We start from the raw sequence: 57,671 nt of genomic DNA, 5'->3' as shown, positions 1-57,671 counted from the left end.
ATGGAGACCTTACTTCCAGACAGAACGGTTCTGTCGGCGGTTATATGGTTAAGAAAATGATCGAGGCACAGGAGAAACAGATGTCAGGCAAGTAATCATCTGCCAGCTAAGATTTATCGTCCGCTAAAATCATAATTTTGTCAGGAGCTATATGTCACCAGGAATTATGATTCCAGCTCAAAAAACGGGATGCTTTCCATAACGGAAGCTCCCGTTTTTTATGTTTTTATATTCTGCCTCTAAATAAAATCCATTATAAACAGATCTCTGTCATAAATTTAATCTGCTCTTTTGATCCTCGAAGAAAATCTCCAGATAATGCTGCAGATTGACATTTTCTTCGCCACAAAGTTCCGGGTCTGCGGCAAGCAGATCCTGCACTTCCTCTGATGCCTGTTGTAACACGGCTGCATCCTGATAAATATCTGCCAGCAAAAACTGCATCTCTCCGGACTGGCGGATGCCAAAAAAATCTCCCGGACCACGTAATTTCAGGTCTTCACTTGCAATTTTAAATCCATCATTAGATTTATTTAAAATATCAAGCCGTTTCATCGAATTTTTACTGTCTGAGGCGTTGACCATAATACAGTAAGACTGGGCGTCACCTCTTCCGACACGTCCTCTTAACTGATGGAGCTGTGCAAGTCCAAAACGTTCTGCATTCTCGATCATCATGACCGTAGCATTCGGCACATTGACGCCAACCTCAACAACTGTCGTGGAAACAAGCACCTGAATCTCATTTTTTACAAATTGATCCATAATCTTATTTTTCTGGTCTGCTTTCATCTGTCCGTGTAAAACACCGATCACAATGTCTTCCGGCAGTTCTTCCCGCAGACGTTTTGCATAATCGGTAACGTTCTCCGCTTCCATATTTTCACTTTCTTCCACCAGCGGACAGATCACATATGCCTGATGTCCCGCGCGTATCTCATGCTCGATAAAAGCATATGCTTTCGGGCGGTATCGCCGGTCAACTACACAGTTTTTGATTGGAAGTCTTTTTGCCGGAACTTCATCAATGACAGAAATATCCAGATCCCCATAGATAATGATCGCCAAAGTACGTGGAATCGGGGTTGCACTCATGACAAGTACATGCGGTTCTGTTCCTTTTCCTGCAAATGTTTCACGCTGCCGTACTCCAAAACGATGCTGTTCGTCCGTGATCACAAGTGCCAGATTCTGATAAATTGCTTTCTCCTGTATCAGTGCATGTGTCCCGATGATCATAGCATTCGGATATACCTCTAATGCTTCATAAGCGCGGCGTTTCTGTTTTGCCGTCATGGAACCGGTCAAAAGCACGATAGGAATATGAAGTCCAAACTGTTCACACATATTCTGATAAGACTCATAATGCTGTCTTGCAAGTACTTCCGTCGGCGCCATGATCGCAGACTGGTATCCATTGTGTGCTGTATCAGCCATCGCAAGGAACGCAACGATCGTTTTACCGGAGCCTACGTCTCCCTGGATCAGACGCTGCATGACCGTCTCGGAACGCATATCACGTTTCACATCCGCAAGCGCTTTTTTCTGTGCATTGGTAAGCTCATAAGGAAGTTTTTCTATCAACTCATTTGTAAAATCATCCTCAGCAAAAACAAACTCATTTTTCTCTTTGACATGCTTTTCCTTCTGATACTGCATGCTTAATATAAAAAGGAAAATTTCATCAAACACAAGGCGTCTTCTCGCTGTAATGAGTGTATCCATATCCTCCGGAAAATGAATCTGCCGTATGGCGTAATTATACTCACAAAGCCCATATTTTTCGCGGATCGCGCATGGAAGATAATCCATAAACAACTGTTCGTCTCCAAGTGCCGCCCGCACTGTTTTCGTGACAAGATTATTGGAAAGTCCGTTGGTCAGCGTGTATACAGGCAGAAATACCTGTTCCATGGATGCATACTGTTCTTCTGTAAACAAGGCTGCCTGCTCCATGACAAGTCTTCCGTTCTTTTTATTAACTTTTCCATAAAATATGTAGGTGTTGCCGGCTTTTAAATTATTTTTCATATAAGGCATCCGGTACCATACCAGTTCTAAGGAAACTCCCATCTCACTGATCGTCGTAACCGTGATCTGCATAGTACGCACTTTTCGCACTACCGGTGTTCTTGTGATCCGTCCAAGAACCGCTGCCTGTTCTCCGTCTGACACCTCATCCACATGCTTCGCCTGCGGGTACTGTATATATGTCCGGGGATAATGAAGGAGTATATCACCTACGGTGTATACTCCTATCTTATGAAATAATTCTTCTGTTTTAGCGCCAACACCCTTAATATCTCTTAAAGGGGAATTGCGGTCCATTTTTACTCCATTCTTATTCTACAGAAATGACATAATAGTAGATTGGCTGTCCGCCGTAATGCACTTCGATCTCGACATCCGGGAATGCCTCTCCAATCTTCTCGCCAAGTGCATTTGCATCTTCTTCTTTCGTATCCTCACCATAATAAATGCTGACAATCGCAGAATCTTCATCCACAAGCTGTTTCATCATATCCATGACTGTCGGTTCTAAATTCTGTCCTACGGAAAGAATACCGGAATCGCCGATACCCATAAAATCATCCTGTTTGATCTCTTTATCATCGATCACTGTGTCACGGACTGCATAAGTAACCTGACCTGTCTTGACCGTGGAAATCTCAGCACTCATACGCTGTTCATTGTCTTCCGGTGTACTGTCCGGAATGAAATTGATCAGAGCAGTGATACCCTGTGGAATCGTCTTAGTCGGGATAACAATGATCTTTTTGTCCTCTACTAAAGATGCTGCCTGATTTGCTGCAAGGATAATATTTTTATTGTTCGGCAAAATAAATACCGTCTTTGCATTTACTTTTTCAATGGCATTTAACATATCCTCAGTACTCGGATTCATAGTCTGACCACCCTCGATGATATAATCAACACCGAGTCCCTTAAAGATCTCATTGATTCCCTCTCCGATGCTGACGGATATAAATCCCATCTCTTTTGGAGGCTCTGCCGGTTTTTCCTCTTTTTCTTCCGGAATACCTGCTGACTGCATCTCTTTTTCTTTCAGGGCAGAAATCTTTTCATCACGCTCTAACTTCATATTTTCAATGATGATTGTAGTCAGGGAGCCATAGGTCAGTCCTCTCTGCATCGCAAGTCCCGGATCGTTGGTATGTACATGTACCTTTACGATCTCATCATCTGCGACAACAACAATGGAATCACCGATCGTCTCCAGATAAGACTTAAACTCATTCTCCTGCTGCAGTGTGATCGGCGTATCAAGCATAATAAGGAACTGTGTACAATATGCAAATTTGATCTCCTGATTTGCCTGTGCTTCAATATTGTAGGATGTTCCTGTACTTTCCGGTGCCTTTTTCACCGCCTGAGTTTCCTCGATGGTGTAATCCACTTCTTTGCCGAGCAGTGCATCCATTGCACCTTTCATAACCTGCATCAGACCCTGTCCGCCGGAATCCACAACTCCCGCCTGTTTTAAAACAGGAAGCATCTCCGGTGTGAGATCTAACACGCGGTCACCTTCCTTGATGACTTCTTCACAGAAATATACCAGATCTTCTGTATCATCACAAAGTTCTAACGCACGGTCAGACATGCCTTTTGCCACAGTCAGGATTGTTCCCTCTTTTGGCTTCATAACAGCTTTGTATGCTGTCTCAACGGCCTTCTGGAAAGAATCTGATAAAATCTGTACGTTGATCTCATCATATTCCGCGATCACCTTTGTAAAACCACGGAACAACTGTGAAAGAATAACACCTGAGTTACCTCTCGCTCCTCTTAAAGAACCGGATGAAATAGCTTTTGCCAATGCTTTCATCTCTGGTTTTTCCAAAGCACTTACCTCTCTTGCCGCTGACATGATCGTCATTGACATATTTGTACCGGTATCACCATCCGGAACCGGGAATACGTTCAGCTCGTTGATCCATTCTTTCTTTGCATCTAGATTCTTTGCTCCGGCAAGAAACATCTTCGCCACAAGCTCAGTATTTATCGTAGTGATTTCCACCTTCTATGTCCTCCTTAATCAATTACACGCACGCCTTCAACGTAAATGTTAATTTTTTTGATTTCCAGTCCGGTAAACTCTTCTACTTTATATCTTACCGTCTCTATTAAATTATCGGAAACCGTACTGATGCTGACGCCGTAGGATACGATCACGTGAAAATCGATCGTAATCTTATTATCCTCGTCAATCGCTACATTAATACCATGTGTCAAATAATCTTTTTTCAGTAACTTCACCAGACCATCTTTCATGTTAACTGCAGCCATACCTACGATTCCAAAGCACTCTACAGCTACAGATCCTGCATAGGTTGCAATTACTTCCGGGTCTATTGAAACTCTTCCCAACTGGGTATCCATATGTCCATTCATATACGTTCCTGCTCCTTTCAAAGCCATATTAACGCTAGTTTATTGTCTATTATAACCGCTTTTTACCAAAATTCCTAGTCCTGTTTACTATTTTTAATATTTTTTTTAAAATTTGCTTGCAATATAAAAATGAATCTGTTAGAATAAACATGTTGTGAGTCTGATAGTACAGGCAGACTTAGTGAATTACAAGGAGGTGCAAAACTATGGCAAAATGTGCAGTTTGTGGAAAGGGCGCTCATTTCGGAAATAATGTCAGCCATTCTCATAGAAGATCAAATAGAATGTGGAAATCAAACATCAAGCGTGTGAGCTGTAAAGTAAACGGAACACCTAAGAAATTATATGTATGTGCTTCCTGTTTGAAATCCGGCAAAGTTGAAAGAGCTTAATTGAACAGTAAAAAAGCTGTCATATCAAATTTGATATGGCAGTTTTTTTATGTAATAGGAAATTTCGTTGAAATTCTCTATTACATAAAATAATGTTCTATAAATTAAATACGAAGACTCAAAAAAGGGATGGCATTTCATATCTGTCATCCCTCTTTCCTTTAAAAGATCAAATTCCTGTCTTTATTTTTTCTTTACCTTGATAACACAGGTAACCTTTTTTCCACTGGACGTAGTTGCTGTAATTTTTACCTTTCCAGCTTTCTTTGCTTTTACAGTTCCAAACTGGTCTACCGTTGCAATCTTTTTATTTGAACTCTTCCATTTTACGATATCCGTTGAATTAAACGGTTTTACTTTTGCCTTAAGTTCATATCTGCCGCCAGTCTTCATGGTCAGCTGTTTTTTATTTAATTTGATTGACGTCGATTTTTTGGCTTTCTTTACAACATGTACCTTACATGTTACTTTTTTGCCGCTCGTCGTCTTAGCTGTGATGACTGCAGTGCCGGTCTTTTTAGCTGTTATTTTTCCATTTTTTACGGTTACCACTGATTTTTTGGAACTGCTCCACTTAATTTTATCGGTACTGTCAATTGGATTCATGGTTGCTTTAAGGCTTATTTTTTTCCCTTTTACCACATAAATCTCTTTGACATTCATGGTTACTTTTTTAGACGGAATTTTAACTGTAACGGTACAAACTGCTGTTTTTTTACCGTCTGGCGTTTTTACTGTAATTTTTGTCTTACCTTTTCCGACCGCCTTAATCACGCCTTTGGCATTTACGGTTGCAACCTTTTTGTTGCCTGAACGGAATACCACCTTTTTATTTGCTGCATTTTCCGGTGTTATTTTTGCTGTCAGCGTAAACTTTTTTCCTTTATTTAAAGTAACTTTCGTTTTATTCAAAGATATGGCTGTTACCGCTGCATTTCCTGAATCCTGTGAGTCTGGTGCTTTTTCATCTGGCTTCTTTGTATCTGGTGTCTTTTCATCTGGTATCTTCGTATCTGGTGTTTTTTCATCTGGCTTCTTTATATCCGGCGTATTTTCATCCGGTTTTTTATCTCCTGGTTTCTCCGGATCTACATTTTCTCTATCCTTCCACTTCGCATAAAGAACAACATCACCTGTCATATTAGCTTCGATATTCTCTACCAGAACTGTATATTCAGGATCAAGATACCATCCCAAAAATTCATTTGTATCACAGGAAGGCGCTTTCAACACGACCATTTTACCATAAGTATAAGCATCCGGATTCGGATTTTTTACGTCTGCATCAAGATTCATCACATATTGAATCTGATATTTATTCGGCTTATAGAACAGCTTTATTACCAGTTTATCTGAGGCTTTCCCTGATACAACACTACCATTCACTTCAGGTGCAAACGTATATCCTTCATAATTTCTGCACAGTCCATCTTTTTGTGCATCCACCATGGTATCTGCCTTGGCTGCTCCATGTGCCTTTTCATATAACACATAACTTCCATTTTTCTGAAGATAATGTTCTACCTGATAGCTGCAGACACCATCGAGTGTCTCATCGCCAACCTTTGTAAGAGACACATCCTTAAGCCACATTTTTGTATTTTCCGGTGTATTCTCATCACATGCACCAAAGAAAAATCCAACTGTAGCTTTTTCATCATTTGCCTTAAACTGACATGTAAACTCCTGTTCATCCCCTGTCATATCAAAACTGAATTTCTGTCCACTGATATCAACATCAAGTTTTTTATTTATCTCGGACTTTGCCTTAAATTTTAAAACATATTCTGTATCTTTAGAAACAAGAACATTCTGCGATAACTGGATTCCCCAGGAATCATAAACACCAAACTGGTTTTTCCACGGATAAAGCATATTGATTTCTGCCTGACCGCCCACATAACGGACACTGGCAGATTCCGGTTCACCACCTGCCCAGAATTTCCAATTCTTTTCGCCTTCCGAGAAATCACCATTCGTCATGTATTCCTGAATACCGGCGCTTGTGATCTGCAAAAATGCCAGATTCGTATCTGAAAATCCATCCGCTTTTATTACGACCTCATAGTTTCCGGTCTGACGAAATGTGCTTCCTGTAATTGTAATTTTATCATTATCAAATTTACAGTTTTCGGCTGTTCCATTTACATAAACTGTCTTTTCTGCAGCATTCCATGCATCATTGACACCAACCAGGTTCAATACTGCATCCTGCGTCAGCTTGACACTTCCTGCGGATTCAACTTCAGGAATCCGCGTCAGTGCATCTTCCGCACCCATTTCTTCTATACAAATATTATCAAAATAAACTGTATGTTCATCAGATGGTGTGATCAGACTGCCCATCGCCACATTTCCAAGCATGAATGCTATTTCCGCATTATTTTCCGGTGCAGTAAAATAACGGGTGTATTTATGATATCTGCTTCCCAGTTTATAGGTTGTAAGTCCACCTGCAATCTGAAGGCTGACCGGACGGTCCACTGTTGCACGAGCATCAAAGGTAATCTTATATTCAACGCCTTTTTTTACCGGAATATTTTTTTGTATCAACTGAAGATCCCAGAAATTCTGAGCCCATTTATACTCAATTTTCGCTTCTTTCGATTCTGTTACGCTGAGATTTCCCGCAGGATATCCTTCCCCCTCGTTAAAATAGCTGTCTGCCCATGATGCTGTTCCTTTTGAAAAATTGCCATTCAAAACCAGATTTTTTCCTGCTGGAAATACCTCAAGATTCCACTCACAAAGATCAAATCCGAAAGCTGAAATTTTGATTTTATATTTTCCTTCCTCTGAAATAGTTCCAGCCGGAATTGTCATCGTAGTATCATCAAATACAGCTTCCACCTGTTTTCCATCAACTGTTACTGTTTTTTCTGCTGCTTTCCATGCATCCCCTGTACTACTTGCAGGATGCATCTGAAATACAATATCCTGATCTGCTTTTGTTACACCATTTTTATAGAAGAACGGCATCTGCAAAATCGGCGCATTCGAAACATTAAGTTTCACATTACGAAATGAAATTTTGCACTCACCTGATACCTGCGCAAGCAGATATTTAAACTCCATCACACCGGAACTATTACAGGTAAACGTAATATCCTCGTTTGTCCAGTCAGTTGTCGTCTTACACTGTTTTTCGGTAATAACTGTATAACTTCCATCTGTCGTTTCTATTTTAGCAGTGTATGTTTCTCCCGCACGTTCTGCTTTCTGTTCAAAATGCAGTTCATACGTCATTCCCTCTTCCATCTGCATGGCATCGGCAATCAGCATTTTATCCCATACATTTCCACTTGGAACTGCAGTTACCGTACACACGCCATCTGCCACATCAACAGCCGGATTACCATAAGTACTCCATCCTTTTAAATTATTTCCGCTGCATCCTGCAAAATCACCATTTTCAATCGGATATACTTTTATCTGGCTGTAATCCACGTTATAATTTGTCAAACGTTTCAGGGATATATTATCTATATGTATTTTCTTACCATCATTCCCAACTATAAATGATACACTTCCTGTTTTGTCAGATACATTTTCCGGCACTGTAAAAGATACTTTTTTCTTTTGCATGTCCGAAGTCAGATCCACCGTTTCAGAAATATACTCTGTGCCATTTGCTCCCTTCACCTGCACTCTGATACTATCACCTGAAAATGCAGCAGCATCGAAAGTAAGTTCATAACGATCTTTTCCAAGCAGAGAAATTCCTGTCTGTTCTATGCCAGCATTTTCATCTGTTCCAGATCCAAGTACCAGTTTACGCTGTGTATCAACATTTGCAGCTGCATTACCTTTTACATTCCAAAATTTTAATCTTGTATAGGAACCACCTGCATCTTTATTATTTCCCTGATCAAAGGTTCCGTTATAAATGTGTTCTCCACCCTTTGTCGGTTCCTTATCTCCATCTTCTGTGATTCCCTGATAAAGTCCGGTTGCAACCAATGATGCATTTCTGATATAAACTCCGGCCGTGGACGTCAAACCAAGGTTTAATTCCAGACGTGCATAGTCATCGTTAAATTCTTTCATGTCGAACTTATAGGTATAAGTTTTCCATTCGGTCGTCAGTGGAACGGTAAAAGCATCGCTGTATTTTGTCCAGCTTCCAAGGAAATTATAGGTAAAATCGCCTGCCTGTGCCGTGATACTGCGTGCTTCATCTGCTTTTGCATCAAATTTTAATTCATATTCATATCCATATGTCAATGGAAACTGATGCATCAGCTGCACAGAGTACCCATTTTCTCCGGCAGAACTGATGCTTACCTTAGCACCACCCTCGGCAGCAGTCACATTCGCTGCACCTCCTGTGCCATTCTGCAGATACCAGCCTTCGATTCCCTCTGCATGTTCAGTAATTTTTCTTGCCTTCGTCAGATCACCGCTTAAGAAATTGGTTTTTCCGACAATGCCGCCTTCTAATCCGCCAGCCTGCGCCGCCTCTGATTCAACAGTTTTTTCATCCTCAGAATAATCATGGATTTCTCCATTTGCATCCAGCAGATCATAGACACGCACATAGTCTACTTTCATCTGTCCGCCATCAATGTCATCCAGATTGCCACTGTCGTAATTGCCACCCACTGCCAGGTTTAACATGATATAAAATTCCTGGTCAAACGGAGCCGGATAAGTAAAGTTTTCTTTATTATCTGAACCAATAGAATACCAGTTGGTAATGGTCTTGTAGCACTGATCATCTACGAACCAGCTGATCTTACCCGGTGTCCATTCTAACGCATATTCATGCTCCTGTGTAAAATTAAAGGAAGGATCGATCGTCGTATCATAGTGTCCTCCACGTGATTTATTATTCGGCCATGAATTACCAAAATGTATCGTACCGTCAACACTTCCCGTAACACGTCCTCTTGCCTCCATAATATCGATCTCACCGGACGAAGCCCATCCACCATAAGCGTCATCCAGCGGCATCATCCAGAATGCCGGCCAGTATCCGGTACCTTCCGGAAGAGACATTTTTGCCTCAATACGACCATATTTTTTTGCATATAACGGCTCTTTTGCAGTTCCGTTATAATAATCATTTCCTTTTGTCCATAATTTCGCAGAGGTATAAGTGGAGCTTCCTCTGTTTTCTTTTCTTGCCGTAATCACAAGATGTCCATCTTCAAAAGAGATATTTTCCCCTTTTGTATAATATTCTTTCTCAGCATTTCCCCATCCGGCAACTCCATAATCACTGCCATCACCAGACTGATAATCCCATTTTGTCAGATCTAGCGAATCTTCATTAAATTCATCACTCCAGACCAGCTCCCAGTCTGTACTCTTTGTTTCTTTTGTTTCGCAGTCTACTGTCTTTTTTGTAACTTTAGAACCAATCTGGGGGAAATCTGAACTTTCTAATTTTATCTGTTCTGTCTCAATTTCTGTCTCTATCTCAGCATCGTTTTCTGTCTCCATGCCGATTTCTGTCTCTGTCCCTGTTTCCGTATTAATCTCCGTATTGATTTCTTTTTCGGTGCCAGCTTCGGTTCCTGTCTGACTCTCTGTCTCGTTTTCTGATGTCTCAGCTTCTGATATTTCCGATTCTGATACTTCTGATTCCTGCACACTCTCCGTTGTTTGTGCTGCCTCTTCTGTGACCGGATCATTCTGCGCCCCTAATACCGTCCCGCACGGCATCACAGATGTTGCAGCCACAGTTGCCGTCAACGTAATTGCGATAATTCTGGTTAGTTTCCTGTTTTTCATCATTATACTCCTTCTCTTCTTTTTAGGTGCAAATCCCCCTTGCAACCTTATTTTTATTAAAAAATACAATGATGTCAGAAACAATTCTCCATTTTTCAAAATGGTTTCTTTTTTTTACTTTTTATTTCGAAAAAAACACCCGAAAATTCAGATCTGAATTTTCAGGTGCTTTTCTTTATTCATTCTCTTATTTTACTTTGATACTTTTTCCTTCATAATATAAGGTACTCTTAAAGGTTTTATATTTCTTATTGATTTTCACTTTCTTTTCAGCGACAACTTTTACGTAATATGTTTTACCTGATTTCAAAGCAGCTTTTCCATATTTTTTAATCGTAACACTTGTTTTCTTGCTGTTATAGGTACCGACTTTTTTATATCCGCTCTTTTCCTTATTGGAAACATATACCGTATAACTTGTTGCTCCTGTCACTTTATTCCAGTTTGCAGAAATTTTCTTTCCGGATGATTTTAATTTTAAATTCTTGTATGGTGCCTTTGCAAAATATAATGTGTCAGACCATGCACCATAAGCCTTTTTGTTATTATTTAAATTGACATAACCTCTTACTTTGATACGGTAAAACTGTGTTTTCTTGATCTTATTGGTAGAAATATCAAGGCGTTTAGAAGTCGTTGTATTACTTAATATTTTCTTTCCGGAATTATCATAAAGAATATATTCATATCCACTCGCGGAATTAGAAGGATTCCATTCTATATATGCAGTATTTATATATGAATAAAATACGGTATTTTCTACTCCGGTGATCTTCGTTGGTTTAACTTTTACATCATAATAGTAACTGCCAGAACCTGCATAAGCTGTAAAGCCTGTACTGCTTGTTCTTCCTGCATAAACATGTCCACAATAACGGTTGTTCTTTTTTAATCCGGTAATTTTTACATTGTTATTTTGGGAGATAACTTCTGATGCTGTACGCTGCGATGCATTATTTAAATAATAATCGATCTTATAACAGTTTGCACCGGAAGAAGCCGGCCAGGTCAATGAAATGGATGTCGTACCTGCACCACTCTGTTTTACTGAACTCGATGCAACCTGCGCTGGAGCTGTTACAACTTCAATCGCCTTCGACCACGTCACATCGGCCGGCACAGTCGAACCAGAATGTGTTGCTGATGTTCCAATCTGGACGTAATAACTCTTTCCCGCAGAAAGACCTGAAATATAGCTTTCTGATTCATCATAGTTCCGCTCGCTTTTACTGCTGTTAAAACTTGAATCATTGCTGATACGATAATAATAATAAATATCATTCTGCATAACAGCATCCCACTGTACTGTTACAGAGCTGCTGCCCGCTTTTACCTGTTTCACGCCTGCCGGTGCAGCAGTCTGTGCATTCGCATCAACTCTTCCGGCAAGAACTAATGTCAGCGCAAACAGCATAACAAATAAAATCTTTTTTGTCTGTTTTCTTAACATTTTTATTCTCCTCTTTTTTATATTATTAATCTTATTTTACATCTTATATCACAGGAATGCAATCCTACTTTCTTCCCAGCCTGATTTTTTCTAAAAAACTTCTTTTAAATCCGGCACGAATCATACAATCCCTGAATATATTCTTTAGACTGTACTGCATTCTCCGGCGTTGTATTTTCAAGCGTCACATGTATATACGGCTTTCTCTCCTTAATGAAACGAATAATCTTCTCATAGTTCATCTCACCTGTTCCTGCAGCGACTGACACCAGTTTCCCATCCTGCACCACAAAATCTTTCATATGGACCATTGCAATATCATCTCCAAGCAGCTCTATCGCTTCTTCTATGATTGCATCCCTGTTCTGATAATTACTGATATCCAAAAGATTGACCGGATCAAAAATGATCTGAAGATTTGGAGACGCGATCTCATCAAGCACTTTCCGCGCTCTCTTCGGATTGCATACGATATGTTTCCACACCGGCTCGATTGCAAAAATAACGCCCATTTTTTCTGCATAGGAAATCACCGGTTTCACATTCTGTATAAAAATATCCAGCGCCTCATCCGAGTGATTTTTTTCCTCAAACTTATATGCCTCGTTGACAGCACCTGTCTCTGTTCCGACTACCCCGACGCCAAGCAGTGATGCAAACCGAATATGCGCCAGATAACGGTGTGTGATCTTTGCAAGCTGTCCTTCATCTGGATTTGCAAGGTTTAAATAACATCCCAGTACGGCAATATCAAGATCGTTTTTTGCAAATATTTTTTTCAAGTACATTGCATACCCCGGAGTCAGTGCCCCATCATCCACCGGATATTCCGTGATTACTTTTGAGAGTGCCAGATGTCCGCACAAAAACCCCTGCTCCTTTGCGATTGCAAGGCGCTCCTCAAGTGGTGCTTTTTTGATATCATGTAAACGTATTCCTAACTGCATATGTTTTCCTCTTTCTGTTCTACTGCACGAAATGGTCAATTCCCTCTGTAACAAGAAGTTCTCCATCCTGTCCCTCTATTTCCACGTTTTCTAATACCAGTTCTTTGATGTTGCGCGCAAAGATTCCCTTCTTTGTACACTCTTCCACACCGGAAGACATGGCAGGAACGCCGGATTTCGGATTCTTAGCATATGTCACTGTAATATTTTTCATAATGATCTGCTCAATTTTCTGTTCCGGCAGTCCATCAAAATATGCAGCTGCCACATGACAGTTTTGGGCTTTAATATCCTCAAAATCAAGTCTTAAGATCGCAGGTGTACCATCATCTACCGGCATTTTTTCACGACTCTGGACAAACTCGGTCTTGCCGTCCGGATCACAGAAATAAAAACAGTTTATCACAAACGGCGTCATAACCTGATCCATATCGATTTTCCGGAAAATAATCTGATCTAAAACGGCATCTTTTCCCCGTCCTCTGCGTGTCTTGATACGTAGTCCCCGGTCTGTATCGTAAAACCGGCATTCTTCCACGACCAGATTTTTGACACCGCCAGCCATCTCACTTCCGACTGTTACTGCACCATGACCATTTTCCATCAGGCATTGTCTGATATGGATATTTTCAGAAGGTGTCTTATATTTCTTTCCCATATAGATCTTACCAGACTTAACTGCTATGCAGTCATCTCCAAGTGAGAATTTCACACCGACAATATCTACATTTTTGCATGATTCAGGATCCAGGCCATCCGTATTTGGCGAATCGCTTGGATTGTTGATCGTAAGTCCGTAGAATTTCAGGTTATCTGAAAAATACGGATGCAGTGTCCAGGACGGACTGTTCTTGAAAGTTACACCACAAAGTGTCACATTCTGACAATGGCTTAAGAAAAACAGACGCGGGCGGAATGCTCCTACCATGACTTTCGGATTTTTCCACCAGTTTTCTTTTGAAGCATTGCCATTTATCGTTCCTCTTCCGTAGATCAATACATTTTCTACATCCAGTCCGGTGATGATGCCGGCAAACATCGGTAATGGATTTCCTTCCCATGTTCCTAAATTATATTCCCCCTGTTCATCATAACTTTCAATCATACCAGGAAATTTCGGATAGGCCGCCCTGTCTGTATCTGCGATAAGTTCTGCTCCCTTTGCAAGCTCAAGGCGCAGATTACTTTTTAAAAACAGACTGGTAATGCGATAGCTTCCCTTTGGAATAAGCACACGGCTTTCCTTCGGACAGGCTAGGATCGCTGCCTGTATAAACTTCGTATCATCCTGTTTTCCATCGCCTGTGGCACCAAAATCACGGACATTTAATGTGACAAATTCATATGCTGTAACAAACGATACCGTTCCTAGTTCGGTACCATCTGCTGTTCTTACAGAAACCTCATAGGAAGTCTGCGGTTTTAAATCAAACAATGAATTTATAACCGTATCCGTTGAAAATACCTCTTCACCGTTTAGCAGAACATGATATGTTTCTTTTGTATTGTAAATTCCACCATCTGCAATTTCAATGACCGCATTGCGGGCAGATTTCATAATCAGTTTTACTTCCATGACTCTTTTCCTCCCTATTCCGACTGTTCCATCGCAAGCAGATCATATTGTTCCATTGTTCTTGCTGTAATGTCTGACAGATATTCCGTCTGATCTGCCATGCCCGTATTTTTCAGATGCCCTGCCATTAAAACACCTGTTTCTGCATATTTTTCTTTCAGCAAAATTCCAATATTGCAGCCTTTTAATATGGCATAGGTGAGTTCCGGTGTTTCTTCTCCCTCAGCTAACGCATCCTTTAATACGCATTTATAAACTGCGGTCAAAGTCCGGTATTTTTCATAAATCTCAAAACTGATCCCATCAATCACATCCACCAGGACTGCTAAATATGCATTTCTTGCTTTTGCATCGGCAAATCCGGCTGACGCCTCATCTTCCATCCGGTCAACGATCTTATTGTACCGCTCTTTTTTCCCACATACCGTTTCATATTCCATAAAAAAAGGCATGGCATAGATATCCTCCGGCAATTCGCCCTGCGCTGCACGGATCTGTTCTGCTTTCTCCTTATATACTCCATCTCCTGTTTCTTTATAAAACATGACTGCTAGTCTTCCGAGCCGGTCTGCCTCTGATTCATTCAGAGAAGCAATCGCCTCTTCCGGCATCTGCATAAGTTTTCTGATATCTTCCTGTCTTTTTGTTTCCATTTGTCTCCCTCGTTTTTCTGATACTGACTTTTTTATGCTTCGATATCCTGATAAATAAAATTAAAAAAATCTGCATACAATTTGTGTTCTCCGGCAACCGCATAAATACCTGTCATTGCCCCGGTAAAGCGCTTACCCATATGAATTCCTTCATCGCATAGATAATAAACATTCGCAATCTCTGCTGCTATATGTTTTTCTTCCCCCTGCAGCCGGTAAGTAAAACGCCGCTTTAAATACTCTGTTTCCACTTTCAGGCTGATCTTTTTCCCTGAACAATCACATGGAAGCATCTGTCTCTCATGCAGAACATCTTTATCCCCAATATGTTCTTTTACCTGGATATAATAAGAATTTTCCCTGCAGACTGCAAGACACACCCATGTATTTTCGTCATAATAACAGACTAAACCTGCTTCCTGACCACCTGTAAGTTCCGGTATCACAAGTTCCGTTTCCGCAGTAAAACAAAACGAAGTCTGTCTCTGCAATAAAATATTTTTTGCAGCCACATCTCTGAGTGGAAAACGGCTCCCTTTGATACGGATTCCTGATGAGAGAAAACGGATTCCTTCCGGCTCCGGTGCACGTGGTGTCATCCATTTTGGGTTCCAGCCAATATCCGGCTCTTCTTCCGGCATCCACACCGGAAGATCCGGTCTTTTCTGCAAAACAGAAGGACCTTTTAATCCATTTACGATCGGCCAGCCATCCGCTGTCCAGCTTACCGGATCAAGTGCCGTCTCCCTGCCAAGCATACTGTAACCATCTCCGATCATCCTGCCGCAGAGATATACCATATACCACTCCCCGTTCTGTGTGCAGACCGGCTTTCCATGACCACATCTCTGGATCGCTGCCCCCTCATCCATCTGCCGCATGATCGGGTTGTATGGACACGGTTCATAATTTCCCATAAGTGTCTTACTTCTCGCAACAGAAATCCTGTGTCCCATTCCGGTTCCTCCTTCTGCCAAGAACAGATAATAATAACCGTCTTTTTTCAACAGATGTGGTCCTTCCGGCGCACGTTTCTGATCTCCGTAATATAATAATTTTGCCTCAGAGATCTGCTTTGTGCAGTCATCATTCAGTTCTAAAATCCTCGCCCCACGGTTTAGCAGCATATAGTGTCTGCCATTCTCGTGAAAGATAGACGGATCAATTCCATCCTCATCAATGACCGCCGGTTTACTGTACGGTCCCTCCGGTCTATCTGAGCTTACCACGATCTGTTTACGGTACACAGTGCCTGTGTCATTCAGGCGGTATGTTGCCGTGACATAAAATTTTCCATTATCATAAGAAATATCCGGTGCCCAGTAGCCTCTGCCGCCTTCCAGTTCATCCAGTGCCGCCCACTGTGGATCTGTGATCGCATGACCGATGATCTCCCAGTGTATCAGATCCCTCGAGTGCGAAACCGGGATACAGGGGAAAAATATGAATGATGAATTCACCATATAATAATCTACCCCGACACGCACAATAGACGGGTCCGGGAACATTCCACAGCGTATCGGATTATGATACATCCCCTCATAAGATGCACCTGTTCGTTCTTTATAGTAAGAAAGAAGTTTCTCATCTTTTCTTTCATATGCAATCTGATACGGTGTCACACATTTACCATCTCCTGCCGTAATATCCATTCCAACTTTTTCCACAAGGTAACGGTTCATTTCCAGATTACCGGACGTCGCTGCATAATGCAGAATATTTCTATGATTTTCATCCACCATATTCATACTTGCTCTGGAATATTCGACAATATACTTTACAATAGAAAAATCTCCAAGTTCCGCTGCATACAAAGCAAGCGGTACACCTTTTTCCGTCACATCATCAATGCAGGATGGATTTTCTGTCAGTTCACGGATCACACCATCTAAATTTTTTGCTTCTAATTCTTTTTGAAGTCCCATAATCTAATCTTCCAGTGCCTCTACATGCAGATACTCGAAATCTCCATATCCTCCCAGTTCCTTTTCCCCGATGACATTCGCAAACAGCCCTATCTTCGCACCTACCCAGGTATGATCAGACGGTGTAAACTCTGCTCTCACTTCCGTCCAGGATGCACTATCTGTATCATCAGTCAATGAATAATAACAATGAAATACACTGCCGTTATCTCCCTCGCGCATCGCAAAGATCAGATAAACTTGTTCCTGTCCCTCCGGCAGTACCAAAAGCTGCTCTGCCTTCTCGCGCATTCCATCCTCACTGTCATAGGATTTTCCAAGGATCAGACGTTTCTGACCTCTGATTACGCGGACTGCGAGGTATGCATAGTGACCGCCCATCATGACCATTCCTGCCTGCTCCTGTTCAGACAGGGCAGAAATGTCAACACAGGCAGATGCCTCAAAATATGGGCAGACCAGTTTTTCCGTCAGCACATTCGAACACTCCCAGAGGATCGGCTCCACTTTCCCTGATGGATTTTTACAGTATAATCTCAAAAATCCCTTTCTCTCTTTCAAAGAATAGAAATCATCCTTCGGATTGCCAAGCCACTGCCACTGCAAGCCGATTTTTTCCGATGAAAAATCATCTCCCGCCGCAAGATAACAAGGTTTCTCCGTGATTCCGGTATTTGGTTTTTTATGGATGATACATGGCTCCCCACAGCCATCCACTGCGTTGATCCCCATAACCGGCCAGTCATTTTCCCATGTAACCGGCTGCATATGGACGATTCGTCCGTAAAGTCCTCTGTCCTGAAAATGAATGAACCATTCATCTCCATTCACTGTATCCACCAGAGCCCCCTGATGTGGTCCATTTATGATACTGTTGCCCTGATGAAGCACATTTTTTTCTTCATAAGGCCCGTAAATATTTTTCGAACGCAAAATAACCTGCCAGCCGGTTTTTACACCGCCTGCCGGGGCAAAAATATAATAATATCCATTTTGTTTATATACTTTAGGTCCCTCAATCGTCGGCTGTGTCTTAAGTCCACAGTAGAGAATATGATCCTCCCCTGTTGCCTTTGTTCCATCCCATGACATCGGGAATATGCCAAGATGACTCTTAAATCCAATACGGCTCTTCGCATAACCATGGATGATATATGCATTTCCATCCTCATCCCAGAACGGGCAGGAATCGATCAGACCTTTTCCGGCTAACACAAGTACCGGTTTTTCCCAGATTCCAAGTGCATCTTTTGCGCGCACCATGTAAATGCCCTCATCCGGCATTCCGTAGTAAATGTAAAAATATCCTTCATGGTAACGGATCGCAGGCGCCCAGACGCCTTTTGCATGCTGCGGCAGATCATAGCCCGGCTCATCGATCTTTTCGATCGCATAATTTTTCAGTTCCCAGTTTACCAGATCTTTTGATGTTAAGATCGGCAGTCCCGGCACATAATTAAAGCTGGACGCCGTCATATAATAGGTATTCCCTACGCGTATCACATCCGGATCGGAATAATCTGCAAAAAGTATCGGGTTTTTATAAGTTCCATCTTCCTGATCTGATTTCCATAATAATGACATAACCCTCAAATCCTCCTAAACACTGGTTTTATTTCCTGATACAAAAATGGCAAGGGATCACTCCCAAGCCACTAATAAATCACTATAGATACCGCCAAGTTCTTTTAAACCTCTCGCTATACATCCCGCATAGACAACTGCACCCATATATTTCAGATGCGTATTGTCAGTCAGCCCGTCCATATGGGACGGATAGACACCTGCCGGCAGATGCATGTACCATTCTTTGGTTTTTTCAGCTCCAGCCTTTCGCATTTCTGCGCGGCTCATACTGTAAAGATCGATCAGCGGAACATTTAAATTTTCAGCTGTCTGTTTCATTGCCGCCACATAATCGGTATGTTCCCCGATATCTAAATGTTCCTCATCAATAAAACATCTGCGCTCAAGCGGCGTAATAAAAACCGGCCATGCTCCTTTGTTTCTTGCTGCATTTACAAATTTTTCCAGATTCACCATGTAATCGGAATATGGATCTGTATACCGCTGTGGATCATTCTTTTTCTCATCGTTATGTCCAAACTGGATAAATAGAAAATCTCCTGCGGTTATCCTGTCATAAATCGGTGTCAGTCTCGACTCATCGATAAAGCTTTTTGTGCTTCTGCCGTTTTTGGCATGGTTCTCCACCCGCACCTCCGGCTTTAGGAACAGGTTCATCACCTGTCCTATGCCGGTCTGCGGAAATGTAAGAATGTCATTGTATTGTACGGTTGAATCTCCAGCCCAGAAAATAGTCGCCATACAAACCTTCCTCCTTATTCTTTTACAGCTCCGATATTTACACCTTTTACAAAGTATTTCTGTAAGAACGGATATACGATCATGAATGGAATGATGATAACGATGATCGCTGCATTCTTTACGGTGTTCTCAGTTGCACCACCGTTTGCCTGCGGAAGATCACTACCCATGATGATACTTCTTAACTTCATCTGGAAGTTATAAAGGTTTGAATCTGTAATATAAAGTTTGTAATGTGTATAGTCGTTCCAGTATGTAACGGCAAACATAAGACCGATGGATGCTAATGCTGCTTTTGACATCGGAAGTACGATACGGATAAATGTCTGCATCGGAGTACATCCGTCAAGTGTTGCCGACTCAAACAGGCTGGCAGGAATACCTTCGAAGAAGTTCCTCATCAATACCAGGTTATACACGTTCAGTGCCGGGAATAAGATAACGACCCAGATGGTATTTGTTAAATGTAATGATTTTAATACGAGGTAGGTAGGGATCATACCACCCTGGAAAATCATGGTAAAAAGTAATAAGTTTGCAAATAAGTTACGTCCCGGCATATCCCACTGGATCAGTACATATGCACCAAATGTAGATAAAATCAAGGCGATGATCGTACCTGCAATCGTTGTGATTACAGAAATCATTAACGGATGGGACAGCGTCGGGTTTTTGAATACGGAAATGTATCCTGCAAGGCCAAATTCCTCCGGCCATAATTTCATACCATATGCGGTTTTTAAATCGAATGAGTCAACTAATACTTTCCACATCGGGATGATAATCAGTAAACTTAAGATAATAAATATTAACCCGTTTACGATCGGGAAAACTTCTATTTTTTTCTTGCTTTTCATATCTGCTGCTCCTTCCTAGACGATTCCGCGTCCATCACGTACTTTCTTGCTTAAGTGATTGCAGAACAGTACCAGTACACAACCAACCAGAGATTTGAACAGACCAACGGCTGTCGTATAACCGTAATTTGGAATCGCACCACTGTTGAAAGTCTGATAGTAAATATAAGTTTCAAGTACGTTTGCTGTACCTAAAACAGCATCGTTCTGCATTACAAATGCGGACTCGAACAGGTTCATAACCTTTGCAAGGTTTAAGATTAAAACAGTAAGGATCGTATTCTGTAATGCCGGGAATGTGATATATCTCATCTTGCCCCAGCGTCCTGCACCATCCATTGCTGCAGCTTCATAAAGCTCTGTATTTATTCCGGCAAGCGTAGCCATAAAGATAACGGTCTGCCAACCGGTTTCTTTCCAAATATTAATGATATAGTACGCAAGTCTCCACCATTTTGAATCCCCCAGGAAATAAATTCCGGAGTCAATCACACCAGCATTGATAAGAAATGTATTTACAAGACCTTCTGCTGTCGGTGCTAAGATCAAAGTAAAGACAGATGCGGTAACTACCCATGACATAAAGTGTGGCAGATAAATAATTGTCTGCACGATCTTTTTAAAATGAATATTTGCGATCTCATTCAAAAAGATAGAAACAATAACAGCAGCTGCTGTTGTCAAAAACAATTTGATAATACTAATCTGTAAGGTATTCCAGAATGCCGTCCAGAAATTTGGCATGGAAAACATTTTCTGAAAATTTTTGAGACCAACAAAACTTGCCTCTTTGATTCCGTTATAATCGGTAAATGCAAAACGGATTCCAAGCATTGGCAAATAAAAGAATATTAATGCAAAAATTAATACAGGAAGAAACATCAGATAGAATCCTCTGTATTTATAGATTTTTGCTGCCAGGTGGTTCTTCTTTCCACCAGTTGTAGCCGTTACGGCTGATTTTTCATTGCTTTTTCTCATATCTGTTCTTCCTTTTCAATCAAACATGAATTTGTGATCCATGATCGGTGCCGGCTGCAGATATCCGCAGCCAATACACCAATCATAGTTCTTAGTTCCGTTTACCGGAAAGTTTTATTATTTGTTTAAAGAATCAACGATTGCCTGTGACCACTCTGCACCGTGATTTGACTCAAACTGTGCATATGCATCATCAACAGTAATCTCACCCATAACAACTTTTGCGATCAGCTCGTTCTTTAATGTTGTTAAATCACCGTTGTACTCGCTCATCTCATCTGTTGTAGGAACAAGATCAGCAGCTTTGCAGTTATCATTGAATAACTGTGCAGACTCTTTTGCTTCTGCTGCTACAGATTCTTCCTGAGGATCGTTAGCAAGCTCAACTAAAGCAAGCATTGGATCGATGTGAGCTTTGGTGTACTGTGTACCCTCTTTCTCACGGTTCTCTAACATATGGAATTCACCATCAGCATAAGTTTTCTCGTTCTCTGTTCCAGCAAATAATGTCTCTGCTGCTGTTGACCAGTGAACACCTTCTACACCGTATGTCCATAAGAACTGAACATCTCCGCCATCCTGCATCGGCTCGATGAAATATTTGAATACGCCTTCCGGATTCTCGCATGCAGATGTGATGCACCATACTGGTGGAACACGGTCAAGATACTGACCTACTTCAGCGATCGGAGGTAATGCTACTAACTCACCATCTTTGCCGTTTGCTTCAAGGTTTGTCTTTAAGTTGGTTGCCCAGGTACCTGCCCAGTAAGTAAATACACCAAAGCTGTCATCATAGAATTTGTTACGGCAGTCAGATGTACCATTTGTTAATGTGGTAGGATCAATCACGCCCTCTTTGTAGGCAGCTGACATTCTCTCAAGTGCGCTCTTCATAGAGTCATCTGTGAATCCGTCTTTCCATGTTCCGTCTTCTGCTTTATAGAAGCTTGGGTTTGCATCCTGATAGAACTCCGGTAAGTAGTTTGTATATGGAGCCTCTGTTCCGATGAAACCGGCAGCAGATACACCGTAGGTATCTCCGTTTACACCATTTCCATCCGGGTCACCGGTTGTAAATGCTTCGAGCATTGCAAGATACTCATCATAGTTTGTCGGAACATCAAGTCCGCAGTTGTCTAACCATGCTTTCTTAACATATGTAACACATCCGTTACCACGAGCTGCAGGCATACCGTATAACTTACCATCAAGTCTTACACCATCGATAACTCCTGTGCTGCCGTATGCATCCTGTCTTGTTTTTAAATCAGAAGATGCATAAGCGTCTGTCATATCCCACAGAACTCCCTGCTCTGCATAACCTGCATAATAGGTTGAAGATAAGATCATAACATCTGGCCAGTCACCACTTGCAACTGTCTGTCCTACTACATCGTAGTAAGCATCATGATCCGGCTGGATCACATTGATCTTCATTCCAAGAAGATCCTCTAATTTGGCAATGAACTCTGCCTGTCCGTTTTCCTGTGTGAAAACAGTTCCATCTACCATAATGGTGATTTCTTCTGGTTTCTCAACATCAGAATCGGTTGCTGCTACATCTGCGGAAGCATCACCGCTTTCTGTGGTTGCTTCATTATTAGTAGAAGCATTTGAATTTGTTGTTCCTGCGTTACCAGTATTGCTGGAACCGCATCCTGCCATACCAGCTACCATAGCGGCAGCCATAAGGACTGATACTACCTTCTTTTTCATAAGAACCTCCTTATTAGGAAAAATTTGTTTCGACACTGCTCTGATGTAAGTGCTTTCATGTCTTGCTCATACATTACCATCTTATGGGATTTTCAGCAAGAAACAATATTTGACAGGGGGTACAAAATTTGTTTTTGTGCCTCGCAACCCATTGATTTTACTGGTTTTTTCGGTTTCTGTTGTAATTTTCCCATATTATGATAAAATAAAAAAAGTACGATTAAAATACATCCAAAAAGGACATTTATCACCTATGAGAATAAATTTGAATCACACATCAGATACCGCAGCAAAAAATGAATCCACTACTTTTCTTATGATTCGCTTTGCTGTCACATACAGTGTCTTTTTACTTATCATTTTACTTCTGATGGTATATCTCCACCGCGTTTCAACAACACGTTCCGAACAGGATTTCTGGGATCAGGATCAGTCTACCTTTGAAAGCGCTGTATCTCTTTTAGATAATAATTTTACCACCATGGACTCTATTACCAGACAGCTCAGTATGAATACAAAACTATACCGTCTTGCTACCATGACGTCCACTGACGATAATGATTTCTACTTGTCCGGTCTTGCCATGAAGCAGTCTCTTGCTTCTTATATGTATTCTTACAATGAACTTCCATTTAGTACATATTTTGTTTATCTGAGAAACAGTGGCTATATTATCAGTGTAAACACTTTCAATTCAGAACAGCTCTATTATATAAGAAACTATTTATCTTCCGGGGCTAATTTTAATGAATGGCATGATCTGCTTAACAATAATCTTACAAAAGATGCCGCGATTTATCCTCTTTCTGATTTTATGCTTCCGGAAAGTGATAACGCTTATCTTTATGTTTTGAATATGGATGTTCTGACCTACAAAGATATTCCTGCCACTGTGGCATTTCATATCAGTGAACAGACCTTTCGCAAAATTTTCAATGGTGTCTCATTAGGTGATACCGGTTACATTCTTGCAGTTGATGATCAAAACCAGCCGGTATTTTCCCTTTGTGGAGATGAGTTTCAGTCTTCTGAGGACAATTTATCCACGCTTGCAGAATCTGTATTATCCTTATCTTACGATGGCAATAATACCTGTATTCACGACGACACCCATATCATGCGAATGGCTTCAAAAACAAATGACTGGACTTTTTATCTGGTACAGCCGGAATCTATTTATCCGTCCGACTATCAGATTATTTTCCTGTTCATCCTTTTTGCAGCAGTTGTCGGTGGACTTATCATGATATTTATTTTAGTCCGTAACAATATGCGCCCGATCCTTCACTTAGACGGCCAGCTTAAGGAAACACTGCACGCAAATACGCAGCTGATCGAGGAAGCCGCTGCGATCCGTCCAGTTTTATATGACAATTATTTAAGACAGCTGATGAGTGGTGTTATTACTACCCCTGATGAATTTGCATTTATCCAGAATTATCTGCATTTAGAGGATTCCTCGCTTCACTATTATGTTTTATATGGTGTAACTTATGAAAATGATCCTACCATTGATACTTTTCCGAATGAAAATACAGCTTCCGATAGTTCTGAAAACGCAAAAGATATCATAACAAATCTCTTAGCAAGATATTTTTCCTACGAGAACAATTTATATCTTTGTTCGCCAAAGAAACATATTTACACTTTACTGATTCCTTTTCATGAAAAACCAGACAAAATGCTGATCTCTCTTCAGGAAAAGGTTTTAAAATTTCACAGTGAGCTGTTAGAAGAATATTCAATCTGGTTTTTTGCCGGAATAGGTCTTTCCTGTTCCTTTACCAACATCTGGGAATCCTACCAGCAGGCGAAAGATGCAGCCGGCTATACCAGCAAGAACTATATTTTCCTTCCATATGAAATGTTAAAAAAAGATTCGCATGTTTATTACTATCCGGCAGAATTTTCAACCCGTCTGATCCGCTCCATTACCGGAGGCAATAAGACGCAGGTGATCGAGATTTTTAACCTGATCCATCAGGAAAATATTGAAGAACGTTCCCTTCCGTTCCAGTTATTGCGCTTTTTACTTACCGACATCCGCAATACCTTATTGAAAGCTCGATTTACCTACACCGGAGAAATTACCCCGGAGATCATGGAAATCGACACCCTGCTTTCACAGGATGAGCTTACCTTCCGTCTCTGTGAAGATATCAGCATCAGGCTGTGTGATTTCTTTGCATCAAAGTCCGAGAAAAATAACCTGATCGACAGTATTGTAACTTATATCCGTGAAAATTATAAAAATCCGGCTCTCTGTTTAAGTAAGATATCTGATGAGTTTCATATATCAGAAAGTTATTTTTCTCATATGTTTAAGGAAAATATGAACGTAAACTTTTCCGTTTATCTGGAAGATCTGCGCCTTACAGAAGCAGCCCATCTGATTGAAAAAGGTAAATCCGGCATCAATGAGATTGCATTGGAAGTTGGATATAATAACCAGACTTCTTTCCGGCGTGCATTTAAGAAAAAATTTGGCGTTACACCGAGCAGTTTCGGTGTTCAGTCTTAAATTAAAAACAATAACAGCGTAAATTAACGCAGAAATGGAGTATACAATGTTTGATTTCAAAAAAGATTCTCCAGAAAGTGTTGGCATCCCTTCCAGATGCCTTCTTAAATTTTTGGAACGTTTACAGAAAAAACAGATTCCCATGCACAGTTTTCTTCTGATGCGGCATGATACCCTGATTGCTGAAGGCTATTATGCTCCCTACCAAAAAGATACCCTGCATCGCATGTTTTCCATCAGTAAAAGTTTTACTTCCATTGCGATCGGTCTGTTAGAAGCAGAGGGAAAATTATCTCTCGATGATCCCATTGTCAGATATTTTCCGGATAAAGTTCCATCTAATGTACATCCATGGATCGCAGAAATGACGATCCGCGATATGCTCATGATGCGTACCTGTCATGCATCCACAACTTATAAAGTCAATATGAAAAATGACTGGGTAGAAAGTTTCTTTACAGTACCGCCAACTCATCCGTCAGGAAAGCTCTTTCATTATGATACTTCCTCTACACATACACTCTGTGCACTCGTAGAACGGCTTTCCGGAATGTCAATGCTCGATTACCTGAAACAAAAACTGTCCGTTCTGGAATTATCAAGCGAGTCCTATATGTTGACCGATCCCTTTGGTATCTCCATGGGTGGCAGTGGTCTTGTTGCACTTCCATCTGACCTTTTAAAATTCGGTTATCTTTTAGCTCATAATGGAAATATTAACGGAAAACAGCTCGTTCCAGCTTCTTATATCAAAACAGCTGCCTCATATCTCTCCGATACCCGCATGACAGCGCCCCTTCCAAGTGAAGCCTGTGGCTATGGATACCAGATCTGGCGCAGTGAAAAGAATGGTTTTGTCTGCTACGGCATGGGTGGCCAGTTCATCCATTACCTTCCGGATTATGATCTGCTTTTTGTTACCACCGCAGATACACAGGGAATTTCCGGCGGTAATCAGTTGATTTATGATGCTCTGTATGACAAGATTCTTCCTTATATACAGGCAAATCCACTCCCGGAGGATCAAAAATCGCATACAGAGCTTCTTTCTGTGCTCTCTTCCCTTGCGATTTCACCTCTGGACAACGGATCAAGCACAGCTCCCGCTGTTTCGCATATCTTAGGAAAGCGATATGTGTTTGAAAAAAATGACGGTGAGTTTACGGATTTTACGGCGGATTTTACAAATGATGAGGGATGTTTTACGTTTACACTGCATGACCAGATATGTTCGATCCATTTTGGTTTCGGAAAACTTGTCTGCGGACAGTTTCCAATCTATGATCAGAAATATGCCGCCAGCGGTATCTGGGTATCGGAGAATACTTTGTATGTGCGGGCGCATATTATGGATGCATTTGTGGGAAGTGTCCATTTTGAGGTGGTGTTTGGGGAATCTGATGTGACAGTGTTTATGAAGAAACAGGAAGAAAGTTTGTTTGGTGAGTTTCAGGGACATCTGTTCGGGACGATTGGCTAGCTAGAACTGCAGGTAAAACTATGTTATACCTACATTTTCTTAATAAGATTCGGGTGTCAAAAGGTGATTCTCAACTTAGCGGCTGGCAGATTTCACAAATCCGTAACTAATTTTGTGACTTTGGGAGAAAATTAGGAAATCTTGTTTTACCGGTTCATAACGCAGTGTTGCGTTGCCATGGATGGCAACACAAGTCTTAATTCTCAATGGTAAAATAGAGTTAGTAATTTGATTTTTATGAGGTGATTGATTTGGACGTGAACTCTTTATCACAAAAGTTTTATGTACGTAAATTAGACAAAAATGACCTGGATATTATTTTTGATTTGTGTTGTGGGAATCCTGTTTTTTATCAATATCATCCTCCCTTTGTCACAAAAGAAAGTATATTAAAAGACATGAAAGCACTACCATCAGGAAAAAGTTATGATGATAAATTCTACGTTGGTTTTTTTGAAAAGGAATCTTTAGTTGCTATTTAATGCTTTCTGGTCAAAAAATAACTTTCACGTTATCAACGAGGGAAAATATATTTTTATGGAGCGAAAAATATAAATTATCGCTTTTAAAAGCCAGCATATCTCACCACAAAACTTCCGGCTCCAGTGCACTAAGGCTCGCCGACAGTGCACCGGAACCGGCAATTTTATGGTTCCGGTGCACGCCCCAAGGCTCAGCCAACACCAAAGTGATGCTAACTATAAGCTGCCATTTTTACTGTGGCTGTTTACCAATATAAGCTAAAATACCACCGTCTACATACAGCACATGACCATTTACAAAGTTAGATGCATCAGATGCAAGGAATACAGCCGGTCCCTGTAAGTCTTCTGCATTTCCCCATCTTGCAGCCGGAGTTTTTGCAATAATGAACTGGTCAAACGGATGTCTGGAACCATCTGGCTGGATCTCACGAAGAGGTGCAGTCTGAGGTGTTGCGATATAACCAGGTCCGATACCGTTACACTGGATATTGAATTCACCATACTCAGATGCAATATTCTTTGTCAACATTTTTAATCCACCCTTTGCAGCAGCGTAAGCGGAAACAGTCTCACGACCAAGTTCACTCATCATAGAGCAGATGTTGATGATCTTTCCGTGACCTTTTTTGATCATAGACGGGATAACTGCTTTTGATACGATAAACGGTGCATTTAAGTCAACGTCGATTACCTGTCTGAATTCTGCCGCTGACATATCGCACATCGGGATACGTTTGATGATACCTGCATTATTTACAAGAATATCGATCACACCAACTTCTTCTTCTACTTTCTTAATGAAAGCGTTTACCTGCTCCTCATTTGTAACATCACATACATAACCATGAGCTTTAATACCTTTTTCTGCATATGCAGCTAATCCTTTATCAACCAGCTCCTGTTTGATATCATTAAATACGATGGTTGCGCCAGCCTCTGCATAAGCAGATGCGATTGCAAATCCGATACCATAAGATGCGCCTGTTACTAATGCAATTTTGCCCTCTAATGAGAAATTGTTTAAAAATGACATATTTCTATCTCCTTTTTTGTGTTATGTTTAAGATTCTATAAATAAGAATCCAGTTTCTGCGTTTTCTGCCCAATATTTCTGAAATGACAAATTGAATCCTGTGCAAATATTCTGTTGTCTAAATTATTAAACATGTGACACAATGATTACATGTTTTTGTGAATATTCATTTTATTGTCTATTGCCAGTATGTCATCTCTACAGAGTGACTCCCTGTTTAAAAATTGCCATATCATGGAATCCTGCTTCTTCACTGCGTACTTTCTTACCGGATGCAACATCGATCACATAGTCAAATAATTTCTGACCTGTTTCTTCTAACTCTGCATCTTCCACAAGAACACCCGCATTGAAATCGATCCAGTTCTTTTTCTTTCCGGCAAGAGTACTGTTGCTGGAAATCTTTACTGTTGGAACCGGGGATGCAAACGGTGTTCCGCGTCCGGTCGTAAACAGTACAATATGTGCACCGCTGGCTGCTAATGCAGTTGCAGCGACAAGATCATTACCCGGTGCGCTAAGAAGGTTCAGTCCCGGTGTATGTACACGTTCACCGTAGGAAAGAACGCCTTTTACTGCAGCACTTCCTGATTTCTGCGTACATCCCAAAGACTTATCCTCTAAAGTTGAAATACCGCCTTTTTTATTTCCCGGTGACGGATTTTCATAAATCGTCTGATGATTATCTTTAAAATACTGTTTAAAATCATTGATCAGATCTACGGTCTGATGGAACAGTTCTTCATTTTCACAGCGGTTCATCAGCAATGTTTCTGCACCAAACATCTCTGGCACCTCTGTCAGGATCGTCGTTCCACCTTTTCCGATTAAAATATCAGAAAACTTACCAACCAGCGGATTTGCTGTAATTCCGGAGAATCCATCACTTCCACCGCACTTCATGCCAATGATGAGTTTGGATGCACTGATCGGCTCACGGGAAAATCCAGCAGCATAATCGATCAGTTCTTCTAAGAGTTTTTCGCCCTCTTCCATCTCATCTTCACATTCCTGGCAGACTAAAAATTTCACACGGTTCTCATCATAATCACCAATGTATTTCTTCAGTTCACCAATATTACTGTTTTCACATCCAAGTCCAAGTACTAAAACACCACCTGCGTTCGGATGCTTTACGAGATCTGCAAGGATTGTTCTGGTGTGTTCCTGGTCGTCTCCCATCTGGGAACATCCATATGGATGAGGAAATGCAATGACTTCCTCCACAGAACCATGAACCTTTGCATTGGCACGTTTTGCCATCGCTGTTGCGATGTTGTTCACACAGCCGACCGTCGGTATGATCCAGACTTCATTACGCACACCGACGCTTCCATCCGGACGTGAAAATCCCATAAAAGTACGATCCTCTGTCTTTTTTTCCTCTGTTTTTACCGGCTCATAGGTATAGGTAAGCAGATCACCAAGAGCAGTTTTGATATTATGTACATGCACCCACTGACCGGCTTTGATATCCTCTTTTGCATTTCCGATACGGAAACCATATTTGATCACATCGCCGCCCTGCGGAATATCACTGATCGCCATCTTATGACCGGCAGGGATCATCTCAGCCGCTGTAAATTCTTTTCCATCAACAGCGACTTTTTCTCCCTCCGCAATTTCCTTTATGGCAACAATGACATTATCATTTTCATTAATTTTGATAAAATCTTTCATAAGTATTCTCCTGCTTATGCGTTAAAAGTTTTTTCCATTGCTGCTCTCATTCCAAGTGCACGGATATCTTCCATGTAACCAGTTACAGCCTCTTCCACTCCTGCTAATTTTGTAAGGTCCTCACCCCAGAAATGCTCATTGGATAATACTGCATGTGTATATTCTGCTGCATCTTTTGAACTGTTTTCTGCAAAGAACTCTAATACCGCTGCGTCATCTAAGATCTGATACTCAGCACCATCACGATGTCCGATCAATGCTTTGTCGCGAATCTCTGTACCTGTATAGAATGCCATCAGGGCAGCCAGTGAAAATGTCAGGTGTGTCGGAAGTTTTCCTTCGTTCTTAATGTACTCTAAGAAGCTCGGCATACATCTTGCGCGCCATTTTGAAACAGAGTTCAGGGAAATGGATAATAATGCATGTTTTACATATGGGTTGTTAAATCTTGTAATAACTGCCTCTGCAAAATCGATCAGATCCTGTTTCGGAAGTGTTAATGTAGGAATAACTTCATCAAAGATCGTTGCTTTCATAAAGTTGAAGATCAATTCATCCTGCATGGACTCTAACACGATATCATTACCACAGAGATAAGATGCCAGTACAAAAGAAGTATGGGCACCATTTAAGATACGTACTTTTCTCTGTTTATAAGGTTTCTGATTGTCAGTAAAGATAACCGGGAGTCCTGCATCCGGAAGTGCAAATTCTTTGCTGATATCTTTTGCACTCTCGATAACCCAGAGAGCAAATGGTTCACCTGTTACAATCAGGTTATCCTGATATCCGAACTCTTTGCAAAGTTCCTCAGCCTCATCTCTTGGGTAACCGGTTACAATACGGTCAACTAATGTGGATGTAAATACACATGCCTCATCTAACCATTTCTTAAATCCTTCTTCTAAGTTCCAGAGTACTGCAAGTTTCTCTACACACTCTTTTAAATGGATACCATTATCATCGATCAGCTCAACCGGAAGCATCACAAGACCTTTGTCCATTGCTCCGTTAAAATGTTTATATCTTTCATATAAGAATTTGGTCAATTTACCCGGATAGCTCTTCGGCGGCTCCATCTCTAATCTGTCTGTATCATCATAAACGATACCTGCCTCTGTTGTATTAGAAACAATGTAACGTAAGCTGTCAAGTTTTGCATAATCTGCATATTTCTGATATTCACCATAAGCATCTACTGCATCTGCAACGCTGGTTACGATACGGTTAATACGCTTCGGCTCTCCATCCACGATTCCTCTTAACTGTACTGTATACTGGCACTCCTGATCGTGAAATCTGTCAAGACTTCCGAACTCAATCGGTTTTACAAGTACGATGTCTCCGTTAAATTTTCCCTGCTCATTTGCAATGTCGATCATGTAGTCAACAAACGCACGAAGGAAATTTCCTTCTCCAAACTGTAATACTTTAACTGGTCTTTCTACTTTTCCTGTTTTTTTTCTGTTTAATAAATCCATGATTTCCTCCTGATTATCAGATCATTACTGCACCTTGTCATTTTGTAAGCGTTTACAATTTGTATTCTTACACCTTTTTACCGTTTCGTCAATATGTAATTTTGCACAATTTAGTGATTTTTATTATTTTTCTTTAAAATCGTCACTTTTTCTTCTACATTTTTTCTATATTTTACAAAATCTGATATTGCTTTCTTTTTTTTGTTATTGTATAATCAGACCAGTAGCAATGAAACTGCTTTCATTTTCTTTTACATTTCTTTATAAGATGTAATACAGGAAGCGATTTTAACATATTAAAGGGATTTTATTTATGACAATATACGACATTTCGAAAAAAGCCGGTGTATCCATCGCGACTGTTTCCCGTGTATTAAACGGCAGCGACAAAGTCCGACCTTCTACAAAGAAAAAAGTCATGGATATCATTGAAAAATATGATTATACACCAAACGCTTTTGCACGCGGCATGGGACTTCACTCCCTGCAGACGATCGGTATTCTCTGTGCAGATTCCTCTGATCTTTTTCTTGCAAAGGCGGTTTATTATTTAGAACAGGAACTGCAGGCAAATGGTTATGAGTCACTGCTCTGCTGTACCGGTTATAATTTAGAGATCAAACAGAATTACCTGAATTTGATCCTTTCCAAAAAAGTAGACAGTATCATTCTTGTCGGTTCTAACTTCATCGGTACTACCGAAGATGAAAACCAGTACATTAAGGATATTTCCTCACAGGTACCGATCATGCTGTTAAACGCTTCTTTCGATTATCCAAACGTTTACAGCACTTTATGTGATGACTATACGACCATGTTTGAGGCAACAGAATCTATGTTGGATTCCGGGATTGCCGATCCAGTCTATATTTATAATTCCATTTCATACAGTGGTCGCAAAAAATTAAACGGTTTCAAAGATGCTTTAAAAAAACATGGCATCTCTGATATAGAAAACAGAATCCACAAATACGACGGGGATTCCCAGCAGTTTAACGAAATTGCTGACTTTATGGATCAGGTTGCAAAAGAGGCCCCTCCTTTTCATGGAGTGATCGCTGCCGACGATGTACTCGCCGTCGGTGTAGTCAAATATGCGCAGCGCAATCATATTTCCGTACCCGATGATCTATCCATCATGGGGTACAACAATTCCATGCTGACAACCTGCTGTATTCCGGAACTTACTTCCGTGGACAACCGCCTGGAAACACAGACACATCAGTTAGTGCAGACCTTAGTGGGAGTTCTTTCTGGTGAAGAAATGCCGAAAAAATCTATTTTTTCCGGCAAATTAATTAAACGTGGAACTACCTTATTCTAAAACAAACATAATGGAGGAAAAACAATGAAACAATTTATGGACGAAAACTTCTTGCTTCAGAGCGAGACCGCACAGAAACTTTACCATTCTTACGCAGCAGATGCGCCGATCTTAGATTACCACTGCCACATCAATCCGCAGGAAATCTATGAAGACCGCCAGTTTGAGAATATTACCCAGGTATGGTTAGGCGGCGATCATTACAAATGGCGCTTTATGCGTTCCTGTGGTGTAGACGAGAAATATATCACCGGCGATGCCTCTGACAAGGAAAAATTCTTAAAATGGGCAGAAGTTCTCGGAAAAGCCATCGGTAACCCGCTCTTCCACTGGAGTCATCTGGAGTTAAAAAAATATTTCGGCTACAATGGTGTTTTAAATAAGAAAACCGCTGAGGAAGTATGGGAATTATGTAATAAGAGACTTGCAGAGAAAGATATGTCTGTCCGCAACATTATCAGACAATCCAATGTTACATTAATCTGCACCACAGATGATCCTGTTGATTCCTTAGAGTGGCATAAAAAAATCGCTGAGGATGATTCCTTTGATGTACAGGTACTTCCTGCATGGCGTCCTGACAAGGCAATGAACATTGAAAAAGTTACTTATTTAGATTATATCTCCCAGTTATCTGAAGTTTCCGGCATCAATGTAGATACGTTTGCGGCTTTAAAGAAAGCTCTTTCAAACCGCATGGATTTCTTTGCTTCCATGGGATGCAGCGTATCTGACCATGCTCTGGAATATGTAATGTATGCTCCTGCTTCTGATGATGAGATCGAGGCTATTTTTGCAAAACGTCTTTCCGGCGAAGGTGTTACACGCGCAGAAGAATTAAAATTCAAAACCGCATTTATGTTATTTGTCGGCACAGAATATACAAAACGCAACTGGGTAATGCAGCTTCATTATGGATGCAAACGTGACAACAATACTCCGATGTTTGACCGCCTTGGACCGGATACCGGTTATGACTGCATCAACAACTATGCTCCGTCTTCCGAAATGGCAGATTTCTTAAACTCTTTAAATAAGAATGGCAATCTTCCAAAGACAATCATTTACAGCTTAAACCCGAACGACAACCAGGCAATCGGCACTATCTTAGGATGCTTCCAGGATTCCACCGCTGTTGCAAAGATCCAGCAGGGTTCCGCATGGTGGTTCAACGATCACAAGACCGGTATGCAGGATCAGATGATCTCCCTTGCAAACCTCGGAAATCTTTCCGGTTTTGTCGGCATGCTGACTGACTCAAGAAGTTTCTTATCCTATACACGCCATGATTACTTCCGCAGAATCCTCTGCAACCTCATTGGTGAGTGGGTAGAAAACGGTGAGTTCCCGGCAGATTATGATACATTAGAGGAGATTATCAAAGGTATCTGCTACAACAACTCCGTAAATTACTTTGGATTTAACTTAAAAACCTGCTAAGATATAACAGATGCAGGCAGCTTTAATAACCTGATTTTCAGCGTTTTGGATTCATATATTAAGATATTTGTGATGCGCACCGAAATGCGCAGGAAAGGAACATTTTATGGAACTTCGTACTGCAGCATCTCCAAGAGATGTCAAACATTACACAACCGAACGTTTAAGAGAGGAATTTTTAATTGACGACCTGTTTCAGCCGGAAATCATCAAACTTGTATACAGCCATATCGACCGTATCATCACAGGATCTGCTGTTCCGGTAAAAGAGACTTTAAAATTAACCGCCGGCGATGAGCTGCGTGCACAGTATTTCTGCGAACGCCGTGAGCTCGGTGTGATCAATATCGGTGGTGCCGGTGTGATCACGATCGATGGAAAAGAATACAAAGTTGCCCATAAAGAAGGCATGTATATCGGCATGGGTTCAAAGGATATTTCTTTTGCAAGTGAAAACGCAGATTCCCCTGCAAAATTTTACTTAAACAGCGCTCCTGCCCATATGACTTATCCTACCGTACTGATCAAACCGGAGGGTACACCGGAAGACGGTGTTGTCATTGTAAAGGACTGTAACAAAGTTGAGCTCGGTTCTTTAGAGACAGCCAACCACAGAACGATCTGCAAATATATTCTTCCGGGACAGGTAGAAAGCTGTCAGCTTGAAATGGGTATGACAAAACTTGAACCGGGCAGCGTATGGAACACAATGCCATGCCACACACATGACAGACGTATGGAAGTTTATCTGTACTTTGATATGCCAAAAGATGCACTTGTAATGCATTACATGGGCGAACCGACCGAGACAAGACACATCGTTATGCGCAACGAACAGGCTGTTATCTCTCCAAGCTGGTCCATTCACTCCGGATGCGGTACACAGGCATACACTTTCATCTGGGGAATGGTTGGCGAGAATCAGGACTTTGATGATATGGATGATGTTGCAATGAAAGATTTAATGTAATAACCTATCGTATATTTACAGATATACATTTTTAATAACCAGATATAATGCCGGAATACGGACGTACTGCCAGTATTCCGGCAAAACAATATACCGGCAGTACAGAAATGAGGATATTCATGAAAATTGCATTAATCAACGAAAACAGCCAGGCAGCAAAAAATGAAATGATCTGTGCTACTTTAAAATCTGTCGTAGAACCAATGGGACATGAGGTATTCAACTACGGCATGTATTCTGCAGAAGATACACACCAGCTTACTTATGTGCAGAATGGTATTCTTGCAGCAGTTTTATTAAACTCTGGTGCCGCTGATTTTGTCATCACAGGCTGCGGAACCGGCGAGGGCGCTATGCTTGCATGCAACGCTTTCCCACAGGTACTCTGCGGACATATCGAGTCCCCACTTGACGCTTATCTGTTCTCACAGGTCAATGACGGAAACTGCATTGCTCTCCCATTCGCCGAGAATTTTGGCTGGGGTGGAGAATTAAATCTTACATATATCTTTGAAAAGCTGTTCTTTGCTCCGGGTGGCGGCGGATATCCAAAGGAACGTGTCGTACCGGAACAGCGCAATAAAAAAATCTTAGACGAGGTTAAAAAAGTAACTCATCGTGATCTTGTATCTATTTTAAAAGAACTTGACCGCGACCTTGTCATTGGCGCTTTAAGTGGCGATCATTTCAGCGAGTATTTCTTTGCAAACTGTAAAGACGAAGCAATCGCTGCCTGCGTAAAGGAACTGATCGGCTAGCAATCATCACAGCAGAACAGATAATACCCTGCCAGCATACATAAAATCATGAGAACAAACCCACAGAAACGGTTGTGAATCACGATCATCACAAGCATTCCCATTGCAAAGCAAAACAGTGCGAATCCAAGCATCCGTTTCATGGCAGACTCCAATAAAGAAACGCATATATTACTGATAATATATGCGTTTCTTCTTGTTTTTTATACTGTTTTAAAAACTTTTTATGACCATCCACCATTTATGAAACATGAAACCTGTGCTTCCTATTTATTCACAGAATCCTTTAAGATATCTTCCATCTCTTTTCCGGCTGCTGCCTTTGCAGCAGCATCTGTCTGATTCTCAGTAACATTCTCAGAAGATGCATCATTTTTTGAAGTAAATTTGTTTACAAAATCCGGCACCATATCAAGCACTTTTGTGATTCCGTCCTGATTCTTAATATTTACCAGTTTGGTTGTACCATTCTGGATCACAAGAACTGCGCTTGGCATGATCTTTCCACCCATACCACCGGCACCGTTATTTTTCTTTTCCTGTGAAAAAGCACCAGCTGCAACACCAAACGAAACATCAACCAGTGGAAGAATGATCGTATCCCCAATATGGATCGCATCCCCTACTACCGTCTTGGTTGTGATAAAACTGTCCATCCCTTTAAATAAAGATTCTACTGTTGTATGAAAACTATTGTCTGCCATAATGAAACCCTGCCTTTCTTTCTGCTATTTTATTTAAAAACTTTCTTTATCAAATTCCGGATATCACGCTCTTTTAATAGGCGGATACCGGATATAAGTACATGTATCAGACGTATATGTCCTTTTACGAAAAAAGTACCTTCCACATACGCTTTATCTGCTTCAAAATCCGGATAGATTCCAACATCATATTGATAAACTGCCGGAAACATTGCGAGGACTCCAAGTGCCTGTCCAGTCGCTGATGGTTCCCATAATGCAAAATTCAATTCTGTATTGATCTTTCGAAAGCGAGAATGCTTCAACAGATATTTAATCTCTCTCCAAACTACAGAAACACTATTACGGTTATGTTCATCGGTCAATACATCTTTTATCTTTCCTGCCCGGTCGGACAGATTTTCCCATTTTCTACGAACACCTTTGATTTTCTCAATGGCACTGTGAAATTTACCGGTTATCTTCTGTCCAGGCAATATCTTTCCAGAAGATATCTTTTCTGTATTTCTTTGTGCTGCGGAATCCAGCTCCGTTGTCTGTGTGTCATCTTTTGAGCCTTTCTGTTGCAACTCTGCTGTATTTTTCGATTCAGCATCCTGCTGTTGCTTTTTTATATCTGAAAAAACTCCGTTTTCATCCTCTGTTTTTTTCTCATGAACTGCCACGTCTGTGCTGTCTGCAATCGTTTCTTCCGCTTCGTCCTCCATTTTCTCACCCAGAGAAATATTCCTTCCAAACAACTTCAGCTTATAAGAAAGTCCTTCTTCATTATAGGAATACATAAAGGATAAAATATGAAGCATCCAGTGTACTTTTCCCTCTATCCGGACATTTTCTTCAATGATTCCCTCCATCCGGTAACGAACCGGCACCAAAAGCACGAGAAGAACGATCAGTAGAAAAAACGTAAGCAGTGTCAGCAGAATCCATCCGATTATTTTTAATATGAGCAATACAACCGACATTTCAAGCTCCTTAACCCTGTTTTTCTGCAAGATATGTGCGGACGGCAAATGTACCTGTGCTACGGTACACCTCATCTATAATGGATGCTGCGACCTCAACTGCTTCATCGTAACCCTTTGCCAATCCCACGATTACCATATCTTTTTTAGGATATTCCTTTTGCATCAGTTCATATGATGGTATGATATCAAGCAGATTCTGTCTGTTAGAGGCCAATGTGATCACATAAATCCCGATCTGTCCGGCATTGTGCATAATCTTCCACTTGACTTTCTTTGTCTTATGTACAATACTCTCCCCCACATACAAATCCTTATACCATATCATACATCCTGCTCCATCTTTCTGATGTGTTTTGTTTATTCATACCTGTGGCTGCCCCACAGATTATTCTTTTTTAATTCCTGATATTCCTCATACGCTCTCTCTAACATCTGTTTCTCATTCGGAAACTTCAAAAGATGATACGCCTCATGGTATTTGTAATAACCGGAATCGACAAAATACTCTTCACGCTGCGGTTTACTGTAATAACTGTCTGCCATCATCAGATACCAGTGCACCGTCTTCTCCACAACATCCTCCGGTACTGTAAATGAATACTGGCTTTTTCCGATATATTTCATCAGAGTCGCTTTCACACCAGTCTCTTCATATACTTCCCTCATCGCTGTATCTTTATATTCTTCTCCTGCTTCCACAGTTCCTTTTGGAAGTACCCATCCCTCGTATTTATTTTTGTAATTTTTGTACAAGAGCAATATTTTGCCGCGAAATATTACCACACCACCACAACTTGTTGCCTCGATCATCGCAATACCTCCTGATGTGGTCTTTTATAATACTATCATGTTTATAAGTATAATACTTTTCAAAAGCACATGCAACATTTCATTCATTATAATATGCATCAAAGACCTCTTTTGCAATCGGTACGGCATATTCACTTCCGACACCTGCTTTTTCCACGATTACGGCAATCGCAATATCAGATTTATCTTCCCTGTGTGCATATCCTACAAACCAGGAATGTGAAGAATCTGCTCCGGTAGAATACTCTGCTGATCCTGTCTTTCCTGCCGCCTCGTAACTTTGACCGCTCAATTTCTTACCGGTACCGGTCTCGACCACATAACTCATATAATCCTTTAAAATCGCAGCTTCATCCGTTGACATAAGCGTGCCATATTCTTCCGGCTCGTATTGCTCCACTAAAACTCCGTCGCTGCTTTCTACATGATCTAACACATACGGTTTCATCAAAACGCCGTCATTGTTGATCGCACTTACGATCAGCGCCATATGAAACGGTGTCACAAGCGTCTGTCCCTGTCCAATGGAAGTTGCCATAATTGCAGAAGCTCCATCTGTCTTTTCTAATACAAAACTGCTCTTAGATGCCTGCAGATCCGTCGGCAGACTGGTATTAAACAACATTTTATCACACAACTGTCCAAACCTGTCTACATCAAGCTCCATTCCGAGTGATGCATAAAATGCATTACAGGAGTTGGCAAATGCCTGACGCAGATTCTGGGTTCCGTGGCTCTTATTTCCATAACAGTGAATCGTATGATCTCCCACTGTATAGCTGCCTGTACAGGTATAACTGTAATTTTCATAGTCCGCATGTTCCTGGATATACTCTAAAGTTGTCAGTATCTTAAATGTCGATCCCGGCGGATAAAGTCCCTGTGTTGCACGGTTTAACAGTGCTGCATCTGTGTTATCGTCCGCCGTCAGGTTATCCCAGTCTGCAGCGATCGTGTTTGGATCAAAATCCGGTTTTGATACCATTGCAAGAATCTTGCCGGTAGAAGGCTCTAATACAACGATTGCTCCCTTATAGTATCCTAACGCATCATATGCCGTTGCCTGCAGTCCATAATCTAACGTCGTGACTACATTATCTCCCGGACTTTTCTCACCCTGCATTTCATCTCCGACCTTATCTAAAAAAGCTGTATTGGAACGCAGCAGGTTAAAGTTCGCAAGTGACTCAATTCCTGACTTTCCCTTGGTAGAATACCCGACTATGTGTGAAAATATACTGCCGTATGGATATCTCCTTGTCTCATTTCCCTCATTGTCCGTCACCGTCTCCGCAAGCACCTGACCATCATTTGTCAGGATCTGACCGCGTACGATTTTCTGGGCAAATGTCTCCTGTCTGGTATTGTAAGGATTATTGATAAATTCCTCACTCTTAAAAAATTGAAAGTAGGAAAAATACCCCATCAGGCAGATAAACAATGCCAGAAACGAATACGTGATAACCGCAAATTCCCGGTTTTTTGTATTTTTTTTCTTTTTACCTGTCTTAATAGAGTTCTTCGACCTGTTGTCTCTCATATCCGGTCTTTCGCTGTTTTTTTCTCGCATTGTTCTCTCCTTCATCCTGCCTCAAAATATACAATCCCTGAATCACCGCAAACAGCATCATGGTTGCCAGCAGAGAACTTCCTCCATAGCTTACTAACGGCAGTGTTACTCCGGTTGACGGAATAAATTTTGTCACACCGCCAATGGTAAGGAATACCTGAAACGCATACACTGTTCCAAGTCCTAACGCTACAAGTTTATAAAACTGTTCTTTCATCTGCATTGCAATATTTAAAAACATCAGAAAGCAGCTGATGCACACCATGATCAGACAGATTGCAAAAATACCTCCTAATTCTTCTGATATTGCAGAAAAAATAAAATCCTGCTCAACAACCGGTATTTTATTTGGTGTTCCCTGATACAATCCTGTGCCAAACCAGCCACCGGTTCCGATCGCAAACAGGGACTGGCATATCTGATACCCCTCGTTATCAATAACACTGAGCGGCTCGCGCCATGCCACAACCCTGACGCGGACATGTGAAAATAATCCATAGGCAGCAACAGCGGCGATGCATCCGACCAGAATACCGCCGGCAAAATAAAACAATTTTCTGGTCGCAACATAAAGCATAACCAGATAGGTAACAAAAAAGATCAATGCACCTCCAAGATCTCTTGATGCCACTAAGATCAATACATGTACTGCCGCCACGATCGTTGTGATACAGACGGTTTTAAAATCTGTGTTTTTATAAAGCATTCCTGCCACAAAAAACACGAATAGAATTTTCACGAACTCAGATGGCTGTATCGAAAACAGTCCACCGATCGTAACCGAGATCTTCGCACCATAACTGGTAGAACCAAATATGGTAACTGCAGCAAGTCCAATAATACCGATCATTGCATACAGCCACGTCAGTCTTCGTAATGACTGCACTTTCCGTATCAGTACCGGTATCACGATCGTAATGACCGACGCACAGATCGCGATCGCATACTGTCTTATCGCCTTCTCATAAGAAAGCCTTGTCAGCATGATAAAACCGATCATTAAAAGCATGCACATATTATTTGTCACAAGCCTGGATGCCTTAGGATACAATAACTGATAATTAACGATCACGATCGTCACTAAAATTACCTGAAGGAAATAAAGAATGATAAGATTAATTTCATCGGTAACTGTATAGAGCACTAAAAACGCGTCCAGATGGATCAGATACATAAAAAATATCTGCCGGTCAAATATATGATTTCTCTTTTCTGTACTGATTCTGCTGCGGAATGCCGAAAAACACTCATACGCATAACACGCAAACAATATGATCATCAGATATTTTGAAACTTCTACGATAAGATTTTCCATACCGTTATTCTACTCCTCGTTTATAATGTCCACCGGTATATTCTCCCATATACAGTTCCTGCAGACTGTTTTTCCCATTTAAAAAGACTGTTTTATATAAATTTAATATCTGTTTTACCTGTGATTCCTGCTCCGTTGTAAAGCTGATCCTGTATGCATGGATTCCCATTTTTTCCAGTTCATCACGATAAGGGAATAAAATCAGCGGAGCTGTATTATAAATCGTATTGTAACATTCCGTACAATTATTTTTTACCGGAAAATATTTCCCATAACGATCTTTCAGATAGGTGACAGTCCGAACCTTATCACACCCCCGGTCTGCCCCGGCATTGGCATGTACACACTGCGCAGATATCATCAGCGGCAGATTGCCATAAAAAACTATTTCACTCTGTGTATTATCCCTGTTTTGTAATTCTTTCCGGTTAAGTTCAAATGGAACCGTATCACGAACCGGCTGCATATCCCAGAGCTGCCTTTTTGCATAAGAATTCCAGATATAAAGATTGTGATCTAAAATAATATCCGTATCCGGAAGATTTTTCCTGATAAATGCAAGTTCATCATAACTTTTTACTACAAATCCATCTATCCCGGTCTGTTTCATTTCCGACAGATTTTTTTCATAGAAAGAAAGCGTAGGAAAACGAAATACTGCCGGCATAATATAATAAACTTTTTTCCCTGACAAATGAATACGGACTGTATCTTCTTTTAATGCTGCAAACAGGTTTTCTCTTGTATAACAACTGCTGTCAAGATATATGGAATCCACACAGGACTCATCAAGCAGTTTTTTTATAAAACCCCGGTTTTCAATGGAAACCGAAAGCTGTGATTTTCCATTCCCGGATGCTGCATTTTTCTCATTTTGTACAGATACCAATTTCACTGGTCGATCTTCACCCGATATTTTTTCATCTGCCCCGGCTTTATCCCTTCGTGCAGGTGCAGTCAGTGTTTCACTCAGCAATTCCAATGCATTTCTCCGCAATACATTTAAGGCCTGCACCGGGAGGAAAATATCATCATCCATATCTATATCAAGTTTTTCAAACTCATACGGCGTATTCCCGGTCTTTTTTATGCTTGCAGACACTTTTTCTTCTGTAAGCGGCTGTTTTAATGCAGCCTGTACCACATCTCCATCCGCAGAGATCCGGACATCATTCCATGTAATTTCCAGTTTAGCAGGAAAATCTTTTTTTAATCTTAAGGTTCCATTGATTTTTTCTTTTTTTTCAGACCGGACATAACGCTCTTTTATTTCTTCCCAGAGTGCTTCATTTCCTTTTGTATGCGATGGCTTATCAAATGTGATCATCTCTCTGCCATTATGTCTTTTATAGTACCCATCTGTAAATCCACTACGGTTTCCAAAATCATAAAGATGCTGCATATCTTCTTTCGTTACTTTAAAGTCTTTCTTTGCAGTCACCTCATCCGTGCGCAGACATGCATTGATATAACGATCTATGTATTTACGGTAAACAGATACCACACCAGCAGCATATTCTGCCTTTTTCATTCTTCCCTCGATTTTAAAGGAATCAACACCATTTTCGATCAGATCCGGGATCATTGATACGGTACAGAGATCCTTCGGGCTTAAAATATAGATATCACGCTCTTTTTTCCCTGTCTTTACCGGATGCTTCTTTTCATCAAAAACCTCATAGGAAAGACGGCACGGCTGGGCACATCTGCCACGGTTTCCGCTTCGTTCTCCCAGCATACTGCTGAGCAGACACTGACCGGAATAACAGTAACAAAGTGCCCCATGAACAAAGCTTTCGATTTCAATATCCACATGATCTCTGATATCACGTATTTCCGTAAGTGACATCTCACGCGCTGTCACTACACGGTCAGCCCCCATCTCCTTCATCATTGCGGCACCGTAGCGGTTTGTCACTGTCATCTGTGTACTCGTATGTATGGATAATCCAGGGAAAGCCTCTCTCACCATCTGAAAAGCTCCCATATCCTGGATGATAACCGCATCCAGTCCCTGTTTATAATAAGGCAGCAGATATGAATATAAGTCTTCGGTCAGTTCACGTTCCTTAAACAGGGTATTTACCGTGAGATATACTTTTCTCCCATGGATATGCGCATAATCGATTGCCGAAAGCAGTTCTTCCTCGGTAAAATTATCAGCATAGGCACGTGCCCCGAATCTTCCTCCACCGAGATATACTGCATCTGCACCGGCATTTATTACTGCACGAAAGGTTTCCATGGAGCCTGCCGGTGCTAACAATTCTATATTCTGATATCGTTTATTACTGTTCATTCTGATTCTCTCCATCAAAAACATAAAAGGACGAAAATAATCTCTCCGTCCCCTCACTTTTTCCTGTATGACAGATTTCTGCTGCAGGCATCCATCTGTTATTAATCAGTTGTATCTTTCTGTTCTGTTTCATCTTCATCTGACGCATCTTCTTCGATCTTTCCAAGAAGAGACTCCTCTAATGACGATTCTAAACGCGCCTTATTCAATAGCAATTCACGGTTTTCTGTATCTAAACGCTTAATCTCTTTCTTATCATTTTCGGACTGGATCTGTTCTGCGATCAGATCGTGTTTCAGATCATAAATCTCTTTTTCTTTTGCCTCAATCTCACGTTCTAACTTCTCAGCCTGAGTTTTTGCTTTAAAATAATCATCTGCAATATTAAGCTCTAACAAGGTTGCTTTCATGTCGGCTGGAAATCTCTGATATCCCTCTATACTGTCAAATTCATTTATCTTTCCATTGATATAGACTGCAACCTTCTGAAGATATTCTTCGCTTTCGTATCCGCTTAATGTGTACACTTTTCCGCCGATCACAACTTCTGCACTTGTTTTCTCTGCCATTTATCTTCTCCTCCGGTCTGCTGTACAATATATGGTATATTATAATGACATTCAATGCTAAAATCAACTATTTTGTCAATCCGAAATGCTGATACGCAAAATCAGTTACCACACGTCCTTTGGGTGTGCGGTTGATAAATCCGTTTTTCACCAGATACGGCTCATATACATCTTCGATCGTTCCGGAATCCTCACCGATCGCCGCCGCTAACGTATCAAGTCCCACCGGTCCACCAGAGAACTTTTCAATCATGATCTTTAAAATATTACGGTCGTTCTGATCGAGTCCCATCTTATCAACCTCTAAGAGATCCAGCGCAAAGGCAGCAACTTCCTTTGATATCTTTCCGTCATATTTCACCTCTGCGAAATCCCTGACACGCTTTAACAGACGGTTTGCCAGTCGTGGTGTTCCACGCGAACGTCTTGCAAGCTCAAATGCACCTTCCTCATCAATTTCAACACCCAGTGTTTTTGCAGAATGAAGAATGATCGTCTTTAGTTCCTCCACCGTATAAAATTCCAGATGATGCACCACGCCAAAACGGTCACGGAGCGGTGCTGACAAAAGCCCCGCTCTCGTAGTTGCACCGACCAGCGTAAATTTTGGCAGATCCAGACGGATTGCACGCGCAGTTGCCCCTTTTCCGATCATAATATCGATCACATAGTCTTCCATTGCCGGATAAAGAACTTCTTCCACCTGGCGGTTTAACCTGTGTATCTCATCCACAAACAGGACATCCCCCTCCTGCAGATTGCTTAAGATAGCTGCCATCTCTCCCGGTTTTCCGATTGCAGGGCCACTTGTCACCTTAAGATGTGTTCCCATCTCATTTGCAATGATTCCTGCAAGCGTCGTTTTTCCAAGTCCGGGAGGACCGTAAAAAAGCACATGATCTAAGGACTCTCCCCTTTGTTTTGCCGCCTCAATATATATTTTTAAATTTTCCTTTGCTTTCTGCTGTCCGATATAATCATCAAGCGTCTGCGGACGCAGGCTTTTTTCAATTTTAATATCCTCTTCCTGCACCTGCGTGGAAATGACTCTTTTTTCCATTTAACTTTTCACCACATTTCTATAAAAATGCCATCTTCTTCAATGCCATCTTTAATATTTCTTCCACATCCGTCTCTTCCGTGATCTCAATACCGTTTAATGCCCGAAGAGCTTCGGAAGACGAATAGCCAAGCGCGACCAGAGCCTGTACTGCCTCATTCTTAGTGCCACTGGCATGATTTTCTGTGGACTCACCTGTCTTTTCAAATTTCTGTTCAAATGCATCTTCCAGACTCAGTTTGTCTTTTAATTCAAGAATCAGTCTCTGGGCTGTCTTTGCACCTACTCCCGGTGCCTTAGCGATTGCTTTCGCATCATCACCGAGAACTGCAAACCTGAGATCATCCGTCGTCATCACGGATAAGATCGCAAGTGCTCCTTTCGGTCCGATTCCACTGACACCTAACAGTAACTTATAAATCTTTAATTCGTCCTTTGTCAGAAATCCAAAAAGCAGCATGGCATCTTCCCTGACATGCAGATAAGTATATACTTTTACTTCTTCCCCGACAGAAGGAAGATACCGGAATGTCTGTCCTGTCGTGTAAATATGATAACCGATCCCACCGGTCTCCACCACGATACTCTCCTCGTCCATATCCGTCAAAACACCTTTGATGTATGAATACATGCTAAAATCCTCCTGTTACACCATCCGTTTTCCGATCCGTTTTATCATTTCCTGTGCCGCAATACCGACCAAAAATCCAGTCAGTGCACCGGCGATCAGCAGCACCGGCATATAATAAAAAATATTATAATTTTCCACAACATAAGCAGCCACAACAAGCTGACCTACATTGTGAAAGATTCCGCCACTCACACTGACAGGCAGAACACCAAACCATTTTGTTTTTTTCAGCAGATACATCACAAGAAAACTAAGCAGTCCGCCTGCAAGACTATATAAAATACTGAACATATTTCCAAACAGGAAACCGGAAAGTACAATACGCAGTGCAGACACTGCCAGTGCTTCTTTCGTTCCCACGCAGTAAAGCATCAGAACCACAACTATATTTGTTAGTCCAAGTTTTACACCTGGTATTCCAAAATAAAACGGAATCAGTGATTCCACATAGCTGCAGATGAGTGCCAGTGCCAGGTAAACACCTAAATATGCTGTTTTTTTCTTATCTCGCAATGGAATCCAACTCACTTTCTCCGGCACCGATCACCTGCACCACTACTTTGTTCGGGAGACAGACGATCGTCTCATTTGTTTTTGAAATAGCTTTCTGATGCACACAGAGTTTGTCCGGGCAGTCAGCTTCCGTCACATCAGCTTTTCCGTCCTTTATCACAAGCAGATTCGTTGTTTTCCCATCTTTCCGGATCGGAATCTCATCATCCTCATCAAGCGGGTAAGTACCATAAACCTTTCCATCTACCGTAACCTCCACACTTGCACCGGTATTCTGATGTGTCAGATAAAAACCTGCCGCAAACCCTGCCAGACAAATAAAAATAACACTTAAAAAAATGATATCTCTTTTCTTCATAAAATTTTACACTTACACTGTCTCACCCATATAGTAGAAGCCAAAGGCTTCTTCTCAGGATTTTATACACACTCACCCATATAGTAGAAGCCGAAGGCTTCTTCTCAGGATTTTATACACACTCACCCATATAGTAGAAGCCGAAGGCTTCTTCTCAGGATTTTATACACACTCACCCATATAGTAGAAGCCAAAGGCTTCTTCTCAGAGTTTTATACACACTCCCCCATATAGTAGAAGCCTTTGCATTCCAGAAGTTTCACATCCACGATTTTTCCTATCATATCCTCTGTTCCAGGCAGATGTACTACCGAGTTATTGCTAAGTCTGCCAGTCACAAGAGCTGCATCCTGCTCATTTTTTTCTTCGATCAAAACCGGAAGTGTCTGTCCGGTCAGCGCTCCGGCTTTTTCTGCGGAAATAGTCTGCACTTCTTTTAACAAACGGTCAAAACGTGCTTTGATCACGTCATCCGAAATCTGATCGTCCATCACGGCTGCCGGGGTGCCGGTACGTTTTGAATAAATAAATGTAAATGCACTGTCATAACGCACTTTACGTACCACGTCCATGGTTTCCTCAAAATCTTCCTCTGTCTCTCCAGGGAATCCGACAATAATATCCGTTGTAAGTGCAATATCAGGCACTGCGGCACGGATCTTATCTACCAGTTCTAAATAATGTTCCTTGTCATAGCGGCGGTTCATCAGTTTTAAAATACGGCTGCTTCCTGACTGTAATGGAAGATGCAGATGTTTACAGATCTTTTTGGAATTTTTCATAACTTCGATCAGATCATCGGAAAGGTCCTTTGGATGGGAAGTCATAAAACGGATACGCTCAATGCCATCTACCTTTTCGATCTCCTGCAAAAGCTGTGCAAACGTCATTGGCTGCTCTAAATTTTTGCCATAAGAATTGACATTCTGTCCCAGGAGCATAATTTCCACAACTCCGTCAGCCGCAAGGCGTTCCACCTCACGGATGATTTCTTTGGGCTCTCTGCTCCGCTCCCTGCCGCGCACATACGGTACGATACAATAACTACAGAAGTTGTTGCATCCAAACATAATATTAACACCTGATTTAAAGGAGTATTTTCTTTCAACCGGAAGATCCTCAACGATCTTATCGGTATCTTTCCAGATATCGATCGTCATGGATGTACCATGACCTGCCGCATGCTCTGAATAACTGTTTTCCAATGCGGTAACGATCAGCTCTGCAAATTTATAGATATTATGTGTTCCAAAGATCAGGTTTACAAAACGGTAACTCTGTTTAATCTTTTCTACTACTGTCGGTTCCTGCATCATACAACCGCAGAGTCCGATCATCATAAATGGATTTTTCTTCTGAAAGCCGTTTAAGTATCCCAGTCGTCCGTATACTTTATTGTTTGCATTCTCACGAACTGTACAGGTGTTATAAATAACAAAATCTGCTTCCTCGGAATCTTCCTGCACATAGCCGATCTTTTCCAGAATACCGACTAATTTTTCGGAGTCCCTTGCATTCATCTGGCATCCGAATGTTTGAGTAAAAAAGGTTAAGGGAGATCCTTTTTGCTCCGAAAGCTGTCTTACATAATCCCTTGCAATATCAATAAAATAATACTGACGTTCCGGTTCTGTTGACGGAATCTGTTTTTTATCTGCAATGCGCAGTGTCGGGCGCACTCCCGTTGTAACTTTCTGACTCATATAACTGTTAAATCCTCACTGTTTCTTTTGCTTTTTCTAATGGTCTTACCTGACTATTTCCATACTCATGTTATGTGATTCTATCATATTATGATAGCAAATTCAATCTGGGAATTTTCCCGGTTCATATCAACACTTTATTAATTACTTATCTATCAGTTCTCAGACAGACTCAAAAACCCTCCTTTTTCTCTTGGATAGAGTCTAAGGAGGGTTACTTTTACATCCTTTTTTGTTTGTTATGATTATACATTTGCATATTGGAAATAATTTCCCGCTTATTATCTTCCTCTTTCTTATAAAGAGATATTTTGCAATTATCTTAGGCAGCACGATAATCGAAGACACCACTTCTGCTGTTGATGAAATACCCAGCGTAATTACAGTCGCATCCGTAACTTTTGTGCGGAACATAAATACAAGAAAATACGGGAACAATATAACAAAAAATAAAACAACCATCACACATATAAAAAATATTATTTTTAATACATACTTTTGACGTTCAGTATTCTTTACCGACTCATTAAAATTTTCCAGATATTTTTGAAATTCTACATCCATATGCATATAAGAATTTTGGAACAATTCCGAAATCTCTTTTTTATCGCTAGCATATTTATTTTCATTTTCACTCTCAGATATCGATTCATCCACCAAAAGATTCTCAATATCTTCAGATACGTTGCTGGCACTCGGATTGAATTCCAATGCACTTATATTCAGAGAATCACAATCATTTGAATTATTACCAACCTGATTTATATCACTCATAGCCTAATTCCTTAAAGCGCTTATCTACTGTGGCTCTTTCCACCAAAAAATCCTTGCATATTTTTGAAATAAGATCTGACCTTGACAGATTATTGTGCTGCGATATATAGGCTTTCATGAGTTTTTTAGGAAGGAGTAAATTAGCCGCAAAAAAATCCGCCTGATCCTCTATTAACTTTTGACTGTCTGTCTGCTCTGCACCGCCATGATACCGTTCATAAAAATTTGTATTATCCTTACAATGAAGCATAAAATGACCGATTTCATGTGCCACTGTAAATGCTTGTCTCTCCAATGAATCTTGCTTATTTAGCAAAATTGCCCGATACATTTGTTTTCCACCAACGTTTAAAGGCTCATCGCCATCCCACATAACACCATAAACATTATCTTGTTTAAATTTCCCATAAATAATATCAAACTCTAATTTTCTGGCTATTTGAAAGACATTAATAGGATATGATGTAATTTCACATTCTGAAAAAATTTTCTCAATATTTCCATCCATGGAATATTGATTTCTTCGTATTTCTTTAACATATTCTGGTGTACTCTTCTTTGACATAATTTTATCCCTTATCACATTATGTAAATAAATTACTGTTCCGATCTTTCTCACCCTTTCGTCATAAATGTATCTATAAACAAGTGAGAAATTTGTAGAATTAAGTATTTTAAAGACAACAAATCTATTATAGCAATAAATAGGATTTGCAAACCATGCCACATGTAAAATATCCCATAGTGCACGCAGAAATGTCAAAAATTATCCTAAATATGAACCATCTCCTGATCGCTTACCTTACCTTTCTTCTTTGCTGAATATATTCTGCACATTCTGCATTTTCTCCCTGCGACTGCATATCACGATATTTTTCTATATCAATGTTCTCCGTTGCCGGTTTTAACAATCCCATTTCACGACACTCTGCAAACAACCTGTCAAAGCACTGATTCAGCTGTTCTCTTTCCTGTCCCTCCGGCAATGCTTTGATCAGCTTTGGCTCGGACTCTGAATAATCATACATAACTGCAGATTCAGAATGTCCACACAAATAATCAGATTTCCATGGAAGTTTATCATGTATGTAACATGCAAATGCACGAGCAAACATTTCCTGCGTACTCTGCCAGTATCCCTTATCTTCTTTCCCATATATGGCATCTGCCTTTACAGAATTTTTAAAAAACTCTGTTTCCACCATTGCCTCGGTTAATCCATTCCTTTTCGTGCATTCGAACACATAAACAGCACGATATAATGTATCCCGGACATCCTTAGTGATAATATGTCCCAGAGCACTTTTTCTTAATTGATTCAGTTCCTCTACCCTTTCTGCAATCCATCTGATCTTATGGTCTTCCGTCCGATCCGCTCCATCTAATTCAATACTGATCTCTTCCGGCATAGATAAAATTGTTTCTCTGATTTCACTCAGCTTATCTGTATACATACTTTCCATTGTATCTTCCGGAAATAGCCGATTCAAAATAGAATTCATATATCTCTCTGCACGAATACATGCAGTCTCATTCATCTCGGCTAATTCCTGCTCCGTAGCTGGCCGGTATTTCATGGTATGGATCAGCATCCTCATTGACTGTGGGATTTTTTTGCTTCCAGCATGCGTACTCATAAATGTCTGTTCTCCCACTTCATGGTCAAGACCAAGTTTTTTTCCGATTATATCATCAAATGCATGCCCCCATTCATGTGCCAGACTTCCAGCACCACGCATTTTTGTCAGATTGATTACTTCTCTCATTGGCTCATAATGTGCCAGGGCATTACCGCTTCCTCTCGCTCCAAACGCGATTGAAAGTCTGTTTCCCAGGGCAATGTCTGTCGGATCTATTTCTAATGCATATGCCAAATCCATAAGCGCATCATATCCCATATCCAACACCGCCTGCCGGTCTTTTTCATTCATCCAGTTGCCGAACTCTCCCCCTGCAAATCCGAACTTTTCCATATATTGCTTACCAGTTGCCGGATTTTCTGGTGTCACATCATACGAAGGACCATTTCTTTTAATTTGTTCCAACTGTTTTGGGACAAATTTTTTCTTGCGTGTGCTATTGCCCCGTTCTGCCGCCTTTCTTGCATATTCAATCGCTTCCGCCTGAGACTGTATACCGTCCGCAATCCTGCACTTTCCTTTCATTACAACATATTCTTTTACTCCAGGCAAATAACGAATAGAAAATCCTCTTGGCAGTTTTTCATCCTCAGATACCCCAAATTGTTCCTTTGCTATTTTACGATCTATCGTTCTGATATTCATCTGCATTGCATTTAACAGTCTGTTCGTTACCGCATATCCTGCCTCTGTCGGTGTTACCGAAAATGCCGTTGTCTGCATAATATACTTGCCGGTTTGTGTAAATTCAAAGAAAAAAGAATTTATATCTGGATCTGTCTTTACCTCAAATAGCATCTCTTTTACATCCTGAATTAAATGGATATAATCTTCCTGGCGTTTTCTGATCTGTTCCGGAGTTACATCATTCCTTGAATACACAACCTTAGCCGGAAGCGCATTTCGAACTTCTTTCATAAAAAATGCAGCATGTACAGGCATCCCTTCCTGAATCAGTTTCATATAATCCGGTTTTTTCCATATATTATCCTTTGTAATATACTTTGCTGCTTCTGCAGCATTCATATTCTGAATGTCTGTGATATCCAGACCGCGATCCTTCCATAAATCCTTTCTTGCCCCACCGATCTTCTTTCCAAAATCTTCAATTTTATTACGGGACGTCCCATTCTCTGACGGAATATTTTCCCGGACTGGATTTTCTGAAATATCCTTCTCTGTTATATTTTCCTGCTTATCATCCTTAACTGGATTCTCTTTTTTTGTGACAGAACCTTCCGTCTGACTTTTTTCTTTCTTATTTAACTGATAAATCTGACTGTTGATCAGCTGTATCACTTCATCAGCATGTTTTCTGGCATTCTGCAGCATTTCTTTCTTATCTGTAATCTTCATATTCCGGATCACTTCATTGTCCAGATTGGGAAATGAATGACTCTCCATATTGAACCCATAATTCCTGTAAACTATATAATTTACAATTTCAGCCTGCAGTCTGTTATTGATTTCTACTATGTCATCATCACTTTCTGTCGCATTGTAAAACAGATATCGTTTCAACACTTCATTTTCTGTCGTATGATTTAGTTCTGTAAGCAGCCATATTATTTTTTCCTTATTTATCTGCTCACGCTTTTCTTCTTTCAGTAATTCTGACATTTTTTCCGGACTTGCGTTCGTTTGCTTCATATCAAACACGTATCCAATTTTAAAAACCAAATGTCCACTGCTTCCTGTTGCTGGAACCAGAACAGCTACTCCCTGTTCACCAGCATGTACATATAGCCCCTTGTTTTTCCAGTATCTGAAATTCTGTACTTTCAAAGCATCTGGTCTTTGCGCCATGATCATCGCTGTATTATGTACGGAATAACCGGGAATCCGCATCTGAAAATCAAGATACTGTCTCATACCTTTCTCATCAGCAAATGCACTTCTTATTACCTCTTCAGCTGCTGAAAATAATCTTTTATATTTTTCTTCATTATTCTCCATATCCGGTGCCCTCCCCTCCCTGCTTCAATTCCAGCAATTCTTCATCAAAAAATACGATCAATGATGCCGTATCTTTTCCCATCTTGCTGCACTCCAATATAAACTGTACTTCTTCCATCTGTTCTTCCGTTCCATAAACGGCTACCATCTCTTCTTCCCAGAATGGTTTGACCAATATATGATTCTCATCTACGATCCCTGTTATAATTCCATACATTTTATAAATTACCTTGCCCTTCCTCTTTTAAATGATAAAAACTCATCTTCCAGCTCTTCATTTTCTTCGCAGCTATCGTCCTCATAACTGTTCTCTTCTATCTGAAATTTGTTTTCCCATTCTTCCTCCTCACATGACTCCCATCCCTGACATGGATCACCTTTTGACGGCTTAACACACTCATAATCCATTTCTTTACTTGTGATCTTAATCGGATACTGCAAGACAAAGTTATCCTCATCATAGCAGGCAATTACAATGCCCAGTAAACGCAGCTCACAGTCAAGATTTTTACCCTCATAATAATTTCGAAGATTACGCACATTACTTTCGGTACTGTCACAACGCCATTTTCCGGCTTCAATTCGTTCTATGATTTCCGGAATCATCTGCTTATTCCATTCAACAATCAGATCATAGACATCGTATATTCCAAAATGTCCATAACCGTCATAACATCCCTCATAAATCGCTTTTCCATATTTTTCCTGAAACGGCGGTGGAACTAACAAATATGCATCTGCTTTTTTGTTATCTACCAGTTGTTTGTCCGTGTCTGAATAAATCCAGCTAAATTGTCCCATAAATCCTTTTCCTCCTTAATCGTAAATGATGATTTTAGTATAGAAAGTAGTTTCTGGGTTTTCAACGGAATAAAAGAAAGGATTTGACTATTTTTGTTTCCTTTAGGAAAATACGGATAAAAGAAAAAGGAAGATGCTCTTTTGTCATCTTCCTTTTTACATTCATTGCTTATTCTATTTTTCAACTTTATTCGTCATTTTATTATTGCACACTCTATTCTTACCTGTTACAATCATTTACGGGTACTGCCATAACGGTAGGCGGTTAGTCCTTCAACAGAGGGACTGTGACCCTCTGATTACATAGAAACCTGAAAAGGAATCTAAAGAAGTCTCTGACTTCCCGGAAAGGAGGGCTAAGCCAATGAGTATTGTAGATTTTATTGCAGTGGTAAGCTTCGGCTTAACCTGCTTTTGTGCCGGATACACATTCGGTAAAGATAATAATAAGCCACAAAAATAGCCGCCCACGTCTGGTAAACTAAGCGGCAATTTTTGTCAAACTAATTTACTTGGATTAGCCGTCTATCGGCAGTACCCTTTTCTAGTTTCATACTATCATACTGTTTCTGATCTGTCAAAACATTTATTCTCAAGTTCTCTTCTACACCGCTCGCAAGATTTATGTTCACTTGCTTTCCAATCCTCTTTGAATATGGATTCTTTTAGATAAATTATTATAAAACTATCTTTTTTTATGCAGACCTCTCTTAATGGCATCATCCGTTTTCTTTTCAAGTGATGCCGATGTATGATATGTCTTTTCATCCTGAACAAACTCACCAGCATACCAGCCTTTGGCCTCCTGTGATAATGTTTCACACCTATTCAATGCATTATCTGTTAACTGTAAAATGTTTCCTAAAATCTCTTTTTCTTTTATGAATGGCTTCTTTATTACATCCATTTTAGATGAGATGCTTCCAACGTTCTGTTGTTCACTTTTTCCTTTTAAAATATTTACAGAATGTACTGCCTGTCTTTTTGCTTCATCCATGCCTTTACCAAACATGTCAAGCCGTTCAATCATTTCATCTACCTTAGATAAATTTGCTTTCGCCTTGTTCTCTATTTTTTTTAATCTTTCTCCAATTTTAAAAAACTCTGTCACACCATTCAGTGCTTTTATTCCCTCTTTTCTTACATTTTTTACAATTTCCCCCGCCTTTTGTTTCATGGTATCTTTTGTTTGTGTCAAGTCTTCTTTCATTTGTTTATACTGCACAGACAAATGATCTACTGTCGTTTTTAAATATGACGTCATTGATGTCCTGTTACCAGTTTCCGGTATATTTTTTAACTGGTTCTGTACATCTCTGACTTCCGTTAATAACTGATCTAACTTTGCATCAATTTTCCCAACATACACAGCCATTGCAACAATGTTTGCAGCACTCTCCATTTTTTGATTTTGCTTTAAAAGTTCTACTAACTCCGCAATAGAATCCATTTCTTTTGCTATCTGTTTTTCCGCTACCATATAATCTTTTCCTCCTTAATCGTAAATGATGATTTTAGTATAGAAAGTAGTTTCTGGGTTTTCAACGGAATAAAAGAAAGGATTTGACTATTTTTGTTTCCTTTAGGAAAATACGGATAAAAGAAAAAGGAAGATGCTCTTTTGTCATCTTCCTTTTTACATTCATTGCTTATTCTATTTTTCAACTTTATTCGTCATTTTATTATTGCACACTCTATTCTTACCTGTTACAATCATTTACGGGTACTGCCATAACGGTAGGCGGTTAGTCCTTCAACAGAGGGACTGTGACCCTCTGATTACATAGAAACCTGAAAAGGAATCTAAAGAAGTCACTGACTTCCTGGAAAGGAGGGCTAAGCCATGAGTATTGTTGACTTTATTGCAGTGGTAAGCTTCGGCTTAACCTGCTTTGGTCTTGGATATACCTTTGGCAAGGATAATAATAAGCCACAAAAATAGCCGCCCCGGTCTGCAAACTAGGCGACTATCTTTGATATTCAAATAGCGAATCGGACTAACCGTCTATCGGCAGTGCCCCTTTTTCTAGTCTCATACTATCACACTGTTCCTGATCTGTCAAAACATTTATTCTCAAGTCCTCTTCTGCACTGCTCGTAAGATTTATGTTCACTTGCTTTCCAATCCTCTTTGAATATGGATTCTTTTTGGGATTTAATTTTTTAATATCATATTCTTTTCTCATTCTTATTACCTTTTTCAATATTCTTTTATCATTCATATGTTTCCAACTCATCTATTGTCTTTGTAATAAAATCCCCCGCTTCTGCTTCGGCAATAGATTTATCCAACATAGAAAAATATTCTGTATTTTTCCCTGTTTCCTTTTCACTGTTTTCTTTTGATGTCTTATCTAAAATATTTTCTCTCTTCACACGTACTCCATTCCACAGTCCGTTTTATCAAATCAAGTTCCAGCTTACAAAGCCTGTACTCTTTATAAAAGAACAGCAGCATCATATTTAAAAAGACCGTATAAATTATCAATATAATCAAAATTACAGTCATCTTTCCCTCCAAATCATAGCACATCACTCATTATCCTACAATATACAATAGGGAAGATGCTCATGTATCATCTTCCCTTATTGCGACGTCGCAATTTTTATCTTACTTTATTCGGCGCCATAAAACGATTATAAAACTCTGTCAACGCATCTGGTTCTTTACTGTTTCCAATACCATGGTCCTGAATGTACTGCTTCATCTCCAGAATCGTTTCATGCGGGATCAAAAACTCATCTTCCGGCGTGTCATTTTTCAAATTATCAAATGCCCTCTGCAGTGCGGCGCGATATTCCGGATTTGTCATCCAGATAGAATTTTCTTCCAATCCGCCATGTTCATGATCTAATTTAAAATATTTCTCACTGATAAATCTGGTCTTTCCTTCCGGCTTTTCTACAACAGGCGTTGTGTCAACTACATACACCATGATCTGTTTCACATAAGTATTTCCTGTATGGTCAACTACAGTCAGATTCTCGGATGTTGCAAAATCATGCTGCAGGTTTGTAAACTCACTTTCCTGATAGTCCGGGATCGTAAAGGATGTGAAAACCTCCGGATCACTTGGAGCAGGGTTTGTTCCCGGTAAAATCGGGCTTCCATCCTCACGGTCGGTCGCTGTTGCATGTCTTAAAATCTCTTCTTCCGTGATAAATCCGCTCTGTGCCTGCTCTAAAGTGTAATACAGATCCTGCGCCTGAATCCACGGACAATCATCCCATACAGCATAAAGTGTGATCTCTCCACCATCTTCTGCTACAAGGTTCTGAACGATATCTCCGGCTTTCCACTTCGGGATAAAGGTATCTTTGCCATCTTCCAAAGCCCATCCCATAAAAATGGATGCATATACCTTTTTCTTTGGTGCTTCGGCTTTCTTATCTTCTTCAATTTCATCCAACTCCGCGTCATTACCATCTTTTCCAGTATCCTCGTCCTCGATATCTGAATTCTCATCATCTTTGGTTTCAGTATCTTCGATTCCAGTTTCTTCACTTTCGGCATCTTCCTCTTCATATCCTGCCATCATTGCCTTTGGAATTGCCCCTGAAATGACACCATCTGTCACATTCTGACCATCGAGTGTGTATTTCACATAGGCTGCTGTTCCATCTGCATTCCATACATCCGGCAGTGTCACATCGGTATCATACGTGGTTTCGATATCGTCGATATGTCCGGCTCCGCCGTTTGGATCAAAATGGATCGTATATCTATTTGCTTCTGCATTGGCTGTCATCGTGACATCTCCTGCCGGCATTGTGAATGTAAATTTCTTTGTATCCACGGTCTGATCTCCACCGGAACCTCCGGTATAATTACCAGTCCAGTTCAGCCAGTG

Annotated in this window: 49 protein-coding genes (1 of these 49 running past the window's edge); 9 read left to right on the top strand and 40 right to left on the bottom strand. The window is 40.6% G+C overall.

All coding sequences use genetic code 11. The features are described from left to right. Positions 1-95, top strand: the 3' portion of a protein-coding gene (locus DXA60_RS13200) for an alpha/beta-type small acid-soluble spore protein (RefSeq protein WP_117921873.1). It extends 112 nt beyond the left edge of the window; the window shows 95 of its 207 coding nt (coding positions 113-207); the start codon falls outside the window, past its left edge; the stop codon is at positions 93-95. 175 nt (positions 96-270) lie between these two features. Here the strand turns inward: DXA60_RS13200 and recG are convergent, their stop codons facing one another. Genes recG through DXA60_RS13185 form a run of 3 tightly spaced genes read right to left on the bottom strand, consistent with a single transcriptional unit; the run spans position 271 to position 4,413 of the window. After that, complete coding sequence (gene recG / locus DXA60_RS13195; RefSeq protein ID WP_117921872.1) at positions 271-2,328, bottom strand: ATP-dependent DNA helicase RecG; 2,058 nt, start codon at positions 2,326-2,328, stop codon at positions 271-273. A 13-nt stretch (positions 2,329-2,341) separates the two neighbouring features. Then, a complete protein-coding gene (locus DXA60_RS13190; protein WP_055193700.1) occupies positions 2,342-4,039 on the bottom strand; it encodes a DAK2 domain-containing protein in 1,698 nt (565 codons plus the stop codon). Between the two features lie 14 nt (positions 4,040-4,053). Then, positions 4,054-4,413: an Asp23/Gls24 family envelope stress response protein gene (locus tag DXA60_RS13185; RefSeq protein ID WP_015560583.1), complete on the bottom strand. Its 360-nt coding sequence runs from the start codon at positions 4,411-4,413 to the stop codon at positions 4,054-4,056. 206 nt (positions 4,414-4,619) lie between these two features. Here DXA60_RS13185 and rpmB point away from each other — a divergent pair, with 206 nt between their 5' ends. Next, entirely contained in the window at positions 4,620-4,805 is a 186-nt protein-coding gene (rpmB, locus tag DXA60_RS13180) for a 50S ribosomal protein L28 (RefSeq protein ID WP_006856028.1), read from the top strand. A 183-nt stretch (positions 4,806-4,988) separates the two neighbouring features. On the opposite strand, the gene DXA60_RS13175 is transcribed toward rpmB, so the two are convergent. The 11 genes from DXA60_RS13175 to DXA60_RS13125 all read right to left on the bottom strand — a co-directional run bounded on the left by DXA60_RS13175 (position 4,989) and on the right by DXA60_RS13125 (position 22,977). Continuing rightward, on the bottom strand, positions 4,989-10,544 hold the full coding sequence (locus DXA60_RS13175; RefSeq protein ID WP_117921871.1) for a carbohydrate binding domain-containing protein: 5,556 nt from the start codon (positions 10,542-10,544) through the stop codon (positions 4,989-4,991). Between the two features lie 184 nt (positions 10,545-10,728). Next, complete coding sequence (locus DXA60_RS13170; RefSeq protein ID WP_117921870.1) at positions 10,729-11,991, bottom strand: hypothetical protein; 1,263 nt, start codon at positions 11,989-11,991, stop codon at positions 10,729-10,731. A 104-nt stretch (positions 11,992-12,095) separates the two neighbouring features. Beyond that, the gene (locus DXA60_RS13165; RefSeq protein WP_117921869.1) at positions 12,096-12,938 is read right to left on the bottom strand and encodes a sugar phosphate isomerase/epimerase family protein; all 843 of its coding nucleotides are present in this window, start codon (positions 12,936-12,938) and stop codon (positions 12,096-12,098) included. A gap of 19 nt (positions 12,939-12,957) precedes the next feature. Next, entirely contained in the window at positions 12,958-14,514 is a 1,557-nt protein-coding gene (locus DXA60_RS13160) for a glycoside hydrolase family 28 protein (protein ID WP_117921868.1), read from the bottom strand. Positions 14,515-14,528: 14 nt separating this feature from the next. After that, a complete protein-coding gene (locus DXA60_RS13155) occupies positions 14,529-15,167 on the bottom strand; it encodes a hypothetical protein (RefSeq protein ID WP_117921867.1) in 639 nt (212 codons plus the stop codon). Between the two features lie 32 nt (positions 15,168-15,199). After that, entirely contained in the window at positions 15,200-17,092 is a 1,893-nt protein-coding gene (locus DXA60_RS13150) for a family 43 glycosylhydrolase (protein ID WP_117921866.1), read from the bottom strand. 3 nt (positions 17,093-17,095) lie between these two features. After that, complete coding sequence (locus DXA60_RS13145; protein WP_117921865.1) at positions 17,096-18,676, bottom strand: glycoside hydrolase family 43 protein; 1,581 nt, start codon at positions 18,674-18,676, stop codon at positions 17,096-17,098. Positions 18,677-18,733: 57 nt separating this feature from the next. Further along, on the bottom strand, positions 18,734-19,420 hold the full coding sequence (locus DXA60_RS13140) for a rhamnogalacturonan acetylesterase (protein WP_117921864.1): 687 nt from the start codon (positions 19,418-19,420) through the stop codon (positions 18,734-18,736). 14 nt (positions 19,421-19,434) lie between these two features. Continuing rightward, entirely contained in the window at positions 19,435-20,277 is an 843-nt protein-coding gene (locus DXA60_RS13135; RefSeq protein ID WP_006856020.1) for a carbohydrate ABC transporter permease, read from the bottom strand. Positions 20,278-20,292: 15 nt separating this feature from the next. Beyond that, entirely contained in the window at positions 20,293-21,258 is a 966-nt protein-coding gene (locus tag DXA60_RS13130) for an ABC transporter permease (protein ID WP_117921863.1), read from the bottom strand. A 117-nt stretch (positions 21,259-21,375) separates the two neighbouring features. Beyond that, positions 21,376-22,977 carry an extracellular solute-binding protein gene (locus DXA60_RS13125; protein WP_117921862.1) on the bottom strand — a complete coding sequence of 534 codons (1,602 nt, stop codon included), beginning with the start codon at positions 22,975-22,977 and terminating at the stop codon, positions 21,376-21,378. Positions 22,978-23,230: 253 nt separating this feature from the next. Here DXA60_RS13125 and DXA60_RS13120 point away from each other — a divergent pair, with 253 nt between their 5' ends. The 3 genes from DXA60_RS13120 (at position 23,231) to DXA60_RS13110 (ending at position 27,460) form a co-directional block, all read left to right on the top strand. Next, positions 23,231-25,498: a helix-turn-helix domain-containing protein gene (locus DXA60_RS13120; RefSeq protein WP_117921861.1), complete on the top strand. Its 2,268-nt coding sequence runs from the start codon at positions 23,231-23,233 to the stop codon at positions 25,496-25,498. A 46-nt stretch (positions 25,499-25,544) separates the two neighbouring features. Further along, the gene (locus DXA60_RS13115; protein ID WP_199536228.1) at positions 25,545-26,978 is read left to right on the top strand and encodes a serine hydrolase domain-containing protein; all 1,434 of its coding nucleotides are present in this window, start codon (positions 25,545-25,547) and stop codon (positions 26,976-26,978) included. Positions 26,979-27,235: 257 nt separating this feature from the next. Beyond that, complete coding sequence (locus tag DXA60_RS13110; protein ID WP_147345393.1) at positions 27,236-27,460, top strand: hypothetical protein; 225 nt, start codon at positions 27,236-27,238, stop codon at positions 27,458-27,460. A gap of 232 nt (positions 27,461-27,692) precedes the next feature. Here the strand turns inward: DXA60_RS13110 and DXA60_RS13105 are convergent, their stop codons facing one another. The 3 genes from DXA60_RS13105 to DXA60_RS13095 all read right to left on the bottom strand — a co-directional run bounded on the left by DXA60_RS13105 (position 27,693) and on the right by DXA60_RS13095 (position 31,657). Continuing rightward, positions 27,693-28,496 carry a gluconate 5-dehydrogenase gene (locus tag DXA60_RS13105; RefSeq protein ID WP_015560591.1) on the bottom strand — a complete coding sequence of 268 codons (804 nt, stop codon included), beginning with the start codon at positions 28,494-28,496 and terminating at the stop codon, positions 27,693-27,695. A 198-nt stretch (positions 28,497-28,694) separates the two neighbouring features. Continuing rightward, entirely contained in the window at positions 28,695-30,176 is a 1,482-nt protein-coding gene (locus tag DXA60_RS13100; RefSeq protein ID WP_117921858.1) for a UxaA family hydrolase, read from the bottom strand. A gap of 14 nt (positions 30,177-30,190) precedes the next feature. Continuing rightward, the gene (locus DXA60_RS13095) at positions 30,191-31,657 is read right to left on the bottom strand and encodes a tagaturonate reductase (protein WP_117921857.1); all 1,467 of its coding nucleotides are present in this window, start codon (positions 31,655-31,657) and stop codon (positions 30,191-30,193) included. A gap of 313 nt (positions 31,658-31,970) precedes the next feature. On the opposite strand from DXA60_RS13095, the gene DXA60_RS13090 reads away from it, so the two are divergent. The 4 genes from DXA60_RS13090 (at position 31,971) to DXA60_RS13075 (ending at position 36,149) form a co-directional block, all read left to right on the top strand. Continuing rightward, on the top strand, positions 31,971-32,981 hold the full coding sequence (locus DXA60_RS13090; protein ID WP_117921856.1) for a LacI family DNA-binding transcriptional regulator: 1,011 nt from the start codon (positions 31,971-31,973) through the stop codon (positions 32,979-32,981). 24 nt (positions 32,982-33,005) lie between these two features. Then, positions 33,006-34,421, top strand: coding sequence for a glucuronate isomerase (gene uxaC / locus DXA60_RS13085; RefSeq protein ID WP_117921855.1), 1,416 nt, complete (start codon positions 33,006-33,008; stop codon positions 34,419-34,421). A 106-nt stretch (positions 34,422-34,527) separates the two neighbouring features. Then, positions 34,528-35,391 (top strand): 5-dehydro-4-deoxy-D-glucuronate isomerase, encoded by an 864-nt coding sequence (gene kduI, locus DXA60_RS13080; RefSeq protein ID WP_117921854.1) that lies wholly within the window; start codon positions 34,528-34,530, stop codon positions 35,389-35,391. A 119-nt stretch (positions 35,392-35,510) separates the two neighbouring features. Then, positions 35,511-36,149: an RpiB/LacA/LacB family sugar-phosphate isomerase gene (locus tag DXA60_RS13075; RefSeq protein ID WP_117921878.1), complete on the top strand. Its 639-nt coding sequence runs from the start codon at positions 35,511-35,513 to the stop codon at positions 36,147-36,149. Here DXA60_RS13075 and DXA60_RS18900 read toward each other — a convergent pair. From DXA60_RS18900 to DXA60_RS18690, 23 genes are all read right to left on the bottom strand, one after another. Continuing rightward, complete coding sequence (locus DXA60_RS18900; RefSeq protein WP_006856007.1) at positions 36,146-36,292, bottom strand: hypothetical protein; 147 nt, start codon at positions 36,290-36,292, stop codon at positions 36,146-36,148. The two genes, DXA60_RS13075 and DXA60_RS18900, sit on opposite strands and share 4 nt — an antisense overlap. 123 nt (positions 36,293-36,415) lie before the next feature. Further along, a complete protein-coding gene (locus tag DXA60_RS13070) occupies positions 36,416-36,853 on the bottom strand; it encodes a GerW family sporulation protein (protein WP_117921853.1) in 438 nt (145 codons plus the stop codon). A gap of 29 nt (positions 36,854-36,882) precedes the next feature. Continuing rightward, positions 36,883-37,818 (bottom strand): hypothetical protein, encoded by a 936-nt coding sequence (locus DXA60_RS13065; protein ID WP_117921852.1) that lies wholly within the window; start codon positions 37,816-37,818, stop codon positions 36,883-36,885. Between the two features lie 10 nt (positions 37,819-37,828). Next, positions 37,829-38,146, bottom strand: a complete 318-nt coding sequence (locus tag DXA60_RS13060; RefSeq protein WP_117921851.1) for a hypothetical protein — start codon at positions 38,144-38,146, stop codon at positions 37,829-37,831. Between the two features lie 32 nt (positions 38,147-38,178). Next, entirely contained in the window at positions 38,179-38,631 is a 453-nt protein-coding gene (locus tag DXA60_RS13055) for an NUDIX hydrolase (RefSeq protein ID WP_006856003.1), read from the bottom strand. 79 nt (positions 38,632-38,710) lie between these two features. Beyond that, positions 38,711-40,201: a peptidoglycan D,D-transpeptidase FtsI family protein gene (locus DXA60_RS13050; RefSeq protein ID WP_117921850.1), complete on the bottom strand. Its 1,491-nt coding sequence runs from the start codon at positions 40,199-40,201 to the stop codon at positions 38,711-38,713. Next, positions 40,140-41,516: an FtsW/RodA/SpoVE family cell cycle protein gene (locus DXA60_RS13045; RefSeq protein ID WP_117921849.1), complete on the bottom strand. Its 1,377-nt coding sequence runs from the start codon at positions 41,514-41,516 to the stop codon at positions 40,140-40,142. The genes DXA60_RS13050 and DXA60_RS13045 overlap by 62 nt, the downstream gene beginning before the upstream one ends. Positions 41,517-41,520: 4 nt before the next feature. Beyond that, a complete protein-coding gene (locus DXA60_RS13040) occupies positions 41,521-43,815 on the bottom strand; it encodes a U32 family peptidase (RefSeq protein ID WP_243006881.1) in 2,295 nt (764 codons plus the stop codon). A gap of 101 nt (positions 43,816-43,916) precedes the next feature. Beyond that, a complete protein-coding gene (locus DXA60_RS13035) occupies positions 43,917-44,384 on the bottom strand; it encodes a cell division protein ZapA (protein WP_117921847.1) in 468 nt (155 codons plus the stop codon). Between the two features lie 67 nt (positions 44,385-44,451). Then, a complete protein-coding gene (ruvB, locus tag DXA60_RS13030) occupies positions 44,452-45,444 on the bottom strand; it encodes a Holliday junction branch migration DNA helicase RuvB (RefSeq protein WP_117921846.1) in 993 nt (330 codons plus the stop codon). A 19-nt stretch (positions 45,445-45,463) separates the two neighbouring features. Further along, entirely contained in the window at positions 45,464-46,075 is a 612-nt protein-coding gene (gene ruvA / locus DXA60_RS13025; RefSeq protein ID WP_117921845.1) for a Holliday junction branch migration protein RuvA, read from the bottom strand. Between the two features lie 15 nt (positions 46,076-46,090). Then, positions 46,091-46,588 carry a Gx transporter family protein gene (locus DXA60_RS13020; RefSeq protein ID WP_117921844.1) on the bottom strand — a complete coding sequence of 166 codons (498 nt, stop codon included), beginning with the start codon at positions 46,586-46,588 and terminating at the stop codon, positions 46,091-46,093. After that, positions 46,578-46,946, bottom strand: coding sequence for a NusG domain II-containing protein (locus DXA60_RS13015; protein WP_117921843.1), 369 nt, complete (start codon positions 46,944-46,946; stop codon positions 46,578-46,580). The genes DXA60_RS13020 and DXA60_RS13015 overlap by 11 nt, the downstream gene beginning before the upstream one ends. Positions 46,947-47,158: 212 nt before the next feature. Then, on the bottom strand, positions 47,159-48,649 hold the full coding sequence (miaB, locus tag DXA60_RS13010; RefSeq protein WP_117921842.1) for a tRNA (N6-isopentenyl adenosine(37)-C2)-methylthiotransferase MiaB: 1,491 nt from the start codon (positions 48,647-48,649) through the stop codon (positions 47,159-47,161). A gap of 204 nt (positions 48,650-48,853) precedes the next feature. Continuing rightward, positions 48,854-49,423 (bottom strand): hypothetical protein, encoded by a 570-nt coding sequence (locus DXA60_RS13005; RefSeq protein WP_117921841.1) that lies wholly within the window; start codon positions 49,421-49,423, stop codon positions 48,854-48,856. Beyond that, positions 49,416-49,988: an ImmA/IrrE family metallo-endopeptidase gene (locus DXA60_RS13000; protein WP_147345392.1), complete on the bottom strand. Its 573-nt coding sequence runs from the start codon at positions 49,986-49,988 to the stop codon at positions 49,416-49,418. Before DXA60_RS13000 ends, DXA60_RS13005 begins: the two co-directional genes overlap by 8 nt. Positions 49,989-50,220: 232 nt before the next feature. Next, positions 50,221-53,019, bottom strand: coding sequence for an LPD1 domain-containing protein (locus DXA60_RS12995; protein ID WP_117921839.1), 2,799 nt, complete (start codon positions 53,017-53,019; stop codon positions 50,221-50,223). Continuing rightward, positions 53,009-53,236 (bottom strand): hypothetical protein, encoded by a 228-nt coding sequence (locus DXA60_RS12990; protein ID WP_117921838.1) that lies wholly within the window; start codon positions 53,234-53,236, stop codon positions 53,009-53,011. The genes DXA60_RS12995 and DXA60_RS12990 overlap by 11 nt, the downstream gene beginning before the upstream one ends. 8 nt (positions 53,237-53,244) lie before the next feature. Beyond that, a complete protein-coding gene (locus DXA60_RS12985; RefSeq protein WP_117921837.1) occupies positions 53,245-53,820 on the bottom strand; it encodes a hypothetical protein in 576 nt (191 codons plus the stop codon). Positions 53,821-54,505: 685 nt separating this feature from the next. Further along, positions 54,506-55,300, bottom strand: a complete 795-nt coding sequence (locus DXA60_RS12980) for a DUF6674 family protein (RefSeq protein WP_117921836.1) — start codon at positions 55,298-55,300, stop codon at positions 54,506-54,508. A 517-nt stretch (positions 55,301-55,817) separates the two neighbouring features. Beyond that, positions 55,818-56,042 carry a hypothetical protein gene (locus tag DXA60_RS18895; protein ID WP_199536227.1) on the bottom strand — a complete coding sequence of 75 codons (225 nt, stop codon included), beginning with the start codon at positions 56,040-56,042 and terminating at the stop codon, positions 55,818-55,820. After that, on the bottom strand, positions 56,035-56,196 hold the full coding sequence (locus DXA60_RS12970; protein WP_117921834.1) for a toxin-antitoxin system antitoxin subunit: 162 nt from the start codon (positions 56,194-56,196) through the stop codon (positions 56,035-56,037). Before DXA60_RS12970 ends, DXA60_RS18895 begins: the two co-directional genes overlap by 8 nt. Positions 56,197-56,426: 230 nt before the next feature. Next, positions 56,427-57,671: hypothetical protein (locus DXA60_RS18690; protein WP_330418426.1), on the bottom strand; the 1,245-nt coding region annotated here is incomplete at its 5' end.

The sequence above is a fragment of the Roseburia sp. OF03-24 genome, from assembly GCF_003463035.1.
In the GTDB taxonomy this organism is placed as follows: Bacteria; Bacillota; Clostridia; order Lachnospirales; family Lachnospiraceae; genus Roseburia; species Roseburia rectibacter.
Note: the sequence above shows the minus strand (reverse complement) of the source record. Positions and strands in the feature narration are given on the sequence as shown.

Coding starts and splice junctions, on each gene's coding strand:
- DXA60_RS13045 (WP_117921849.1), bottom strand. CDS start 41,516: ATGGAAAATCTTATCGTAGAAGTTTCAAAATATCTGATGATCATATTG.
- DXA60_RS13015 (WP_117921843.1), bottom strand. CDS start 46,946: ATGAAGAAAAGAGATATCATTTTTTTAAGTGTTATTTTTATTTGTCTG.
- recG (WP_117921872.1), bottom strand. CDS start 2,328: ATGGACCGCAATTCCCCTTTAAGAGATATTAAGGGTGTTGGCGCTAAA.
- DXA60_RS12985 (WP_117921837.1), bottom strand. CDS start 53,820: ATGGGACAATTTAGCTGGATTTATTCAGACACGGACAAACAACTGGTA.
- DXA60_RS18895 (WP_199536227.1), bottom strand. CDS start 56,042: ATGAATGATAAAAGAATATTGAAAAAGGTAATAAGAATGAGAAAAGAA.
- DXA60_RS13125 (WP_117921862.1), bottom strand. CDS start 22,977: ATGAAAAAGAAGGTAGTATCAGTCCTTATGGCTGCCGCTATGGTAGCT.
- DXA60_RS13120 (WP_117921861.1), top strand. CDS start 23,231: ATGAGAATAAATTTGAATCACACATCAGATACCGCAGCAAAAAATGAA.
- DXA60_RS13140 (WP_117921864.1), bottom strand. CDS start 19,420: ATGGCGACTATTTTCTGGGCTGGAGATTCAACCGTACAATACAATGAC.
- DXA60_RS13065 (WP_117921852.1), bottom strand. CDS start 37,818: ATGTCGGTTGTATTGCTCATATTAAAAATAATCGGATGGATTCTGCTG.
- DXA60_RS12980 (WP_117921836.1), bottom strand. CDS start 55,300: ATGGTAGCGGAAAAACAGATAGCAAAAGAAATGGATTCTATTGCGGAG.
- DXA60_RS13130 (WP_117921863.1), bottom strand. CDS start 21,258: ATGAGAAAAAGCAATGAAAAATCAGCCGTAACGGCTACAACTGGTGGA.
- DXA60_RS13160 (WP_117921868.1), bottom strand. CDS start 14,514: ATGGAAGTAAAACTGATTATGAAATCTGCCCGCAATGCGGTCATTGAA.
- miaB (WP_117921842.1), bottom strand. CDS start 48,649: ATGAGTCAGAAAGTTACAACGGGAGTGCGCCCGACACTGCGCATTGCA.
- kduI (WP_117921854.1), top strand. CDS start 34,528: ATGGAACTTCGTACTGCAGCATCTCCAAGAGATGTCAAACATTACACA.
- DXA60_RS13040 (WP_243006881.1), bottom strand. CDS start 43,815: ATGAACAGTAATAAACGATATCAGAATATAGAATTGTTAGCACCGGCA.
- DXA60_RS13115 (WP_199536228.1), top strand. CDS start 25,545: ATGTTTGATTTCAAAAAAGATTCTCCAGAAAGTGTTGGCATCCCTTCC.
- DXA60_RS13170 (WP_117921870.1), bottom strand. CDS start 11,991: ATGTTAAGAAAACAGACAAAAAAGATTTTATTTGTTATGCTGTTTGCG.
- DXA60_RS13000 (WP_147345392.1), bottom strand. CDS start 49,988: ATGTCAAAGAAGAGTACACCAGAATATGTTAAAGAAATACGAAGAAAT.
- DXA60_RS12995 (WP_117921839.1), bottom strand. CDS start 53,019: ATGGAGAATAATGAAGAAAAATATAAAAGATTATTTTCAGCAGCTGAA.
- DXA60_RS13165 (WP_117921869.1), bottom strand. CDS start 12,938: ATGCAGTTAGGAATACGTTTACATGATATCAAAAAAGCACCACTTGAG.
- DXA60_RS13155 (WP_117921867.1), bottom strand. CDS start 15,167: ATGGAAACAAAAAGACAGGAAGATATCAGAAAACTTATGCAGATGCCG.
- rpmB (WP_006856028.1), top strand. CDS start 4,620: ATGGCAAAATGTGCAGTTTGTGGAAAGGGCGCTCATTTCGGAAATAAT.
- DXA60_RS13135 (WP_006856020.1), bottom strand. CDS start 20,277: ATGAAAAGCAAGAAAAAAATAGAAGTTTTCCCGATCGTAAACGGGTTA.
- DXA60_RS13005 (WP_117921841.1), bottom strand. CDS start 49,423: ATGAGTGATATAAATCAGGTTGGTAATAATTCAAATGATTGTGATTCT.
- DXA60_RS13175 (WP_117921871.1), bottom strand. CDS start 10,544: ATGATGAAAAACAGGAAACTAACCAGAATTATCGCAATTACGTTGACG.
- DXA60_RS13185 (WP_015560583.1), bottom strand. CDS start 4,413: ATGAATGGACATATGGATACCCAGTTGGGAAGAGTTTCAATAGACCCG.
- DXA60_RS13035 (WP_117921847.1), bottom strand. CDS start 44,384: ATGGCAGAGAAAACAAGTGCAGAAGTTGTGATCGGCGGAAAAGTGTAC.
- DXA60_RS13095 (WP_117921857.1), bottom strand. CDS start 31,657: ATGGATTTATTAAACAGAAAAAAAACAGGAAAAGTAGAAAGACCAGTT.
- DXA60_RS13150 (WP_117921866.1), bottom strand. CDS start 17,092: ATGGGACTTCAAAAAGAATTAGAAGCAAAAAATTTAGATGGTGTGATC.
- DXA60_RS13145 (WP_117921865.1), bottom strand. CDS start 18,676: ATGTCATTATTATGGAAATCAGATCAGGAAGATGGAACTTATAAAAAC.
- DXA60_RS13100 (WP_117921858.1), bottom strand. CDS start 30,176: ATGAAAGATTTTATCAAAATTAATGAAAATGATAATGTCATTGTTGCC.
- DXA60_RS13075 (WP_117921878.1), top strand. CDS start 35,511: ATGAAAATTGCATTAATCAACGAAAACAGCCAGGCAGCAAAAAATGAA.
- DXA60_RS13105 (WP_015560591.1), bottom strand. CDS start 28,496: ATGTCATTTTTAAACAATTTCTCATTAGAGGGCAAAATTGCATTAGTA.
- ruvB (WP_117921846.1), bottom strand. CDS start 45,444: ATGGAAAAAAGAGTCATTTCCACGCAGGTGCAGGAAGAGGATATTAAA.
- DXA60_RS13090 (WP_117921856.1), top strand. CDS start 31,971: ATGACAATATACGACATTTCGAAAAAAGCCGGTGTATCCATCGCGACT.
- uxaC (WP_117921855.1), top strand. CDS start 33,006: ATGAAACAATTTATGGACGAAAACTTCTTGCTTCAGAGCGAGACCGCA.
- DXA60_RS13050 (WP_117921850.1), bottom strand. CDS start 40,201: ATGCGAGAAAAAAACAGCGAAAGACCGGATATGAGAGACAACAGGTCG.
- DXA60_RS13070 (WP_117921853.1), bottom strand. CDS start 36,853: ATGGCAGACAATAGTTTTCATACAACAGTAGAATCTTTATTTAAAGGG.
- DXA60_RS18900 (WP_006856007.1), bottom strand. CDS start 36,292: ATGAAACGGATGCTTGGATTCGCACTGTTTTGCTTTGCAATGGGAATG.
- DXA60_RS13060 (WP_117921851.1), bottom strand. CDS start 38,146: ATGATATGGTATAAGGATTTGTATGTGGGGGAGAGTATTGTACATAAG.
- DXA60_RS12990 (WP_117921838.1), bottom strand. CDS start 53,236: ATGTATGGAATTATAACAGGGATCGTAGATGAGAATCATATATTGGTC.
- DXA60_RS13055 (WP_006856003.1), bottom strand. CDS start 38,631: ATGATCGAGGCAACAAGTTGTGGTGGTGTGGTAATATTTCGCGGCAAA.
- ruvA (WP_117921845.1), bottom strand. CDS start 46,075: ATGTATTCATACATCAAAGGTGTTTTGACGGATATGGACGAGGAGAGT.